Origin of the sequence: Leucobacter sp. USHLN153, assembly GCF_037145615.1 — a bacterium.
Lineage (GTDB): Bacteria > Actinomycetota > Actinomycetes > Actinomycetales > Microbacteriaceae > Leucobacter.
The window spans coordinates 1-57,671 of the sequence record NZ_JBBCXE010000006.1; the positions used below are offsets into that span (position 1 = coordinate 1).

Annotated in this window: 51 protein-coding genes, 1 tRNA gene, 1 rRNA gene and 2 pseudogenes (1 of these 55 running past the window's edge); 40 read left to right on the forward strand and 15 right to left on the reverse strand. The window is 66.7% G+C overall.

Translation table 11 applies throughout. The features are described 5' to 3' along the window. Positions 1–100, forward strand: a 5S ribosomal RNA gene (gene rrf, locus WFH00_RS10740); the annotation flags it as partial. Between the two features lie 61 nt (positions 101–161). Here the strand turns inward: rrf and WFH00_RS10745 are convergent. Further along, positions 162–1,283 (reverse strand): hypothetical protein, encoded by a 1,122-nt coding sequence (locus tag WFH00_RS10745; protein WP_336660838.1) that lies wholly within the window; start codon positions 1,281–1,283, stop codon positions 162–164. On the opposite strand from WFH00_RS10745, the gene WFH00_RS10750 reads away from it, so the two are divergent. The 18 genes and pseudogenes from WFH00_RS10750 to WFH00_RS10835 all read left to right on the forward strand — a co-directional run bounded on the left by WFH00_RS10750 (position 1,269) and on the right by WFH00_RS10835 (position 21,142). Beyond that, on the forward strand, positions 1,269–2,420 hold the full coding sequence (locus WFH00_RS10750) for a hypothetical protein (protein WP_336660839.1): 1,152 nt from the start codon (positions 1,269–1,271) through the stop codon (positions 2,418–2,420). The genes WFH00_RS10745 and WFH00_RS10750 overlap by 15 nt on opposite strands. Beyond that, positions 2,420–3,460 (forward strand): HAD-IIA family hydrolase, encoded by a 1,041-nt coding sequence (locus WFH00_RS10755; protein WP_336660840.1) that lies wholly within the window; start codon positions 2,420–2,422, stop codon positions 3,458–3,460. The genes WFH00_RS10750 and WFH00_RS10755 overlap by 1 nt, the downstream gene beginning before the upstream one ends. Before the next feature lie 99 nt (positions 3,461–3,559). Then, complete coding sequence (locus tag WFH00_RS10760; RefSeq protein ID WP_336660841.1) at positions 3,560–3,862, forward strand: hypothetical protein; 303 nt, start codon at positions 3,560–3,562, stop codon at positions 3,860–3,862. Beyond that, complete coding sequence (locus WFH00_RS10765) at positions 3,849–4,736, forward strand: TlyA family RNA methyltransferase (protein ID WP_336660842.1); 888 nt, start codon at positions 3,849–3,851, stop codon at positions 4,734–4,736. Before WFH00_RS10760 ends, WFH00_RS10765 begins: the two co-directional genes overlap by 14 nt. Next, positions 4,726–5,649, forward strand: coding sequence for an NAD kinase (locus WFH00_RS10770; RefSeq protein WP_336660843.1), 924 nt, complete (start codon positions 4,726–4,728; stop codon positions 5,647–5,649). Before WFH00_RS10765 ends, WFH00_RS10770 begins: the two co-directional genes overlap by 11 nt. Further along, on the forward strand, positions 5,646–7,337 hold the full coding sequence (gene recN / locus WFH00_RS10775) for a DNA repair protein RecN (RefSeq protein WP_336660844.1): 1,692 nt from the start codon (positions 5,646–5,648) through the stop codon (positions 7,335–7,337). Before WFH00_RS10770 ends, recN begins: the two co-directional genes overlap by 4 nt. 38 nt (positions 7,338–7,375) lie before the next feature. Further along, positions 7,376–8,638, forward strand: coding sequence for an AI-2E family transporter (locus WFH00_RS10780; RefSeq protein ID WP_336660845.1), 1,263 nt, complete (start codon positions 7,376–7,378; stop codon positions 8,636–8,638). A gap of 45 nt (positions 8,639–8,683) precedes the next feature. Next, the gene (locus tag WFH00_RS10785) at positions 8,684–10,420 is read left to right on the forward strand and encodes a CTP synthase (RefSeq protein ID WP_336660846.1); all 1,737 of its coding nucleotides are present in this window, start codon (positions 8,684–8,686) and stop codon (positions 10,418–10,420) included. Between the two features lie 41 nt (positions 10,421–10,461). Further along, on the forward strand, positions 10,462–11,097 hold the full coding sequence (locus WFH00_RS10790; protein ID WP_442918847.1) for an NUDIX domain-containing protein: 636 nt from the start codon (positions 10,462–10,464) through the stop codon (positions 11,095–11,097). Beyond that, on the forward strand, positions 11,097–12,164 hold the full coding sequence (locus WFH00_RS10795) for a site-specific tyrosine recombinase XerD (protein WP_336660848.1): 1,068 nt from the start codon (positions 11,097–11,099) through the stop codon (positions 12,162–12,164). Before WFH00_RS10790 ends, WFH00_RS10795 begins: the two co-directional genes overlap by 1 nt. Positions 12,165–12,466: 302 nt before the next feature. After that, positions 12,467–13,318 (forward strand): ParA family protein, encoded by an 852-nt coding sequence (locus WFH00_RS10800; RefSeq protein ID WP_336660849.1) that lies wholly within the window; start codon positions 12,467–12,469, stop codon positions 13,316–13,318. Positions 13,319–13,322: 4 nt separating this feature from the next. Next, positions 13,323–14,162, forward strand: a complete 840-nt coding sequence (locus tag WFH00_RS10805; protein ID WP_336660850.1) for a segregation and condensation protein A — start codon at positions 13,323–13,325, stop codon at positions 14,160–14,162. After that, positions 14,155–14,922 carry an SMC-Scp complex subunit ScpB gene (scpB, locus tag WFH00_RS10810; RefSeq protein WP_336660851.1) on the forward strand — a complete coding sequence of 256 codons (768 nt, stop codon included), beginning with the start codon at positions 14,155–14,157 and terminating at the stop codon, positions 14,920–14,922. Before WFH00_RS10805 ends, scpB begins: the two co-directional genes overlap by 8 nt. Positions 14,923–15,062: 140 nt before the next feature. Continuing rightward, positions 15,063–15,764 (forward strand): annotated as a pseudogene (locus WFH00_RS10815) (pseudouridine synthase); the annotation flags it as partial. A 449-nt stretch (positions 15,765–16,213) separates the two neighbouring features. Further along, complete coding sequence (locus tag WFH00_RS10820) at positions 16,214–17,383, forward strand: prephenate dehydrogenase (protein WP_336660852.1); 1,170 nt, start codon at positions 16,214–16,216, stop codon at positions 17,381–17,383. Next, positions 17,380–18,195, forward strand: a complete 816-nt coding sequence (cmk, locus tag WFH00_RS10825) for a (d)CMP kinase (protein WP_442918840.1) — start codon at positions 17,380–17,382, stop codon at positions 18,193–18,195. The genes WFH00_RS10820 and cmk overlap by 4 nt, the downstream gene beginning before the upstream one ends. Further along, positions 18,192–19,922: a ribosome biogenesis GTPase Der gene (gene der / locus WFH00_RS10830; RefSeq protein ID WP_442918841.1), complete on the forward strand. Its 1,731-nt coding sequence runs from the start codon at positions 18,192–18,194 to the stop codon at positions 19,920–19,922. Before cmk ends, der begins: the two co-directional genes overlap by 4 nt. A gap of 269 nt (positions 19,923–20,191) precedes the next feature. Then, a complete protein-coding gene (locus WFH00_RS10835; RefSeq protein ID WP_336660853.1) occupies positions 20,192–21,142 on the forward strand; it encodes a DUF817 domain-containing protein in 951 nt (316 codons plus the stop codon). On the opposite strand, the gene WFH00_RS10840 is transcribed toward WFH00_RS10835, so the two are convergent. The 3 genes from WFH00_RS10840 to WFH00_RS10850 form a co-directional block, all read right to left on the reverse strand. Beyond that, positions 21,126–21,518: a DUF4190 domain-containing protein gene (locus WFH00_RS10840; protein WP_336660854.1), complete on the reverse strand. Its 393-nt coding sequence runs from the start codon at positions 21,516–21,518 to the stop codon at positions 21,126–21,128. The two genes, WFH00_RS10835 and WFH00_RS10840, sit on opposite strands and share 17 nt — an antisense overlap. A gap of 249 nt (positions 21,519–21,767) precedes the next feature. Beyond that, a complete protein-coding gene (locus WFH00_RS10845; protein WP_336660855.1) occupies positions 21,768–23,324 on the reverse strand; it encodes an MFS transporter in 1,557 nt (518 codons plus the stop codon). Between the two features lie 2 nt (positions 23,325–23,326). Then, positions 23,327–23,995, reverse strand: coding sequence for a TetR/AcrR family transcriptional regulator (locus WFH00_RS10850; protein ID WP_336660856.1), 669 nt, complete (start codon positions 23,993–23,995; stop codon positions 23,327–23,329). 217 nt (positions 23,996–24,212) lie between these two features. Between WFH00_RS10850 and rraA the strand changes: the two genes are divergently transcribed. Together rraA and WFH00_RS10860 are read left to right on the forward strand one after the other, a co-directional pair. Further along, on the forward strand, positions 24,213–24,683 hold the full coding sequence (gene rraA, locus WFH00_RS10855; RefSeq protein ID WP_336660857.1) for a ribonuclease E activity regulator RraA: 471 nt from the start codon (positions 24,213–24,215) through the stop codon (positions 24,681–24,683). Between the two features lie 53 nt (positions 24,684–24,736). Further along, the gene (locus tag WFH00_RS10860; protein ID WP_336660858.1) at positions 24,737–25,726 is read left to right on the forward strand and encodes a lysoplasmalogenase family protein; all 990 of its coding nucleotides are present in this window, start codon (positions 24,737–24,739) and stop codon (positions 25,724–25,726) included. Here WFH00_RS10860 and WFH00_RS10865 read toward each other — a convergent pair. Next, positions 25,617–26,513 carry an NUDIX domain-containing protein gene (locus WFH00_RS10865; protein ID WP_336660859.1) on the reverse strand — a complete coding sequence of 299 codons (897 nt, stop codon included), beginning with the start codon at positions 26,511–26,513 and terminating at the stop codon, positions 25,617–25,619. The two genes, WFH00_RS10860 and WFH00_RS10865, sit on opposite strands and share 110 nt — an antisense overlap. 226 nt (positions 26,514–26,739) lie before the next feature. Here WFH00_RS10865 and WFH00_RS10870 point away from each other — a divergent pair, with 226 nt between their 5' ends. The 3 genes from WFH00_RS10870 (at position 26,740) to WFH00_RS10880 (ending at position 28,319) form a co-directional block, all read left to right on the forward strand. Continuing rightward, entirely contained in the window at positions 26,740–27,204 is a 465-nt protein-coding gene (locus WFH00_RS10870; protein WP_336660860.1) for an aminoacyl-tRNA deacylase, read from the forward strand. Between the two features lie 230 nt (positions 27,205–27,434). Further along, positions 27,435–27,508: transfer RNA gene (locus tag WFH00_RS10875), tRNA-Pro, on the forward strand. Between the two features lie 286 nt (positions 27,509–27,794). After that, positions 27,795–28,319: a tyrosine-type recombinase/integrase gene (locus tag WFH00_RS10880; RefSeq protein ID WP_336660861.1), complete on the forward strand. Its 525-nt coding sequence runs from the start codon at positions 27,795–27,797 to the stop codon at positions 28,317–28,319. A 479-nt stretch (positions 28,320–28,798) separates the two neighbouring features. On the opposite strand, the gene WFH00_RS10885 is transcribed toward WFH00_RS10880, so the two are convergent. Then, positions 28,799–31,210 carry a P-loop ATPase, Sll1717 family gene (locus WFH00_RS10885; protein ID WP_336660862.1) on the reverse strand — a complete coding sequence of 804 codons (2,412 nt, stop codon included), beginning with the start codon at positions 31,208–31,210 and terminating at the stop codon, positions 28,799–28,801. Between the two features lie 272 nt (positions 31,211–31,482). On the opposite strand from WFH00_RS10885, the gene WFH00_RS10890 reads away from it, so the two are divergent. Next, positions 31,483–32,955, forward strand: a complete 1,473-nt coding sequence (locus WFH00_RS10890; RefSeq protein ID WP_336660863.1) for a serine/threonine-protein kinase — start codon at positions 31,483–31,485, stop codon at positions 32,953–32,955. A 115-nt stretch (positions 32,956–33,070) separates the two neighbouring features. Next, a pseudogene (locus WFH00_RS11910) lies at positions 33,071–33,493 on the forward strand (DUF2510 domain-containing protein); the annotation flags it as partial. A 168-nt stretch (positions 33,494–33,661) separates the two neighbouring features. Here WFH00_RS11910 and WFH00_RS10895 read toward each other — a convergent pair. Continuing rightward, a complete protein-coding gene (locus WFH00_RS10895; protein WP_336660864.1) occupies positions 33,662–33,895 on the reverse strand; it encodes a hypothetical protein in 234 nt (77 codons plus the stop codon). A 236-nt stretch (positions 33,896–34,131) separates the two neighbouring features. On the opposite strand from WFH00_RS10895, the gene WFH00_RS10900 reads away from it, so the two are divergent. After that, entirely contained in the window at positions 34,132–34,821 is a 690-nt protein-coding gene (locus tag WFH00_RS10900) for an aspartate/glutamate racemase family protein (protein WP_336660865.1), read from the forward strand. Between the two features lie 238 nt (positions 34,822–35,059). Here the strand turns inward: WFH00_RS10900 and WFH00_RS10905 are convergent, their stop codons facing one another. The 5 genes from WFH00_RS10905 to pelF all read right to left on the reverse strand — a co-directional run bounded on the left by WFH00_RS10905 (position 35,060) and on the right by pelF (position 41,359). Then, a complete protein-coding gene (locus WFH00_RS10905; protein ID WP_336660866.1) occupies positions 35,060–36,583 on the reverse strand; it encodes a sunset domain-containing protein in 1,524 nt (507 codons plus the stop codon). 192 nt (positions 36,584–36,775) lie between these two features. Beyond that, entirely contained in the window at positions 36,776–37,822 is a 1,047-nt protein-coding gene (locus WFH00_RS10910) for a DNA-3-methyladenine glycosylase family protein (RefSeq protein ID WP_336660867.1), read from the reverse strand. Next, positions 37,819–38,499 (reverse strand): spherulation-specific family 4 protein, encoded by a 681-nt coding sequence (locus WFH00_RS10915; RefSeq protein WP_336660868.1) that lies wholly within the window; start codon positions 38,497–38,499, stop codon positions 37,819–37,821. Before WFH00_RS10915 ends, WFH00_RS10910 begins: the two co-directional genes overlap by 4 nt. Then, positions 38,496–39,749: a hypothetical protein gene (locus WFH00_RS10920; RefSeq protein ID WP_336660869.1), complete on the reverse strand. Its 1,254-nt coding sequence runs from the start codon at positions 39,747–39,749 to the stop codon at positions 38,496–38,498. The genes WFH00_RS10915 and WFH00_RS10920 overlap by 4 nt, the downstream gene beginning before the upstream one ends. A gap of 59 nt (positions 39,750–39,808) precedes the next feature. Beyond that, a complete protein-coding gene (pelF, locus tag WFH00_RS10925; protein ID WP_336660870.1) occupies positions 39,809–41,359 on the reverse strand; it encodes a GT4 family glycosyltransferase PelF in 1,551 nt (516 codons plus the stop codon). Positions 41,360–41,593: 234 nt separating this feature from the next. Between pelF and WFH00_RS10930 the strand changes: the two genes are divergently transcribed. The 6 genes from WFH00_RS10930 to WFH00_RS10955 all read left to right on the forward strand — a co-directional run bounded on the left by WFH00_RS10930 (position 41,594) and on the right by WFH00_RS10955 (position 47,191). Next, entirely contained in the window at positions 41,594–42,001 is a 408-nt protein-coding gene (locus WFH00_RS10930) for a hypothetical protein (protein WP_336660871.1), read from the forward strand. A gap of 109 nt (positions 42,002–42,110) precedes the next feature. Further along, complete coding sequence (locus WFH00_RS10935; RefSeq protein ID WP_442918843.1) at positions 42,111–42,710, forward strand: YdeI/OmpD-associated family protein; 600 nt, start codon at positions 42,111–42,113, stop codon at positions 42,708–42,710. Positions 42,711–42,742: 32 nt separating this feature from the next. Beyond that, entirely contained in the window at positions 42,743–43,156 is a 414-nt protein-coding gene (arr, locus tag WFH00_RS10940; RefSeq protein WP_336660872.1) for an NAD(+)--rifampin ADP-ribosyltransferase, read from the forward strand. 219 nt (positions 43,157–43,375) lie between these two features. Next, positions 43,376–44,035 (forward strand): TetR/AcrR family transcriptional regulator, encoded by a 660-nt coding sequence (locus WFH00_RS10945; RefSeq protein ID WP_336660873.1) that lies wholly within the window; start codon positions 43,376–43,378, stop codon positions 44,033–44,035. A gap of 23 nt (positions 44,036–44,058) precedes the next feature. Then, a complete protein-coding gene (locus tag WFH00_RS10950) occupies positions 44,059–44,802 on the forward strand; it encodes an SDR family oxidoreductase (protein WP_336660874.1) in 744 nt (247 codons plus the stop codon). 298 nt (positions 44,803–45,100) lie between these two features. After that, a complete protein-coding gene (locus tag WFH00_RS10955) occupies positions 45,101–47,191 on the forward strand; it encodes a PKD domain-containing protein (protein WP_336660875.1) in 2,091 nt (696 codons plus the stop codon). A 63-nt stretch (positions 47,192–47,254) separates the two neighbouring features. On the opposite strand, the gene WFH00_RS10960 is transcribed toward WFH00_RS10955, so the two are convergent. Continuing rightward, positions 47,255–47,548: a metal-sensitive transcriptional regulator gene (locus tag WFH00_RS10960; RefSeq protein ID WP_336660876.1), complete on the reverse strand. Its 294-nt coding sequence runs from the start codon at positions 47,546–47,548 to the stop codon at positions 47,255–47,257. Positions 47,549–47,671: 123 nt separating this feature from the next. Between WFH00_RS10960 and WFH00_RS10965 the strand changes: the two genes are divergently transcribed. The 5 genes from WFH00_RS10965 (at position 47,672) to WFH00_RS10985 (ending at position 53,218) form a co-directional block, all read left to right on the forward strand. Next, positions 47,672–47,857: a hypothetical protein gene (locus tag WFH00_RS10965; protein WP_336660877.1), complete on the forward strand. Its 186-nt coding sequence runs from the start codon at positions 47,672–47,674 to the stop codon at positions 47,855–47,857. Positions 47,858–47,891: 34 nt separating this feature from the next. Beyond that, a complete protein-coding gene (locus WFH00_RS10970) occupies positions 47,892–49,334 on the forward strand; it encodes an MBL fold metallo-hydrolase (protein ID WP_336660878.1) in 1,443 nt (480 codons plus the stop codon). Positions 49,335–49,606: 272 nt separating this feature from the next. Continuing rightward, on the forward strand, positions 49,607–51,079 hold the full coding sequence (locus WFH00_RS10975; RefSeq protein ID WP_336660879.1) for an APC family permease: 1,473 nt from the start codon (positions 49,607–49,609) through the stop codon (positions 51,077–51,079). Then, entirely contained in the window at positions 51,076–52,503 is a 1,428-nt protein-coding gene (locus WFH00_RS10980) for a class-III pyridoxal-phosphate-dependent aminotransferase (protein WP_336660880.1), read from the forward strand. The genes WFH00_RS10975 and WFH00_RS10980 overlap by 4 nt, the downstream gene beginning before the upstream one ends. Positions 52,504–52,666: 163 nt before the next feature. Beyond that, positions 52,667–53,218: a TetR/AcrR family transcriptional regulator gene (locus tag WFH00_RS10985; RefSeq protein ID WP_336660881.1), complete on the forward strand. Its 552-nt coding sequence runs from the start codon at positions 52,667–52,669 to the stop codon at positions 53,216–53,218. Positions 53,219–53,237: 19 nt separating this feature from the next. Here WFH00_RS10985 and WFH00_RS10990 read toward each other — a convergent pair whose 3' ends face one another. Beyond that, positions 53,238–53,699 (reverse strand): hypothetical protein, encoded by a 462-nt coding sequence (locus tag WFH00_RS10990; protein ID WP_336660882.1) that lies wholly within the window; start codon positions 53,697–53,699, stop codon positions 53,238–53,240. After that, positions 53,696–56,179, reverse strand: a complete 2,484-nt coding sequence (locus WFH00_RS10995; protein WP_336660883.1) for a molybdopterin oxidoreductase family protein — start codon at positions 56,177–56,179, stop codon at positions 53,696–53,698. Before WFH00_RS10995 ends, WFH00_RS10990 begins: the two co-directional genes overlap by 4 nt. A gap of 203 nt (positions 56,180–56,382) precedes the next feature. On the opposite strand from WFH00_RS10995, the gene WFH00_RS11000 reads away from it, so the two are divergent. Together WFH00_RS11000 and WFH00_RS11005 are read left to right on the forward strand one after the other, a co-directional pair. Continuing rightward, a complete protein-coding gene (locus tag WFH00_RS11000; RefSeq protein ID WP_336660884.1) occupies positions 56,383–56,640 on the forward strand; it encodes a DUF2188 domain-containing protein in 258 nt (85 codons plus the stop codon). Positions 56,641–56,718: 78 nt separating this feature from the next. Continuing rightward, positions 56,719–57,671, forward strand: the 5' portion of a protein-coding gene (locus WFH00_RS11005; RefSeq protein ID WP_336660885.1) for a thiamine pyrophosphate-requiring protein. Its footprint extends 850 nt past the window's final position; 953 of the gene's 1,803 nt are visible here — the first part of the coding sequence; its start codon is at positions 56,719–56,721; its stop codon lies beyond the right edge, outside the window.

The window sequence follows — 57,671 nt, forward strand, 5'->3', positions numbered from 1 at the left end:
CAGGGAAACGCCCGGTCACATTCCGAACCCGGAAGCTAAGACTGACAGCGCCGATGGTACTGCAAGGGGGACCTTGTGGGAGAGTAGGACACCGCCGGACACCTTTTATGGAAGGGTCGTAGGGTAAGAGCCGAAGACGGCACTCACCCTACGACCCTTTCTCATTTTCTAGACATCTCAATAGCGCTGATTTTCGGAGGCTCCCTATGAACGATCGACCCGACAGGAACGACCGATCCGACCGACCCTGGAATCAGCGCCGCGACGGGGCACCGCGCGGAGATGAACGCGGCTCGCGTCGTCCCTCTGATCGCGACGGCGGCGACCGCAACGGACGCCCGCGCCGCGACGGGGATCGTCCGCAGCGCGACGGGGATCGTCCGCAGCGCGACGGTGATCGTCCGCGTCGGAACTTCGCTGATCGGGATGATCGTCGTCCGCAGCGTGACGGCGAGCGTCCGCGTCGGAACTTCGCTGATCGGGATGATCGTCGTCCACAGCGCGACGGCGAGCGTCCGCGCCGTGATTTCGGCGACCGCGATGATCGTCGTCCGCAGCGTGACGGCGAGCGTCCGCGTCGGAACTTCGGCGACCGTGATGATCGTCGCCCGCAGCGCGACGGTGATCGTCCGCGCCGTGACTTTGTTGGTCGGGATGATCGTCGCCCGCAGCGGGATGGGGATCGACCGCGGCGCAACTTTGGTGATCGCGACGATCGCCGGCCCCAGAGCGATGGAGACCGTCCTCGCCGTGACTTTGGTGATCGGGACGACCGTCGGCCGCAGCGTGAGGGCGATCGCCCGCGACGTGCGTTCGGCGATCGCGACGATCGCCGTCCCCAGCGCGACGGAGACCGTCCGCGCCGCGACTTTGGTGATCGTGATGATCGTCGCCCCCAGCGCGACGGAGACCGTCCGCGTCGCAACTTCGGTGATCGCGACGATCGCCGGCCCCAACGCGATGGAGGTCGCCGCGACTTTGGTGATCGGGATGACCGTCGGCCGCAGCGCGAGGGCGATCGCTCGCGTCGTGATTTCGGCAACCGCGATGACCGTCGGCCTCAGCGAGACGGTGATCGTCCGCAGCGCGACGGAGACCGTCCGCGTCGGAACTTCGGTGACCGGGATGATCGCCGCCCGCAGCGCGAGGAGCGCGGCGACCGTGGAAGCTACGGACGCGGCGGCACTCGTGGTGCTGGCCGAAGTGACCGCGGCGGACGGGACCGCGAGTTCACGGAGGCCGAGCGGCTGCAGCACCAGCTTCGGCCGGTGCGATCGGAGCACCAGGATCCGGTGCTCCCCGAAGCAGTCGAGCCGAAGGACCTGCATCCGGCGGCTCGCAATGAACTGAAGACGCTACAGGCCGATGTACAGGAGCGGGTTGCGCGCCACCTCGCGATGGTCGCTTTCTTGATCGACGATGATCCCGAGCTCGCCCATCAGCACGCGCTGTCTGCGAGCCGCCGCGCCGGACGCATCCCGGTCGCGCGCGAGACGCTCGCGATCACCGCGTACCGCACAGGTGACTTCGCCCTCGCTCTGCGCGAGATCCGCACGTACCGCCGGCTCAGTGGGCTTGAGGGCCATGTGGCGATCATGGTCGACAGCGAGCGGGGTCTCGGCCGTCCTGAGAAGGCGATCGAGACGGGTCTCGCCGCTGACACCTCGAAGCTCGACACCGAGCAGCGCGTGCATCTCGCGATTGCGATGTCCGGCGCCCGGCTCGATCTCGGCCAGACGCAGCAGGCACTCTTCGAGCTCGAGATTCCTGAGCTGAACCCGAGCAAGGCCTTTTCCTGGAGCCCGGACCTCTTCTCCGCGTACTCTGCGGTGCTCGAGGACCTCGGTCGTGCGGACGAAGCCGCCACCTGGCTTGAGCACGCGAACCGCGCAGCGCGTGCGCTCCAGGCGCACCATGGATCGCAGGACGAGCTCGAGGTATTCGAGGTCTATGAGGAGGAGCCGATAGACCTCGACGCCCCTGACGAAAGCGACAGCGAGCTCCGTGGCGATGACAACAGCGAAGTCGCCGCTGACAATGATGATCGTGCTGACGCCCGTGAGAGTGCTGATCAGGCGGGCGCGCCTGGTGAAGACGCGGATCGCGAGGAGTTGACCTCGACGTCGGCTCCCGCGATCGAGGAAGAGGCGAGCGAACACGCGGATCCGGAGCGTGCGGACGACGATGAGGCCGCAGGCGAGCGCTCAAGTGCTGGCGATCAGGAGATCGTGGAATCGGATGAAACCGGCGTAGGAGCGGCGACCTCGGAAGAGCAGTCGCTCGAGGAGGAGGTCAACGAGCTTCTCGCTGCCGCCGGGATTCTCGACGACGATGCTGCCGAGAACGCCGGCGCACCGGGCCCGAATGCGGCCGGTGCGAGCGAGGATACGAAGGGCGACGACCGGGAGCAGCAGCGCTGATGGGCCTGTTCGGCACGCGCGCGACTCCCCTCGGCGACACCCCGATCGCGGGCCGCGAGCTTCTGCTCGCGGACCTCGATGGGGTGATCTATCGCGGCGCTCAGGCGATCCCTCGCGCTATCGAAGAGCTGAACCGGGCGAGCGCCGAATTGCGACTCGGGTACCTCACGAATAACGCCTCTCGGACGGACGCCGCGGTGGCGGAGCATCTTCGGGAGCTGGGCCTCCGGGCCGAGCCCGACGACGTGGTGACTTCTCCCCAGGCGGCCGTCGCGCTGCTCGCGACCACTGTTCCGGTGGGCTCGCGTGTGCTGGTAATCGGCGGAGACGGGCTCGTGGACGAGCTGCAGAAGGCCGGCTTCGAGGTGACGCGCAGTGCGGAGGACGATCCCGCGGCGGTGGTGCAGGGGTTCGCCCCCGATATCGGGTGGGCGCATCTTGCGGAGGCAGCATTCGCGCTTGCGGAGCAGCCGGGCAAACCGCCGCTCCCATGGATTGCGACGAACACCGACTGGACCATCCCGGTGGCTCGCGGGCTCGCGCCGGGGAACGGCACGCTCGTGTCGGCAGTGCACACGGCGGTGCAGCGGCTTCCGGTATTCGCGGGCAAGCCGGAGACCCCGATTTACGAGGCCGCATTCACACGCTTCGGCACGCGCAACGCGCTCATGGTCGGTGACCGCCTGGACACCGACATCAAGGGTGCGCGCGCCGCTGGGATCCGATCCCTTCATGTGCTCACGGGTGTCGACCGTCCGAAGCAGCTCGTTGCCGCGTCGGGGGACATGCGCCCGGACTTCATCGTGGCATCGCTCGCCGAACTCCACGAGCCGTATCCGACGGCTGTGCAGCTGAAGGACGGCTCGTTCCAGGTGGGTACGGCGAAAGTGCGGATGGACGGGCATGTGGCTCGCGTGATCGCGGAGGGCGACTCGCCGCTCAATCTGCTGCGGGCAGGTTGCGCTGCGATTTGGGCCTCGGGCCTTGCGATCTACGGGCTCCAGGTCCCTGGGATTCTCTATGAGGATCACTGGGGCTGAACCGCACCACCGTCTCGGGTCTGTGGCGGCTCTGATGCGTCATCCACAGCTTGCCGCGTGCATCCGATCAATGTCGGAGGTGCTCGTTAGGCTGGACCCATGACACACTCCGAGGATCGTGCCGAGGCCAGGCGCCCGGTGCCGAGCGCGCCGCCGAGGCCGGCCGGCCGTGCCTCAGTGCACGCTGACGGGGCGGATCATCGAGGCGATGCGCCGGAGGCTCGGGCCGGTGCGCCCGAGGGACGCCGCGATGCGGCGGAGGAACGAGTGCTCGAAGACGGACTGCTGAACCGGATCGACGTCATCGAATCGCAGCCGCTCGAGCAGCGAGCGGCGTTCTTCGAGCAGGTGCACGATGAGTTGCTCGCTGAGTTGCAGCGGGGTGACCGTGGCGGAGCCTGAGGCGCTCACTGCGCGATGGGGCGGCGAAGCCGACCGCCTCGATCGGGTGCTCGCGGCACTTGGGCTTGCGCGCTCCCGCAGTCGCGCCGCGGAGCTCGTCACCGAAGGTAAGGTGCGCATCGACGGCCTGCTCGCGTCGAAGTCTGGCGCGAGCGTGGCCCCCGGGAGCGTCATCGTCGTGGAGGGGGCCGACCGCTACGTCGGTCGGGCCGCGCACAAACTGATTGCCGCGCTCGATGCCTTCGGCATCGACCCGAGCGGGCGTGTAGCGCTCGACCTCGGGGCATCGACGGGCGGATTTACGCAGGTGCTGCTCGAGCGGGGAGCTAGGGCGGTTCAGGCAATCGATGTGGGGCACGATCAGCTCGCGCACGAACTGCGGGGCGATGAGCGGGTTCGGCTCGTCGAGGGACGCAACGCGCGCAATCTCACCCCCGAGAATCTGGCAGCGGACACGGGGCTCGCGGACCCGCCGAGCCTGGTCGTCGCCGATCTCTCCTTCATCTCGCTACGGCTCGTATTCTCCGCGATCGCAGCTTGCGCGAGTGACGACGCCCAGCTCGCGCTGCTCATCAAGCCCCAGTTCGAAGTGGGGCGGGTGCGCGACGGAGTGGTGACGTCGCCGGAACAGTGGGCCGAGGCGATCCGCATTGTGCTGGGCGCTGCTGCGGCGAACGGCTTCGCTGCGCGGGGTCTCGCGCAATCGCCGATCGCGGGAGGCTCGGGCAACCGCGAGTTCCTGGGGTTCTTCGAGCGCGCCGTCGAGACAGTTCCGACAGAATGGGAGTCGCGCATCGCCGAGCTCACGGGCGCGGTTCCACGCAGTGCACAGCAGCGGGCCACGACATCGACTGGAGGCGAGCATGTCACATGACGCAGAGCCGCGACGCATTCTCATCGTGTCGCACACGCATCGCGATGAGGCCGTCGCCGCAACGGTCGAGGCCGTAACGACGCTGCTCGATGCGGACGTCGTGCCAGTGCTCGACGAGCAGGATCGCGAGGCGTTCTCCCCGCACATCCAGGTGGAGCGGATCGCGACCCTCGGTGTCGACGTTGAGGCGGGGCAACTCGAGGCGGCCATCGTGCTCGGGGGAGACGGAACGATTCTGCGCGCGGCTGAGCTGCTGCGAGGCACGAAGTGCCCCATCGTCGGCGTCAACCTCGGACACGTCGGCTTCCTCGCGGAGATGGAGAGCTTCGACCTCACGACGACGATCGACCGAGTGCTGAAGCGCGACTACACGGTGGAGGAGCGGCTCACCGTCGACGTGCGCGCGACCTGCAGCGGGGAGGTCATTGCTGAGACGTGGGCGCTCAACGAGGCGAGCGTCGAGAAGCAGCGCAGGATGCTCGAGGTCGAGATCGGTGTCGACGGCAAGCCGATCTCCACGTTCGCCTGCGACGGGGTCGTGCTCGCGACACCTACGGGGTCGACCGCCTACGCGTTTTCCGCGGGCGGGCCGATTGTCTGGCCCGGCGTGCAGGCGATGCTCCTCGTGCCGATTGCAGCGCACGCGCTCTTCGACCGCCCGCTCGTGACGGGTACGGACTCGGAGCTCCGCGTGCGGATCCTGCCGGAGAACATCGGGCCGGGCGTGCTGTGGTGCGACGGGCGGCGACGCACCGAACTCCCGGCGGGCTCGATCGTGACCGCCCGACGCTCGGGCGAGCCGGTGCGCCTCGCACGTCTCAACGCGGGTGTGTTCTCCGATCGCCTTGTGCGGAAATTCCACCTTCCCACCTCGGGCTGGCGGGGAAAGCGACGCGGAGGTGAGGTCGCGTGATCGAAGAACTCAGGATCAGGGATCTCGGTGTGATCGCAGACTCGACCGTGCCGCTCGGCCCGGGCTTCACCGCGATCACGGGCGAGACGGGCGCGGGCAAGACCATGGTCGTCAGCGCGCTCGGTTTGCTCATGGGGGAGCGCAGTGACGCCGGGGCCGTGCGCTCCGGCGCAAACCAGGCCCGCGTGCACGGAATCGTGCGAACCGAAGACCCCGCGGTTGCCGAGATCGTCGAGGATCTCGGTGGAGATATTGAAGACGGCGAGCTTGTGCTCAGTCGCACGGTGAGCGCGGAGGGGCGGAGTCGAGCCGGGGTCGGAGGAGCGAGCGCGCCCGTCGGCAGCCTGGGGCGGCTCGCAGACAGGCTCTTCGCGGTACACGGGCAGTCCGAGCAGCTGCGGTTGAAGTCGACGGCCGCGCAACGCGAGACCCTCGATCGTTTCGGCGGAGATGAACTCGCGCGGACTCTTGCGGAGTATCGCGAGGCCCATCGAGACCGGCAAGCGATCGAGACCCGCGTCACCGAGCTCACCGAGGCTCGAGACGAGCGCGCGGCAGAGGCTGCGCGGTTGCGGACGGAGCTCGAGGAGATTGCGGCGGTTGATCCGCAGGAGGGCGAGGAGACCGAGCTCGCCGGGCGCATCGAACTCCTCAGCAATGTCGAGGCGCTTCGGTCTGCCACTTCGACGGCGCACGAGGCGCTCGCGAGCGACTCCGACGACCCGCTCGCGCGCGACGCCGCGGGACTCGTGGACGAGGCGGTGCGGGAGCTCGAGCGAGTGGCGGAGTTCGACGCCAGACTCGGGGCGGTGCTCGAAACGCTTCGCGGGGTGAGCTTCCAGGTCGCTGATGCCGCTCGCGAACTCGCGGCGTACGCCGGGGATCTCGATGAGGAAGGGCCCGGCGAGCTCGCGCGTGCGAACGACCGACTCGCGGCACTGGGAGCGCTGTTCCGGCAGTACGGGGCCGATTCGGCCGCGGTGATCGCGGCGTCGCAGCAGGCAGCTGAGCGGCTCACCGAGCTCGACAACGATGACGACCTCATCGAGGAGCTCGAGCAGGGATTGATTGCTGAGACGGCGCGCGAGCAGCAGCTTGCCGAACGCCTCACCGAATTGCGGGAGGCCGCAGCCGAGCGTCTGTCGGAGCTCGTGACGGTCGAACTGCGCCAGCTCGCGCTGCCCGATGCCCAGTTCGTGGTGAGCGTATCGCCCCTCGCGTCGCTCGGGTCTTCGGGTGCGGACGAGGTGCAGCTGTTGCTCAGCCCCCATCCCGGCGCTCCCGCGCGCCCCATCGCCAAGACCGCCTCGGGCGGTGAGCTCTCCCGCGTCATGCTCGCGCTCGAGGTCGTAGTGGCCGCGATCGATCCCGTGCCCACGTTCGTGTTCGACGAGGTCGACGCGGGCGTGGGCGGCGCGGCCGCGATCGAGATCGGGCGACGCCTCGCGCGCCTCTCACGCGTGTCCCAGGTGATCGTCGTCACGCACCTGGCTCAGGTGGCGGCCTTCGCGAACAATCACTTGCAGGTCGTGAAGGACTCCGCTGGCGGCTTCACAGAGAGCAGCTGCCAGCGCTTGGAGGGCGAGCAGCGTCTCGCCGAGATGGCGCGTCTGCTGTCGGGGCTCAGCGACTCGGGAAGTGCGCTCGAGCACGCCGCAGAGTTGCTGGCGCTCCGCGAAGCGGCTTAAGCGCGATCCAAGTCCGAGGCTGCTGCTACGCTCCCCACATGGTGAAGTTGCTCGGCCGCATGCGGCGACCTGTCGTCCGCAAGCCGGGCCTCGGAGACGACCCCGCGGTGAAGGCTGCGTACCTCGACTCGCACCCCGATGTGCGGCACGCCGACATGGAGCAGATGGACGCCGATACTCGGGCGATGTATCGCGACGCGCGCGAGGCCGCTGTCGATGCTCGGGAAGAGCGCGCGAAGTCGCACTCGCGAGAGTTCGTGGTGCGGGGGCCATTCCAGCTCGGCTTCACCATCACGCTCGGGGTGCTCGTCGCCCTGCTCTTCGGCGGAATGATCGAGCAACTGACCACGATCATCATGTACGTCGCCGCAGCGCTCTTCGTCGCTCTCGGGCTTGATCCCGTGGTGCGCGCGTTCGAGCGCAGAGGCGTGAGGCGTCCATTCGGCATCGCACTCGTGTTCGGCGGGTTCGTGGTCGTCATTGCGGGGCTCCTCGCCATCATCATCCCGATGATCGCGAACCAGATCACACTGCTCGTTCGGAGCGCCCCGACTCTGTTTCGCGAAGTGACGAGACAACCGTGGTTCCTCGACCTCAACGAGCGCTTCGGCGAATTCGTCGACTTCGACGGTCTGCTGCAGATCGGCCAGGACCTCGTGAGTCGCCCCGAGAACTGGGCGCAGGTCGCGGGAGGTGTGTGGCAGGCGGGTATCGGGATCGCGAACGGTCTCACCGCGAGCCTCATCGTGCTGATTCTCAGCCTGTACTTCCTCGCCTCGCTCCAGGTGATCAAGCGCACGTTCTACTCGCTCGTGCCGCGCTCCGGGCGAGCGAAGGTCATGGACATTACCGAGCAGGTCACCAAGTCGGTCGGCGGGTACATCAACGGGATGGTGATCCTCGCCCTGATCAATGCTGTGCTCGGCTTCGTGATGATGAGCATCGTCGGGGTGCCATTCGCGGGATTGGTCGCGATCGCTGTCTTCCTGCTCGCGCTCATTCCGCTCATCGGCTCAGTGCTCGCGACGGTGCTCGTGACCGTGGTCGCACTGTTCGAGTCGCCCACGACCGCGCTCATCGCCGCCATCTACTATCTCGTTTACATGCAGATCGAGTCGTACCTGCTGACGCCGCGCGTCATGAATCGAGTCGTCGCAGTGCCCGGCGCGCTCGTGGTGATCGGCGCGCTCGCGGGCGGCACGCTGCTCGGGCTCCTCGGCGCCCTGATCTCCATCCCAGTCACCGCAATGGTGCTGATGATCGTCAAGCAGGTATGGGTGCCGAGACAAGAACTGCGATAGGCCTCTAGCGAACACCATCGAATCGAACTGATAGGATTGAAGCCCGTGGGAACAGAGCAGAGCGCGGACCAGACCGGAATCACCAAACACATCTTCGTCACCGGGGGTGTCGTCTCCTCGCTGGGGAAGGGCCTCACGGCCGCGAGTCTGGGTAACTTGCTGACTGCGCGCGGGCTTCGCGTGGTCATGCAGAAGCTGGATCCGTATCTGAACGTGGATCCCGGCACCATGAACCCGTTCCAGCACGGCGAGGTGTTCGTGACGGACGACGGAGCTGAGACCGATCTCGACATCGGACACTACGAGCGCTTCCTCGGGATCAACCTCTCCGAGGCTGCGAACGTCACGACCGGTCAGATCTACTCGACGGTGATCGCGAAGGAGCGCCGCGGCGAGTACCTCGGCGACACGGTGCAGGTGATCCCGCACATCACCAACGAAATCAAGCGTCGCATGCGCCTGCAGGCCTCTGAGACGCCGCAGCCCGACGTGATCATCACCGAGGTGGGTGGCACGGTCGGCGACATCGAGTCGCAGCCGTTCCTCGAGGCAGCCCGACAGGTGCGCCACGAGCTCGGCCGGAAGAACGTCTTCTTCGTCCACGTCTCCCTGGTGCCCTTCATGGGCGCCTCGGGCGAGCAGAAGACCAAGCCGACCCAGCACTCGGTGGCAGCACTGCGCTCCATCGGCATCCAGCCCGATGCGCTGGTGCTCCGCAGCGATCGCCCCGTCACCGACGACAATCTCCGCAAGATCGCGCTGATGTGCGACGTGGACGAGGACGCGGTGGTCAACGCGATCGACGTGCCGAGCATCTACGACCTCCCGAAGCTGCTCAACTCGCAGGGCCTCGACAGCATCATCGTTGAGAACCTCGGGCTTTCCGACCGCTCGAGCGACGTCGATTGGACCGGCTGGCAGCCGGTGCTCGACGCCGTGCACCACCCGAAGGGCGAGGTCACGCTCGCGCTCGTCGGCAAGTACATCGACCTCCCCGACGCCTACCTCTCGGTCACCGAAGCGTTGCGCGCGGGCGGCTTCGCCCACTCGACGAAGGTCAACATCCGCTGGGTGCCCTCCGACTCGTGCGAGACCCCTGAGGGTGCGCGTGAGGCGCTCGGAGACGTCGACGGCATCTGCGTGCCGGGCGGCTTCGGCATCCGCGGCATCGAGGGCAAGCTCGGAGCACTCCGCTTCGCCCGCGAGAATCACATTCCGACGCTGGGTCTCTGCCTCGGTCTGCAGTGCATGGTGATCGAGTACGCCCGCAACGTCACCGGGCTCGAGGGCGCGTCGTCGACGGAGTTCGATCCCGAGACGCCCGTCCCGGTCATCGCAACGATGGCGGAGCAGGTCGAGATCATCGGCGGCGGAGACCTCGGCGGCACGATGCGTCTCGGCCTGTACGAGGCGGCACTCGCCGAGGGATCGCTCGCGGCCAGCCTCTACGGAGCCCAGAGCGCTACCGAGCGACACCGCCACCGCTACGAGGTGAGCAACCTGTACCGCGAGGAAATCGCGGCCTCGGGCCTCTCGTTCTCGGGCACGAGCCCGGACGGGGCGCTCGTCGAGTACGTCGAGCTGCCCACCAGTGTGCACCCGTTCTACATCGCGACCCAGGCGCACCCGGAGCTCCGGTCACGGCCGGGAACACCGCACCCGCTGTTCGCGGGCCTCGTGAGCGCGGCCATCGACCGTCGCGAGGCGGCGAGCCTCTTCGACGTCGAGGAAGTCGAAGAGTCAGGGGCGAACTCGGAGAACGGCGCCGGGGCAGGTCGTTGAGCGGCGCGGTCGATGCCTCCGGGAGCACGGCGGATCGACCGTTGCTGCTCACGGATAGCCGCGCCGACGACGTGCAGGTCGTTTCGAGTGAGGTGCTCGCTCGTGGCCACGTCTGGGACGTGCGACGCGATCGATTCGAGTTCGGCGGCGACATGCTCGAACGGGACTACGTTGATCACACCGGAGCCGTCTCCGTGCTCGCGCTCGACGACGCTGATCGCGTGCTGCTGGTGCGCCAGTACCGGCATTCCACCGGTTTCCGACTGTGGGAGATTCCCGCCGGTCTCATGGACGTCGCGGGGGAGTCGGGGCTCGCGGGCGCACAGCGCGAGCTCGAGGAGGAGGCCGATCTCCGCGCAGAGGATTGGCACCTGCTGCTCGACATCTTCCTCTCGCCCGGCGGTTCGACGGAGGCGATGCGCGTGTTTCTCGCGCGCGACCTCTCACCGGTCGAGCACGACTTCGTGCGCGCCGGAGAGGAAGCCGAGCTGAAGCCGGAGTGGGTGGAGCTCGGCGAAGTCGTTGCGGCGGTGCTCGACGGGCGCGTGCAGAACACGGTGACCGCGAACGCGGTGCTGGCGGCGGAGGCCGCTCGCGCGCGTGGATGGTCGACCCTCCGGGATCCGGAGCTGCCCTGGACCGGTCGCGCGGCCGTGCGCGGAGAGCGTTCGCACTGATGACCCTGAGCCCGGAGCAGGGCGCCGAGCGCTTCCTGCGTCACGTCGCTCTTGAACTGGGCCTATCGGCCAACAGCCAGGCGGCCTATCGACGCGACCTCGCCGCCTACGGTGCGTGGCTTCGCGCGAGCGGCATCGACGACCTCTCGCGAGTGCACCCCGAAACGCTCTCCGAGTATGTCGCGCACCTCGCCGCGCCGCCGCAATCCGAGGCCGGGCCCGGCGTGACCAAAGCCGAGGGGGCCGGCGCGAGCAAAGCCGAGGGGGACAGCACTGGCAACGCCGGGGGCGCCCGCGCGAAGGGGGCGCCGCGCCCGCTCGCCGCCGCCTCGATCACCCGGCGCCTGTCGTCGGTGCGGAGCATGCACCGTTTCCTCTTCGAGGAAGGGGTGCTCGAGGAGCATGCGGGGCGCGGAGTGCGCACCCCGAAGCGGGCGCAGCGCCTCCCGAAGGCGCTCCCGTTCGAAGAGGTCGAGGCCCTGCTGGACGCTGCGGGCGGCGATGACCCGGTGGCGCTGAGGGATCGCGCGCTGCTCGAGTTGCTGTACGCGAGCGGCGCGCGCGTGAGCGAGGTTACCGCGCTCGACGTCGACGACCTGCTCGCTGCGCCGGGCAACGGCGAGGCGTGGGCGGATCCCGAGCGCGCGCTGGGGGAGGGCGGCTTCCTGCGGGTCACGGGTAAGGGATCGAAGCAGCGGATCGTGCCCTACGGCAGCTACGCCGGGCGCGCGCTCGCCGCCTACCTCGTGCGCGGCCGCCCGCCCATGGTCGAGCGGGGTCGTGGCACGCCCGCGCTCTTCGTGGGTCCACGTGGCGCCAGGCTTTCGCGGCAGAGCGCATGGCTCGTGATCCGCGCTGCCGCCGAGCGCGCGGGCATCACCGCGGAGGTGTCGCCGCACACGCTGCGCCACTCCTTCGCGACGCACCTCCTCGCCGGGGGCGCCGATGTACGCACCGTGCAAGAACTGCTCGGGCACGCCTCGGTCACGACGACGCAGATCTACACGCAGGTCACGGCCGACACGCTGCGCGAGCACTACCTCACCGCGCACCCCCGCGCGAAGTAGGGCGCGACGGCGCTCGGCCGGCAAGTGCGCGTCACGCCCCAGCAGAGGATCCCGCCTCAGCAGAACGAAGACCGCGGTCTCCGGTGTGCTGAAGCCGAATGCGCTGACGAACACGGGACGCCACGCGCGGGCCGCAGCCGAACGCGCTCCGCTGAGCCGCGGGATTCGCCGTCGTCGGGGCGGCAGCGGCGGCGCGGGTGCTGCTGCAGGCCGATCCGCTGCTGCTGACTGAGACTGAGGCCGGGCGGTGACCTTAAGCCCCGCGATAGTATGGGATGTCAATGAGCGGGAGGAGACCGGGTATGGCGAAACAGGTCGAACTGGGGCCGACCGGGCGTCCCGAGCGCATCATCCCGGCTCCGAAGAAGCTCGACCGCCACGGCCCGGCCCGCATCATCGCGATGTGCAACCAGAAGGGCGGCGTCGGTAAGACGACGAGCACCATCAATCTCGCCGCCGCGCTCGCGCGTTACGGCCGCCGCGTGCTCGCCGTCGACTTCGACCCGCAGGGCGCGCTGTCGGCGGGGCTCGGGGTGCCCGCGCACGACGTGCCGACGATTTACGACCTCATGCTCGGCAAGCTGAAGGATCCCCACGAGGCGATCCAGCACACCGAGACGAAAGATCTCGACGTGATTCCCGCGAACATCGACCTCTCGGCTGCGGAGGTGCACCTCGTCACCGAAGTCGCACGTGAGCAGATCCTGGCAGGAGTGCTGCGCAAGGTCGCGAACGACTACGACGTGATCCTGGTCGACTGCCAACCGTCGCTCGGCCTCCTCACGGTGAACGCGTTGACCGCGAGCCACGGCGTGCTGATCCCGCTGGCGTGCGAGTACTTCGCGCTGCGCGGCGTCGCCCTCCTCGTCGAGACCGTCGACAAGGTGCGCGATCGCCTGAACCCGGCGCTCGAACTCGACGGCATCCTCGCCACGATGTACGACGCCCGCACGCTTCACGCGCGCGAGGTGCTCGAGCGCGTCGTCGACACCTTCGACGACAAGGTCTTCGACACCGTGATCGGCCGCACGGTCAAACTGCCTGACGCGCAGATCGCGGCGAAGCCGATCCTCGACTACGCGCCGTCGAACTCGGCCTCCGAGGCGTATCTCAAGCTCGCCCGCGAGCTCGTGCAGCGCGGCGTGGTCGCCTAGTGCCATGACCGTGGACACGGACCCGGGCGCCGCGCAGGCGGGTGCGGATCCGGCGCCCTCCGACGGCTTCCGCGTGAGCCTCGAGGTTTTCGACGGGCCCTTCGACCTGTTGCTGAACCTCATCGGCAAGCACGAGCTCGACATCACCGAGGTGTCGTTGAGCCTCGTGACCGACGAGTTCATCTCGTACCTCGCGTCGATCGAGGGGCAGGGCGTCGTCGAGCTCGATCGCGCCTCGGAGTTTCTGGTCGTCGCGGCGACGCTGCTCGACCTGAAGATCGCCAGCCTGCTGCCCCAGGGCGAGGTGGTCAACGCGGAGGACATCGCGCTGCTCGAGGCGCGCGACCTGCTTTTCGCGCGGCTGCTGCAGTACCGGGCGTTCAAGCAGGCGAGCGCGTGGTTCCGGGGGCGCCTCGACGCCGAGGCAGCGCGCCATCCGCGGCTCGTGCCGCTCGACGCGAAGTACCGCTCCCGCGGCCCCGAGCTCGTGTGGACGCTCAGCGTCGACGACTTCGCTGCGCTGGCGACACTCGCCTTCGCGCCCCGCGAGATCCCGACCGTGGGGCTTGACCACCTCCACGCGCCCCTCGTGTCGATCCGCGAGCAGGCCGCGATCGTGGTCGCGCTGCTGCGCACCGGCGGCGTGCACAGCTTCCGCGAGCTGGTCGCCGGCGTCTCCGAGCGCGGGGTGGTGGTCGCCCGGTTCCTCGCGATCCTCGAGCTCTATCGCCGCAGCGCTGTGACGTTCGAGCAGGCCGAGCCGCTCGGAGAGCTGCAGGTGCAGTGGGTCGGGGAGAGCTGGTCGGATGACGAACTTGCTACCTTAGGGAACGATTATGACTAGCGAACAGGCGGTGGACGCGCAGGAGCCGGTGCTCGCGGCGGAATCCGCGCACGCGGCGGAGCGGGACACCGAGGCGGAGCTCGCGCACGAGGTGGAGCCGGATGGCACGGGGCAGGATCCGCACCCCGACAGTTCGGAGCTCGAGCGCGCGCGCCGCGAGCACTCCCTTTCGCAGCAGCTCGAGGCGCTCCTCATCGTCGCCGACGAGCCGCTCAGCGCGGTGGCACTCGCGACGGCGACGGATCGCCCGGTGCGCGAGGTGCGTGCGGTGCTCGAGGCGCTCGTGGCCGAGTTCAACGGCGGAACCGGCGGGTCGGGTCCGGCGAGCGGGGCGGGCGATTCCGGTGAGTCAGGCAAGGCAGGCGGCGGATCGGCGCGCGGCTTCGAACTCCGCGAGGTCGCGGGCGGCTACCGCTTCTACGCCCGCGCGAGCCTCGACCCGCTCGTCGCCGACTTCGTCGATCAGCAGACACCGTCTCGACTCTCGCAGGCGGCGCTCGAGACCCTCGCCGTCATCGCGTACCGGCAGCCGATCTCGCGGGGCGCGATCGCCTCGATCCGCGCGGTCAACGTCGACTCGGTCGTGCGCACGCTGCTCGCCCGCGGACTCATCACCGAAACCGGCCAGGACAGCGAGACCGGCGCAATCCTCTACGGCACCTCGGATGCGCTGCTCGGCTACCTCGGCATCGGAGACATCTCCGAGCTGCCGCCGATCTCGCCGCTGCTCGACGAACCCACGGAAGGATTCGAAGAATGACACGTTCAGAGGAGGGCTTCGGCGGTTCGTTCTCGGTCGACGGGGAACAGGTCGAGGTCGATCTCGCGGAGTTCGGTTGGGATCGTGACCCGGCGCAGGCCGACGCGAGCGGCCCTCAGGAGGACGACGGCCGCGTTCGGCTGCAGAAGGCGCTCGCGCACGCCGGCGTCGCGTCGCGGCGTGCGTGCGAGAGCCTCATCGCCGATGGACGCGTGACGGTGAACGGCGAGGTGCAGCGCGAGCTCGGCTCGCGCGTCGATCCCGAAACCGACGATGTGCGAGTCGACGGCGTCGTCGTGCAGCTCGACGTCTCGAAGCGCTACTTCGTGCTCAACAAGCCGCGCGGCGTCGTCTCGACCATGAGCGACGAGAACGGCCGGCCCGACCTGCGCGAGTTCACCGACCGCGTCGACGACCGCCTCTACAACGTGGGCCGGCTCGACACGGACACGAGCGGTCTGCTCATCCTCACGAACGACGGCGACCTTGCGCACCGCCTCGCCCACCCGAGCTTCGGCGTGCAGAAGACGTATGTCGCCAAGGTCCGCGGGCGCGTGACGGCGGCCGTGATCCAGCAGCTGAAGGACGGGGTCGAGCTCTCGGACGGGCCCATCCATGCGGATCGCGCGAAGCTGCTGCCTGGCGGTTCGAGCGGCGCCCACTCGCTCGTCGAGCTGACCCTGCACTCGGGGCGCAACCGCATCGTGCGGCGCATGCTCGCCGAGGTGGGGCACCCGGTCGAGGAGCTCGTGCGACGGCAGTTCGGGCCGCTGAGCCTCGGCACGCTGCGAGCCGGCGAACTGCGAGAGCTGTCGGCGGGGGAGCGCGGCGCGCTGCTCTCGGCGGTCGCGGACGGGGGCGCGGGAGGCGGCGATGCGAGCGGGGCAGGCGGCGGATCCGGGAGCCGTTCGCGTTCCGGACGTCAACGCGAGGTCACTGCCGGGCGACCGGGCGACGGCAAGGGTGCGCGCGGGATGCGCGGGGCCGCGGCGCGGGGGAATCCGCACGGGCGCGGAGGCGCCGGCAAGGGCGGCGATGGGAGTGGCGGCGCTGCGGGGAAGAGCGGCGCTGGGAAGAGCGGCGCTGGGAAGAGCGGCGCGGGTAAGAGCGGCGCTGGCAATGCTGACGCCAAAGGGGCTGGGCGGGGCGGGAGTTCGCGTACCGACAGCTCGAAGCAGTCCGGGCCGAAGCAGCAGAACGCCGGCCGGGCCCCGCAGCGCGGTGGCCAGCAGGGGCAGCAGCGCCGCACGTCGAACGGGCAGCACCGCGGCGGCGGGAAGCAGGGCGGCCGATGAGCGCGGATCAGCAGCGCGACCTCGCGTCTGAGCGCGCCTTGGCCGGCACGGATGCGCATCTGCGCGATCGTGGGGAGAGCACTGCGCTCGTCGCGCGCACCCGCGGAACCGTGCACGTCATCGGCGCGGGGCTGCTCGGTGCGAGCATCGGGCTCGGGCTCCGGGAGCGCGGCGTCGACGTGACGCTCGAGGACCTCTCGCCGACGTCAGTCGCGCTCGCTGCTGATTACGGTGCGGGCCGGCCGCGAGCGGCCGGCGATCCTGACCCCGATCTCGTGGTGGTGGCAACGCCGCCCGACGTGATCGCCGACGCCGTCGAGCGAGCGCTCCGCACCTACCCGCGCGCCGTCGTCACCGACGTCGCCAGCGTGAAGCTCGCGCCGTTCGAGGAGCTCACCCGGCGCGGACTCGACCTCGCGAACTACGTCGGCTCGCACCCGATGGCGGGTCGCGAGCGGGGCGGAGCGATCATGGCGCGGGCCGACCTCTTCGTGGGGCGCCCCTGGGTGATCTGCCGCGACGCAGAGACCTCGGCGGAGGTGCTCGCCGCTGTCGAGACCGTGGCCCTCGACCTGGGCGGGGTGCTGATCGAGATGACCCCGGAGGAGCACGATCGCTCAGTCGGACTTGTCTCGCACCTGCCCCAGGTCGTGTCGAGCCTGCTGGCCGCGCGCCTCGTGCCCGCCGCTGAACAGGCGATCGAGCTTGCGGGCGGGGGTCTCCGCGACACCACCAGGGTCGCCGCGAGTGATCCGGAGCTCTGGGTGCAGATCCTCGGCGCGAACAGCGCGCCCGTCGTCGAGTTGCTCGACGCGTTCTCCGCCGATGTGGCTGCGTTCGCCGACGCGCTGCGCGATCCCTCGCGAATCGGTGCGAAGCGCCGCATCGCCGACCTGCTGGCCGCGGGCAATAGTGGCGTCTCGCGGATCCCGGGAAAGCACGGATCGTCCGAACGGTTCGCGACCATTACCGTGCTCGTGGACGATACGCCGGGGCAGCTCGCAAAACTCCTCACCGAGCTCGGAGAACTAGGCATTAATATGGAAGACTTGCGCCTCGAGCATTCGCCGGGCGCCCAGATCGGCTTCGCGGAGATCGCGGTGCTGCCCGAGGTCGCAGAGCGCGCCGTCGCCGATCTTATTGAACGGGGATGGAGGACGCTGTGACTGATGCTGCTCAGGATCGCGAAGTGGTCGCGGCCGGCGCCGGTGCCGGTGGCGCCGGTGCGGGTGCTTCTGTCTCGCGCACGCTCGTGCACTCCGATGCGCATGCCGCGCCCCTGCTCGTCGCGATCGACGGGCCGGCGGGCAGTGGCAAGTCGAGCGTGTCGCGCGCGGCGGCGGAGCGGCTCGAGTTCGGGATCCTCGACACCGGTGCCGCCTACCGCACACTCGCGTGGGCGGCCGTCGAGTCGGGTGCCGACCTCGATGATCCCGAGTCGGTTCTGGCGATCCTCGACGCGTGGCAGTACACGATCACGCTGCAGGGGCAGCAGCAGGTGAACGTGGTGCTCGCCTACGGCGACGAGCGTCGCGCGCACGACGTCACCGCGGCGATCCGGGAGCACGCCGTGAGCGGGCTCGTGAGTCGCGTATCGAAGCACCCTGAAGTGCGCGAGCGGCTGAACGAGATGTTCCGCAGCATCGTCGCTGAGTCGGGGCTCGCGGGCGTCGTCATCGAGGGGCGCGACATCACAACCGTGGTCGCGCCCGACGCGCCGGTGCGGATCCTGATGACGGCCTCGCCCGAGGTGCGCGCGGCGCGCCGGGCCGGCGAGCTTCCGGGCCTCACGCCCGAGCAGGTGCTCGCCGACATCGTGGCGCGCGACGCGAAGGACGCGCAGGTCGTGGACTTCTTCACCCCTGCCCCGGGGGTCACGCTCGTCGACACGAGCGACTTGAACTTTGAGCAGTCGGTGCAGGCTGTCGTTGACATCGTGCGAGCGGCGCAGGCCGCTGCGGAAGAGAGTGGATCATGAGCGCAGAGACCCCAGAAACGGGCCGCGGGCGACACCGGGCAGATGATGCGAGCGAGGTGTCGGGCGGTGCTGCCGGTGCTGGTGCTGGTGCCGGTGCTGCCGGTGCCGAGTTCGACGGGCCCGAGGTGATGCAAGTGCAGCCCGATGGAAGCCAGGTCGCCGCGGCCGACGTCGATGAGTTCGACGGAGCCGAGGGCGACGGTGCTGATTTCGACGGTGCTGGCGTTGGCGGATCGGACCTCGACGATGCCGACGTGATCGTCGGTGAGGGCTTCGACGGCAGCGTCACCGACGAGGAGCGGCTGCGCGCCATGCGCTCGAACCTCGACGCTTTCGCGCTCGAGGATGAGGACGTCGCGATCATCGGCGACGATGGCGAATTCCTCGGTTTCCGTGAGCCCGTGGCGGAGTCGCTGCCGGTCGTCGCGATCGTCGGTCGCCCGAACGTCGGCAAGTCCGCGCTGGTCAACCGCATCCTGGGTCGCCGCGAAGCGGTCGTCGAGGACGTTCCGGGTGTGACGCGTGACCGCGTGACGTACCAGGCCGAGTGGGTCGGTACGCGCTTCAGCCTCGTCGATACGGGCGGGTGGGAGCCCGACGCGAAGGGCATCGACGCTTCGGTCGCGCTGCAGGCCGAGGTCGCGATCGAGCTGTGCGACGTCGTCATGTTCGTCGTCGACTCGCGGGTCGGCCCGACCGCCACCGACGAGCGCGTCGTGCAGTTGCTGCGTCGCACGAAGAAGCCGGTCTTCCTCGTCGCGAACAAGGTCGATGACGCCGTGCTCGAGGCCGAGGCCGCACAGCTGTGGTCGCTCGGCCTCGGTGAGCCGCACGCGGTGTCGGCGCTGCACGGGCGTGGCGTTGCTGACCTGCTCGATCAGGTCGTCGAGGCGCTGCCCGAGGAGTCAGCCGTCGCACAGCCGAAGATGGTCGGACCCCGCCGCGTGGCGCTGCTCGGCCGCCCGAACGTCGGCAAGTCGAGCCTGCTGAACAAGGCCGCGGGCGAGGAGCGCGCGGTCGTGAGCGACATCGCCGGCACGACGCGTGATCCGGTCGATGAGCAAGTCGAGATCGCGGGCCGCGTCTGGACGTTCGTGGACACCGCGGGCATCCGCCGCCGCGTCCACCTCCAGAAGGGCGCCGATTTCTATGCGTCGCTGCGCACCGCGACCGCGCTCGAGAAGGCGGAGGTCGCGGTCGTACTCATCGACGTGACCCAGTCGATCTCCGACCAGGATCTGCGCATCATCGACCTCGTGCTCGAGTCGGGGCGCGCCCTCGTGCTCGCCTTCAACAAGTGGGATCTGCTCGATGACGACCGTCGTCGCTATCTCGAGCGCGAGATCGATCAGGATCTCGCCCACGTCGATTGGGCTCCGCGCGTCAACATCTCGGCGCGCACCGGCCGGCACCTCGAGAAGCTCGTGCCCGCGCTGGAGCAGGCGCTCGAGTCGTGGGATACGCGTATCCCGACCGCGAAGTTCAACGCGTTCGTCGCGGAACTCGTGCAGGAGCACCCGCACCCGCTGCGCAGCGGTAAGCAGCCGCGCATTCTGTTCGGCACCCAGGTGCAGAACCGGCCACCGACCTTCGTGCTGTTCACCTCGGGCTTCCTCGACCCGCAGTACCGCCGCTTCATTCAGCGCCGCCTGCGCGAGCGCTACGGCTTCGAGGGTAGCCCCATCCAGATCAACATGCGCATCCGAGAAAGGCGCCCGCGCCCGTAAGGGTGTGAGCGCCGACGGGACGGCGATTTCTCGCCGTCCCGCGGATGCGCCGCGACCGTCTCGGTCGCGGTGAGCATGGCGTAGCCATTCCCTCTCAATCTCCGAGAAAGGCGCCCGCGCCCGTAAGGGTGTGAGCGCCGACGGGACGGCGATTTCTCGCCGTCCAGCGGATGCGCCGCGACCGTCTCGGTCGCGGCGAGCATGGCGCAGCCAATCCTTCCTTTTCTCAGCACCCGGAGCACCCAGGCGCGGCCCGCTAGCCTCTCAGCATGGCGAATTCGCGGCAGGGGGAGCACGGCGAGCACGGCGAGCCGGGCGACGCACAAGCCGCCCGCGCGCTGACACCGCTCGAGTCCGCGATCGACCGCGTGGCGCACCGGTTCCTCGCGGGGAAGCCCCAGCGGGGCGCCCGCGCGGTGCTCGTCGAGGTCGCGGTATTCCTGCTCAAGCAGGCGTGGGCGTGCGTGTTCGGCGCGCTCATGCTCGTCGTCATCGTGGCGGCACGGCTCTGGTACCCGGACGACGCGGGGATCGCCAGGAATGACGCGATGACGATCGCGGCCGTGGCGATCCAGCTCGCGATGCTCATTTTCAAGCTCGAAAGCGGTCGTGAGCTGTGGGTGATCGTGCTCTTCCACATCACCGGAACGGCCATGGAACTGTTCAAGACCGACGTCGGGTCGTGGGCCTACGCGGCCGACGGGGTGCTGCGCATCGGCGCGGTCCCGCTCTTCAGCGGCTTCATGTACGCGTCGGTTGGCTCGTACATGGTGCGCGTCTATCGGCTGCACGACCTGCGGTTCACCCGGTACCCGCCGATCTGGGCGACGACGCTCGTGGCGGTCGCGATCTACGTGAACTTTTTCACGCACCACTACATCTTCGACGCCCGGTGGATCCTGCTCGCCACGGTCGCGCTGCTCTGGTTCCGCACCGTCATGCACTTCCGCGTGTGGCGCGCGACGCTTCGGGTGCCGCTGCTCCCGATTTTCCTCGGGGTCGCGATTTTCATCTGGATCGCCGAGAATATCGCGACCCTCTCCGGTGCGTGGCTGTACCCGAATCAGACCGAGGGCTGGGAGCTCGTCTCGGGCCAGAAGATCGTGTCGTGGCTCCTGCTCATGATCATCTCGGTCGTGATGGTCACGTGGGTGTATCGGCCGAAACCTCCCGACATCGAGGCTGCGACCGAGGCCGCAAACGCTACACCCCGAACGTGAACGCGAGCGCCCCGAAGCCGAAGATGACGATCGCTGCGAGCACGGCGAGCGCCCAGATTGCGAGCATCGCGGCGTTCAGCCAGACGCCCCAGAGGGCGAGCGCGCGGTCGCGGGTTCCGCGGTGCAGCGCGAGTACGCCGAAGACGAGGCCGGTGACCGGCGCGAAGAAGGTCCAGCCGCCCACGACCGACGCGATCCCGAGCACGAAGCTCGTGATGGAGAACGCACGGGTGTGATCCTCGGCGACGGCCCCACTCGGGAACGGTGTGCTGCCGGTCGACGCCGCGTCGCTCGCGGGTACGGGGGCGGGATCGCCGGGTGCCGCGGCGTGGTCAGTCAGCGGGGCGAGCGGGGTTGTAACGGCGGTGGTGCTCATGAGGTGCTCCTCTCGGATGCGAGTCGAACCGGGTGTTCCCTCGCGATGATTCCACGCTACGAGCGGGCGCGAGATATCGCGTCGGCCCCGAGTATGGACCGCGTGGCACTGGGGTACTACGCGGCCCTGACGCAGTGCGCTTCGCAGCTCAGGGTTGAGCTGGGGTCGGGTGCATGAGGGGCGCTTGGGCTGATGCTCCCTCGCTGCATCCCCGGGGCACGAAGACCCGGGGAGTCGAGGGCTCCGGCCCTAGTGCGACGCCGCTGAGACGTCCGTGCCCTTCGGGGTCGTGAAGAAGACGGCGGCCGCGACGGCGACCATGAGGGCGGCTCCCGCGATCCCCGTCACCTGCATCGAGTGGGTGAATGCGACCCCGGCCTGCTCCGCGATCGCGGGAAGACGCAGCTCTTCGGCGATTGAGACCGCCGCACCGAGTGACTCCTCGGCCTGCTCGGCGAGCGGCCGATCCACACCCGTGAGCACCCCGGCCGCGACGAGCTCTGCCCGGTACAGCAGAGCGGAGACGCTGCCGAGGATCGCCACGCCCAGCACCGCCCCGAGCTCGTACGAGGTCTCCTCAATGGCGCCCGCGTTGCCCGCGCGCTCCTCGGGGGAGCCGTGCATGATCATCGCCGAGGCGATCGCGAGCGAACCCGTGCCGGCCCCGACGAGGCAGAGCGCCACGAGCACGGTGGCGAGGTGAAGCGTGCCGGGCTGCACACCGATGATGAGCATCCCGAGCCCCGCGAAGCCGAGCCCGCCGGCGAGTACGCCCCGAGCGCCGATACGGCGCGCCAGCGAGGGAGCGACGAGCGAGGCGAGCGCCCCCGCGACCGCGACCGGCAGGAGGCGCACGCCCGCTTCGACCGGGGTGGCGCCGTCGACGAGCTGCAGCCACTGCGCGATGAGCAGCAGTGCTGCGATCATCGCGAAGGTCGACCCGAGAGCCGCGATGGTGCCGGCCGTGAAGACGCGGTTGCGGAAGAGGCGCAGCTCGAGCAGCGGTGAGTCGCTGCGCACGCACCGCACGATGAACCACGCCAGCAGAGCTGCGCCGATAATAAAGGCGACGAGCGCCTCGGGTACGAGCAGGCTTGCCTCCTTGCCGAACGTCTTGATGGCCCAGACGACGAGCGTCATTCCGGCGAGGGAGAGGGCCGCCGCGAGGAAATCCCATCGGCCCGTCGACGCGACGCGGGACTCGGGCAGGAGGAAAATGCCCGCGACAACGGCTCCGAGCATGAGCGGTACGTTGACGAGGAACGCCGCGTGCCACGAGAAGTATTCGAGCAGCAGGCCGCCGGGGAGCGGGCCGACGGCGGCGCCGAGCCCCGAGACCGCGGCCCAAATCGCGAGGGCCGTCGCGCGCTCGCGGGGGTTCGTGAAGATCACGCGGATCAGTGAGAGCGTGATCGGCATGATCATGGCCCCGCCGACGCCGAGGATCGCGCGCAGGGCGATCACCGACTCCGCGTTGGTGGCGAAGAGCACGAGCAGCGACGAGGCGCCGAAGATCGAGTAGCCGAGCAGCAGCATGCGCTTGCGGCCCCAGCGATCGGCGATGGCGGCGAAGGAGACGAGCAGGCCCGCGAGAACGAGCGAGTAGACGTCGATGATCCAGAGCTGCTGCGCCGCGGTCGGGTGGAGCTCGGCGGCCATCTCGGGAAGCGCGATGTTGAGGATCGTCATGTCCATCGTGACGACGAGGAGGCTCGCCGTGAGCACGCTGAGCGCGGCCCAGCGGCGCCCGGTGCTGAGGGGCGCGCGGCCGGAGGCGGTGGGGCTGAGGGTGCGCGGATCGGACATGGTCAGGCTCTTTCGGGGTTGGTGGTGGTGGTGTTGGGGCGGTTCGCGTTCGCGATGCCGGGGCTCGTGTTCGCAATGCCGGAGCTGGCGTTTGCGATGCCGGAGTTCGGGGGAGCGTCGGGCGCCGGCATCGAGGCCAGCGCGGCGACGACGCGAGTGAGCTGTTCGCGGCTCGGTGGGCGGCCGGTCAGCCCCGACTGGATCGTCGCCCCGTCGAGGTACACCGTGATCGCTGTCGCGCGCTCCCGGCCGAGATGCGGCGCGAGCATGTCGATCAGTCGCTCGGGCCAGCGAAGCGCGAGGGCGCGCAGTCGCTCGTCGTTCGTTCCGGCGGTCATGAGCGCGATATCGGCGTGCACCGTGCGCTCGTCGCGGAGGTAGCCGAGCATCTCGTCGATCACGGGTCCGGGGTCCGCTTCGATGCGGGCGACGAGCGGTTCGATCTGCGCGAGTCCCTCATCGATTTCGTCGGCAAGCGCCTGCAGGGCGTTTTCGCGGAGATCGTCGATCGAGCTGAAGTACTGGGTCGTCGAGCCGAGCGGCACACCGGCGCGCGCGGCAACGGCGCGATGGGTGAGGGCGGCGGATCCGCGCTCAACGACGATCGCGGTGGCGGCGGCGAGGATCGCGCGTCGCCGACCCTCCGGATCCCGTTTGCGGGGAGTAGACATGCCGCCTCCTGGGTTGGATTTCTGAGCTTGCAACTTAATGTACATCAGTACATGTACATTTGTACAGGAGGCATTCTGAACCCGCTGATTCGCGCAGCCGGATTACGCGAGATGGCGTTCCTTCCGACAATGTCGGCGGATGCAGGTACCGTAAATCGCAAGCGCCGCACTAGGCTGCGCACGCGGGCAGCGGCTCGCGCGAAAGGGGAAAGACACCATGTCGCAGATCAGCACGGCCGATCTCTACGACCAGCGCGGGAGCGAGCTGCAGTCGCTGGCGCTGCAGTTTCAAGACATCGGTGGGGTCACCGGGTTCTCCGGCCCGGTGCGCACCGTGAAGTGCTTTCAAGACAACGCGCTGCTCAAGCAGGTGCTGTCTGGGCCAGGCGATGGTGCGGTGCTCGTGATCGATGGTGGTGGATCCCTCGAGACAGCGCTCGTGGGTGACATCATCGCGGGCCTTGGATGCGACAACGGTTGGTCGGGTCTCATCGTGCACGGTGCGATTCGCGACCGCGTGGCGATCGGCACCCTTCCGTTCGGAGTGAAGGCGCTCGGGTCGAACCCCGCCAAGTCGAGCAAAACGGGGGAGGGTGAGGTCGATGTTCCCGTTGAAATCCAGGGTGTGACCTTCCGCCCGGGAGCACAGGTGTGGTGCGACGCCGACGGGATCCTGGTCGAGCCGTGATCGCCGCATGCAGCGGGGCTGTGAAGCGCGGCACCGAGCTCTAAGATGCGAGTATGACCGAGCGCTCCGGTGCACTCTGGCCATTCGTGCCGTACACGGTGGTCGCGGTCGTGCACGTCATCGCGTGCTTCGGTCAGTACCCCTTCGAGTGGTGGACCAAGCTGCTGCTCATGCCGCTGCTCGCGCTCGGGGTCGTCGCGACTCTCGTGTTCGCACCCGCTACGCGCGTGCGGCCCGTTCCCGCTGGCGCGATGGGCCTGCTGCTCGGCGCGTTGCTCTTCTCCTGGCTTGGCGATGGTGCTCGCTGGTTGCTGCCTGCGCTCACTTCTCGGCTCTCGAGCGAACTTCCGCTCATGCTGATGTGCTTCGGCGTCGCGCACGCGCTCTACCTCCTGCTCATGTGGCGAGGTCGCGGTATTGCGAGGCGTCGCCTCCCCGCCTGGAGCCTGATCTATGTGCTCGCGTACCTCGTGCTCGTGGCGCTGCTGCTGCCGCACACGAAGTCGTTCTCGATCGCGGTGATGGGCTACGGCCTGCTGCTCGCGGCGACGGCCGCGATGGCGACGCGGTGCGGGGCGATTGTCGGCTGGGGTGGTGCGCTGTTCCTGCTGTCCGACGCGATCCTCGCGTTCAGGATGTTCATGCCGGGTTCGAACGTCGTGACGAGTGGGCTGGTGATGCTGAGCTACGCGCTCGGGCAGGGGCTCATTGCGTACGGAATCGTCGCCGCGCTGCGGCGGCGGGCGGAGCTGGCGGATTCCGGGGATTCGGCGGAGGTGCCCGCGGCACCTGGTAGTGCCGGCCGTGCTGATCCTGCCCCCGCGCCTGCGGCCCGAGTCTCAGAATCTGCCGGGGGCTCCCGTCCTGCGCCCGTGTCAATGGACCGCGACCTCGAATCATCCGGGCCCGCTGATCCTTCTCCCGCCGAACCCGCTACTCCTCGGGCAGAATCCGCAGCAGCTTCTGCACCCCGCGAATCGTCGACGCACCCGCCGCGCCCACGCGCACCCGAAGCTCCGCGTCGCTCGTCACCACCGTCGTAACCGACCCGGTAGCGCTCAGCGACTGCACCGCCTGAACGATCGTGTCGTCGCCCGTCTCCTCGGCGCTGAGCACGCGCACGGCTTCGGTGCTCTCGATACCGCGTGCAGGCCCCTCGACGACGAGGATCCAGTCGGGGTAGACGCGGTCGAGGCCGGGCATGCGCGGCTCGCCGAGGTCGAGGAACCCGGCGCGCACCCCGTCGCTCGAGGTGACGAACGTGTGCAGCCGGTCGCGGAGGCGCTCGGCGGCGCCGCGGCGATCCTTCCACCAACCGTTCGGCACGCTGCCGATGACGTTCGCGGCGTCGACGACGACCGTCGGCGGCTGGCCGAGCAGGGGGCGCAGCAGGCTCCAGCTGTCGGCGAAGGCCGGGTGCAGCGGCAGTGTTTCGACGTGGTCCAGCGGCACCCAGGCGAGGGCGTGGCTCTCGGGGTCAAGAATCTCGGGCTCGAATTGCGTGACGACGTCGGCGATGAGCGTCGTGTAGGTCCAGCCACCGCGGTCGAGCACGTGCGTGTAACGCGGGCGCACCGAGCCGTCGGGCACGCCGGCCTCTTCCTGCGATTCGCGGAGGGCCCCGGCGTTCGCGGCTTCGCCCTCGTGGCGCGCGCCGCCCGGTATGCCCCAGGTGTCGCCGTGGTCGCTCCAGGTGACCCGGTGCTGCATGAGGATCGCGTCGCGGGCGTGGTCGTAGGCGAGCAGGCCGGCGGCGCCGAACTTGCCCCAGTAGCGCCCGCCATCGCTCGCGGTGACCCATGCATCGCCGGGGTTTCGGAGGTCGCTCATGGTTTCAGCGTAGCCGTAGCGCGGCGGGCGGCGCTCGGATTCTCTCGGGCGTGACGTGCGGTGACCGGCGGCGACGGGCTGGGGCCGGCTGGACTCCCTGCGGTGATTGGCGTTTCTTCGGGAGTGCTGCGCCGCTTCGCCTGGGAATGAGCTGCCGCTCGCGGCGGTTGTGTGCAGGTGACGTCGATGATTTTGTGACGCCGCCCAGAACGAAGGAGCACGCGAAATGACAGAGCCTGTCCGGGGTGTTGCACCGTACGCCGCCGCGGCCGAGGACGCTGCCGCTCGCGGCTTGGCGGTCGAGTTCGTATCGCGTACCCCGGGGGAGCGCCCCGCGCCGCTGCCGGGTGTCGAGCTCGTGAAAACGATCGTGGTGCAGGCGAAGGATCGCCACGTGCTCGTGCTCACCCCCGTCGACGAGCAGTTCTCGTGGGCGAAGCTGCGGGCGCTGCTCGGCGTGAACCGCCTGTCGCTGCCCGACGCCGAGGGTGCGCTCGCCGCGACCGGATACGCGCGCGGCACGATCACCCCACTCGGCGCCCGAGGATCGTGGCCGGTTGTCATCGACGCGCGCCTCGCGGGGCGGCGGATCGCGATCGGTTCCGGCAGCCCCGCGCACGGGGCGCTGGTCGACGCCGACGCGCTCGCCGCCGCGTACTCCGCGACCGTTGCGGATCTTGCGGCTGAGTGAGTAATCTCTGGGCCGCCGGACCTCGTGAGCTCCGTTTTAGTTATCGCGCGGAAGCCGGGTGCGTGATGGCCCAGCTCTGCATCGTGCTGAGGCTGGTGCGGCGAGCTCGCGATGCCGCGCCGAGCCGGCCTTCTCTTCCGATGGTCATTCCGATCGCCGGAGTATGGGTAATATAGAGGGGTTGCCTCGGCACGGCGGGTTCCTCGGAACCGGCTCGAGCCGGAGAACAACGGGCTGTGGCGCAGCTTGGTAGCGCACTTGACTGGGGGTCAAGGGGTCGCAGGTTCAAATCCTGTCAGCCCGACAAAAAAGTCCCGGAAACTCAAGGGTTTCCGGGACTTTTTAGGTTGTGGGATTTGATCCGGTCATCAAAAACCCATCACTTTGACTCCGTTTCGCTCCTTCTGAGAGGCTGCAGCGAGCCGATTCTGAGGACCACGCTGAGGTCCTTCCCAGTTGCTGCCGGTTCGGATGTCGTCGGCTCCGCACCTGTTCGGTATGGATACCGAACGCAGCACCGCAGACGCCCCGGGGTCTCGAGCCCCTGCTCGACGTAGGAGAACTGGCCGACTACTTGGGCGTGCGAAGTGATGCTCGGCACCTCCGCACGCATCGGAGAGGTGATCGCGATCCGACGTCGCGACGTTGATGTGACAAGCGCAACTCCCTCGATTCGGATCAGCGGCACCATCGTCACGCACCGAGGCTCGCCGAGGATACGGCAGGGCCATCCGAAGACTGCGAAGTCGAGGCGTACGGTCGCGATCCCGACTTTCACTGCAGAAGCCGTACGGCGCCGACTGACTCGGCTGGATGACTCGTCGCTCGATGCGCTGCTGTTCTGCAGCCGCGAGGGAACCCCGCTCATGACGAACAACGTGCGCCGCCAACTTCGGCGCGTCCTCGACCTCGCGGGCTTCAGCGGGGTTACCCCGCACTTGTTCCGACGGACGGTTGCGACGGCGACCAGTAACGAGGCCGGCGTCGACCTCGCCGCGGAGTTGCTCGGGCACACTGATCCGGCGATCACGATCCAGCACTACATCCGTCGTAACGAGATGGTGAATCCTGCCACTGCAGAGATGCTCGACCGCGTCTTCAAGAGGGCATCGTGAGCATCGGGACTCTTGGAGATGGGCGACTGCTGACGAGAACGCAGGCTCTGCGCGTTTCCTACGAAAGCTGTGAAGTCTGGAATGCCGATAGGCCCTGCAAATTCTGGGACCACGACTAAGCCGCGAGATGCACCAGGAATGCCCTCCACCGCCGATAGAGCGTCACCGTGTAGTTCCCTTTCTCGTACTGGTTCGAGCCGCCGCCCGGGGCGTGAAACGGAGGTTTCTACTTGGAGCGCGCGCATCCTATGTCCACCGCCATCTGATCGACTCTAGATGGGCGCAACCCACGTTGCTTCCGGTATATGCCGCGAGCTACTTGCTGTCTCGCCCGTCACTGTCTTGGGTAGAGCCGGAAGACGCCATCTGCCGCTGCGAACGTTGACCATATCCTCGTCGTTCAGCCTCCGGGTAATCGCGTTGAAGTTCATGCCTGTGGCATGCTTGTCCAGCGCCCAGCTGACTGACAGGGGGGGGGCTCAGTTCTCAAACGTATCGACGGATTCCAGGGTCACATCGTGCACATCTGAGCGGTGGAGGTCGTCGTCATTAACTTCGAGAAACGGCCGGAAGGCTGGATGGACTCGGTATCGCAGTGGTTCCTCCTGCCTCTCAGCAAATCTCTGCGCTACCTTGGTCTGCCTTCGAGTGTCAGTCTCTCCTTCCACGTGCACAAACTCACCAGGTCTTACTTCGATGCCAAGGAAGGATGTGCGCATGAGCCAGTCGCGAATTAAGTCGGCGTCACCATAGGGTTGAAGGAGGTGCAGCAAATCCGGCGCGCTGAGAGTGCTGTCGAGTCCAGCGAACTCGTACAGGACTTCTTCGAGGTCAAAGTCCTCGGCATCGCTTTCGACTAGAAGCGCCTCGATGGCGAACCGCGAGTACTGTTTCTCGGCGAAAGCAATATCTCCCGCGGTGATGCGGTTATGCTTCCGGTTTATCGCAGTGGTCAGAGCTGCATTCGCGAAGAAGATCAGATCGCGGGGTCGAGATAGAGTGCGCCAAAGGAAGTAGTCGCGAGTGGGTACTCCTCGCGCTTCCTTATCGAATATCTCGTCCCACATACTGAAGATCGCTGAATCGTTCTTCCGTGATCGGTTGGCAACATAGCGTTCTTCTAGCACGCGAACTAGAAGCTCCGGGTCCTGCCAGCGGACGCTTAATACGCCGACCTTGTCTGGCTCCCTTGCAAACCTGGCGATGAAGTCGTAGATATCTGTGCGCAGGAAGATGCTCAGCGTCACCCGCACTGGAGAGAAACTGGCAGGGGGTTTACCGAACTCCTTCTCTACTCGCCCTATGGCTGACAAAAGGGCAAGTATGAAGCGAGCCATGACTTGGTAGTTTGCCCCCTTCTCCCACGTCTTGTCCAGGTTATCGATGAGCACGGCGACTCTCTTAAAGTCCTTCAAAGTACGAAGGACGAGCTCGCGCATTCTTCCTAGATGGTTTAGTCGAAGCATCCGGGCGACGAATGCCTGAGGCGCTTCCCCTTCGCGTGGTTCCGCCTCCTTTAGTCGATCGAGTGCGTGTTCCAGGCGAGCCGAGAGGTCGTCATCGAGGTTTACTCCGAGATCATCAAGTTCACCAACAAGTTCTTGGAGGGCACTGTTGGTGCCGGTCCCAGCAGGTTTCTCGCTTGCATGTTTAACTGCCCGCACCGCAATTTCTGTATAAAGGAGGTAGTTCCAGAGGCTCACCATGAAGTATTCGGACTGGCTACCAGCGTCAAGGCGATCCACAACTTCGATAAGTCCGGCGAGTTCATAAGCTGATGGTTTGACCGAAACGACTAGATTTCGACGGTCTCGTCTCAGATCGTCGACCGCTTGACTCATCGTTGCTGTTTTGCCTGTACCTTTCCGTCCCAGGAATACTTTCGCGTCGCCAGCGAGAATTGATTGGAACTCGCTTGTCTCGACGAAGTAGTCGGAGAGTTCATCGCGTTCGTACTCGGCGACGAACTGTCCGAAGCTTCGGATCGGAAGCTCAATGTCTAAAGCAAGCTTGCCGAGTCGCCGATTCGTGCCGGCTTGCTTTGGTAATGTGTCCAGCCAGGTCCGCACATGTTCGACTAGATCCACGGTGCTGCTGTATGCGTAGAGAAGGTCGCGATAATCGAGCGGTGATTCGAAACCGTCTTCCACAACCATTAACACGGGAAGAGCGAAACCGTGTGCGATTCCAGCCATCAGGCTCGCCCGCGCATTGTGCTCGCGAGAGCGAACCCTCCGTTCTGCGAGGAGGTGAAAGACGGCCGCTGAAGAACGGTAGATCTCCTTTACGTAAAAGTCGAGTGGCGCCATTCCGAGATCTTCTCCCGAAGCGAGGAGGGTAAGATGCGACTGGCGTTCCAGGAAAGCTTCTAGTGATACGGCGGGTTGAATCCGCGATGGTAGAGCGGGCGCGAAGATCGCCTCTGGCTGTCTGGTACGCCCCCCAGCTAGTAAGCCTTCAAGGAGAGGAGGCTCGCTTTGTGCCTCGGGGTCAGCGCTCAAACACTGGGCGATCAGCGAGTCAGCTCTTCCTGAGTAGTTGACTCGACCAATAGTGGAAAGAATCCCTAAGTCTTTCCAGTTCTTCTCTGCCTCCGTATCCGTCTCATCAAGTGCGAACCACAGGTGCTTTCCCTGAGCGAGTGCGTAACCGGCTTCGAAAAGAACGTTGAAGTTGAGATCACTGATTTCCGCAATCAGTGCAGTCTTTGAGTCGATCGCATTTGTGATTGTCTCGATGAGGGTTTTTCCTTGAACATGGAGCGATTCCCAGGTTATTGCGTCCGACCCACCGTCACGAAGACCGCTTGCGGCTGTTCTGAGCGTCTCTGCTCGAAGTTTCGGCTTGCCAGCGTAAGCGAAGAACCATGAAGCGGCGGATTCATCCCTCATGCCATCAGACTACTCAATGGCCTGGCTTGGTGCATTCTGCATCAACGCCTGAACTGTTTTGGGCGTGCTCGCGTCGTGTCCCGTTCCCCCTTGTCGGGTTTCTCCCGGGCAGGACACTGGCCTCAAGCGTGTCATCGGTCTTACATAAACTAGATCAGTGGCCTGTAGTCGGACGAGCCCCTCCTCGCTCAGCGGTGGTGACTGCGTTTCACCACCGCGGAAGTGTCTCATCGGCCCGACAAGCGGGTATAGAGACCTACTACCCTCAAAGCGTGGAACTCCAACTCGACAAGCACACATGGACCGTGGTTGGTCCGCTCGCGGCGGATGAAAGTGGGTTCGGGAGGGTCTACGAGATCAACTCCGAAACCGGCGAAGACGCCGTCGCTAAAGTCGTCCCGAAGGCTTCAGGAGCTCAACGAGAGCTGCTGATCGGAGACTCTATCCAGGCAGCCGGCTATCGAAATGTCATCCCCATTCTCGATAGTGGTGAGCATCAGGAATCTTGGATCCTGGTAATGCCTCGCGCGGAACGGTCGCTGGCGCAGCTTCTTCAAGAACAAGATCTCCTGGACCTCAATGCGTCGCTGGTGATCTTGAAAGATATCGCTACAGCACTTGCCGAGATCGACAGTGCGATTGTTCACCGAGATCTCAAGCCTGCAAACATTCTCTTCCATGCAGGGAGGTGGAAGGTTGCCGACTTCGGCATCTCTCGGTATGCCAACGCAGCTACCTCCGACGACACTCGAAAATTCAGTTTCACTGCTCCGTACGCTGCTCCTGAGCAATGGGAGTATCGTCACGCAACGGGTGCGACTGACGTCTATGCTTTCGGCATTATCGCGTATGAACTTCTAGCAGGTGAGCGCCCGTTCGTTGGGCCAGCGCGCGAGGACTATCGAGGCCAGCATCTAAACGCTCCCGCTCCGGAACTCAAGATTGGTCCTGCAAAGCTCCGCTACCTCATTGAGGAGTGTCTGGACAAAGATCCTGAACTCCGACCAAAGTCTCGCGCATTGCTTTCACGGCTTGAGTCTGCAGGGCAGTCCACCCGTCGTGCCAGTGCCTCCAAACTTGCCGAGGTCAGCTACCAGCATGTCCGGCGACACGCACAGCAACAAGCGCAAAAGAACGCAGAAACTGAGCGCCTGGATCAGCACCGACGTAAAGTCCAAGCGGCTACTCGCAGGTTGTATGACGTCACTGACATCTTGGAACAAGAAATCCGCGACAACGCTCCAACCGCGGTTTTCGAGGAGATCGTGGGCAATGCTGCTCCCCGGTTTGAAGTCAAGCTCGGCCCGGCGAATCTGCGTGTCGGCCGCATCGAATCCATCGATGGGTGGAAAGGTCCCTTCACGGTGCTTGCGACTGCGAGCATCTCCCTTTCAATGCCGACGAACCGGTACGGGTGGAGTGGTCGTAGCCACTCACTCTGGTACTGTGATGCGCACGAAGAAGGAGTCTTTTCCTGGTTCGAGCTCGCTTTCATGGACAACGCGTTCTCAAGTAGTCGTCGATCATTCGAACCGTTCGCGTGTTCGCCGCATGAATCTGAGTACGCGCTCAAGAACGTTGTAGGCACGATGCAAGCAGCTTGGCCGGTGACGAAGATTGACCGGTCCGAGCCCGACGAATTCATTGAACGTTGGCTCTCCTGGTTTGCGGACGCTGCGGCCGGCAAGTTGCAGCGCCCCTCGACCATGCCCGAGAAGCATGCGGAAGGTACGTGGCGTCGCTAGCCAAGCGCTCCGCGATGGGGCCGAGTAAACCTACTGGACGCTTGCGGGCGATTTTTCGGGTGAGCTCGCAGCGAGGCAGGAGTATCACTCGACACGCCAAGATACTTTTAAGTACATGCATAGAGATACTCCGACATGGCCCGCGGGGTGGTACCCCGACTATTTTGACCAAAGGAGCATTCGTTGGTGGGACGGCAAGACGTGGAACGAATACGTTGCCCCCGCACCAGAACCAGAGGCCGTGACGGAGTCGCACGTTAGAGATCTGGGCTTAAGGTCGACAGTTGAAAAGTTGTCCGAGTCCAAAGCTCTTAATCCCGAGCCTGTTCCCGGAACGGCACCTCCGCCGGAGGCAGATCCGAAAGCGGCTGAAAGGTCACTCGAGGATCTAGGCGCTTCTGCGGCGTCCGACGACGATCTCCGAGAGGCATCGGCCCGTGCTGCTCTTGCCGCGCCTGAAGGGTGGTATCCAGACCCCGAGCTTCCTGGAAGGTTGCGGTGGTGGAGCGGATCCACTTGGTCATTGCCTAGTGCTGCTCCGCATGCCCCACATCCTTCGCTCTCTGGGAGCCAGACCGCGAAAAGTCCAATGCTTGTTGCGCCCGAGGGACTCAAGGGCCGAGATGCGGAGACGGAGTCCCGCCGAAAGACCGGACTCACGATCTACTGGTCGAACCTCTTTAGCTTTCGGTGGTGGTGGTTCACGCTAGGCGGAGGACTCTTCATCGCCGTTTTTATCTCCATCGCGACTGGTCTGGGGACGTTCTTGGTGCCCATCATCATCATCGGCATGGGTTTCTTCTGGCTCACGGTTCAGATGCATTGCCGGGCTTGTGCTCGCAGACTTGCCGCTGGAGGCATCCAAACGCCCAAAGTTTGTCGGTCCTGTGGCCACCCCACAGATGCAGGTCTTCGAGAGATGGGCTAGTTGCTCAATCATGTGCGCGAGTCTTCCAAATACTGCTCTACAGATTTCGGCGCCCATCTCGTTTGGGGAAGATGCCTCTTCAGTGCTGTCAAACCAGCAGTACGACCACTGCCTGGTCGAAACTATCCGTAGGAAAGTAGGGACTGCGGTGATAGCCGTAGATGGCGCCAAGGGACGCTAGCGCAGGGCAGGGAGAGGCGTCGCCGTCGAGAAGTCGACCTTCGACCGGTCCTCTAAGATAGGAATGCATGAAGACAATCGGGGTTCTCGGCGGGATGAGTTGGGAGTCATCGCTGGAGTGGTACCGGAGGGCGAACGAGCAGGTGCGCGGACGGCTCGGGGGCTACCACTCCGCGCCGATCCTGCTCGACTCTCTCGACTTCGCCGAGATCGAGGCGCTCCAAGCCGCTGGCAACTGGGACGCGGCCGGCCGTTTCCTCGCGACGCACGCGCAGGGGCTTGAGGCAGCAGGCGCCGGCCTCGTCGTGCTGTGCACGAACACGATGCACCTTGTCGCCGACCAGATCGCGGACGCCATTGGCATCCCGTTCGTCCACATCGGAGACACCACGGCCGAAGCGATCAACGCGTCGGGCCTGTCGACCGTGGGCCTGCTGGGTACCGCGTTCACCATGGAGCAGGCGTTCTACCGCGACCGACTTGCTGCGCACGGGATCACGACGCTGATCCCGGGCGACGAAGACCGGGGGACGGTGCACCGGATCATTTACGACGAGCTCGTGCAAGGGATCGTCACCGAGGAATCCCGCCAGGCGTACCGGGAGGTGATCGGCCGTCTCATCGAGGAGGGCGCGGAAGGCATCATCCTCGGGTGCACCGAGATCGAGCTCCTCATCGGCGAGCGCGACTCATCGGTGCCGGTGTTCCCGACAACCGCGCTGCACGTCACTGCTGCGCTCGCCGCCGCCGGACTCTGAAACGCCTACCCGCCCAGGGGGCCAGATGACGGCGTCGAGATAGGTTCTGGTCGGTAGCGCGAGCACTTGAGCCTCAATCGCGGATATCAGAGACCGGAGTGCGCAGAGGTGCATCCGCTCTGGTCATCGTCAGCTTTCGGTACATTCGATGCGCTGCAGTAGCGACCGCAACTACAGAAGTGGGGGGGGGGGGGGGGGGGGGCCGCCCCGGCGCCCCCACTTCGAGCAGATGGTCAGGTCAGCGCAGCGAGGCGCGGTAGCCGGCCTTCTCGGCGGCCCGGGGTGTGCTGAAGCACTCCTCCGGGTTCGTGCGGCTGTAGAAGGCGCCGCCAGGCACGTGGTAGATCATCGAGCTCGCATTGCCCTTGATGGGTGCCCACGCGGGGCAGTTCCACGAACCGCCCGAGGGGGTCGTGCGCGACGGGTAAGTGATATTCGCAGTCGCCTTCGAGGTCGTCGTCGCCGTCGTGTAGCCGCCCTTCTTGCCGGTCACCTTGACCTTGATCGACTTGCCGAGGTGGCTCGAGGTCAGCTTGAGCTTCGACGAGGCGCCGCTCTTGACCAGCGTGCCGTTCGCGTACCAGCGGTAAGTGAACTTCGTGCCCTTCGACCAGGTGCCGGTCTTCGCGGTGAGGGTCGAGCCCAGTGTCTTCGTGCCGCTGATGGCGGGAGTCGCCGAGCGCGGCACCTTCTTGATGGGGGACGAGGTCTTGGCGACGGTGGTATAGCCCGACTTCTTGCCGGTGATCTTCACCGTGATCGCCTTGTCGCGCTGGCTGTTCGTCACCTTGAAGGTCGACTTCTGAGCCTTGGAGATCGCCTTGCCATTCGCGTACCACTGGTACGAGAACTTCGTTCCGGAAGTCCACGTGCCCGGCTTCGCGGTGAGCTTCGAGCCAACCAGCGCGGAACCAGTGGCCTTGGCCCTCCCCGCGACGGCTACCTTCGTCGTGGACTTCGACGTCACCGCCTTCGTCGGGTGCCCGACTTTGCTGCCCGTGACGCGGACAGTGATCTTCTTGCCCTTCTGGGCGCTGGCAAGCTTCAGGGTCGACTTCGTGGCGCCCTTGATGGACTTGCCGTTCGCGTACCACTGGTAGGCGAAGCGCGTGCCGCTCGTCCAAGTGCCGGGCTTCGCGGTGAGCTTCGATCCGTAGACCGCGGTGCCGGTGACCTTCGGTGTGGCGAAGCTCATCACGCGCAGGGTCGCAGCGGAAGTTTCGACCGTGTCGCTGTACCCAGCCTTGCTGCCGGTCACCTCGACCGAGATCGCCTTGCCGCTCTGCGCGGCGGCGATCGTGAAGGTCGACTTCGTAGCTGACGCGATGACAGCGCCGTCGGCGAGCCACTGATAGCGGAGCGTCGCGCCCTCGGTCCACGTGCCGGGCTTTGCGGTGAGCTTCGTTCCGACGAATGCAGAGCCAGAGATCTTGGGAACCGACGATGTCACCGCTGGCGTCGGCTCGGGAGTCGTGGGCTCCTCCGGCTCCGTAACCTCGGACTCCGTAACGTCCGACTCCGTAACCTCCGGCTCCGTAACTTCGGGCTCCTGTACGTCGGCCTCGGTGGCGACAACATCCGGGGCTTCAGGATCAGGCACGTCAGTCTCAGCGGACTGGGCGGTCGACGTAGTCTCTTCGACAACGGTCACTGCCGGCTCCGAGGGGCTCTCGGTCGCATATGCGGGGACGGCGCTCATGAAGCCGAAGGTGAGTGCGGTCGCGAGCACGACCCCGATGTGTTTACGCAGCGGTGCGGTCATTCGATGATGTCCTCGGTATGAAGCGCCGGCCCGCCCGGAGCGGGCGTCGCCGAGCGCGGCGGGATACATGTGCATCACCAGTTGCCGCACACACGAGAAAGAGCTCGGAGCGCAGGGGTCGGCGACGCGATTTTGAGATTAGCAGCGTCTGGCCGTCGAATTACGCAATCTTCTGCGCGTCGGTAGTGGATCCTATGCGACACCAACGGAGGCCGCACGCCACAGGTGCGCGGTCAGCATCGTGCGCCACGGCGCAACGCGGTCGGCCCACTCGATGAGGCCCTTCGGCGTCGCCGGGATGCCGATGAGCCGGGCGCCCGCTCGCGCCGCGCTGTCGCCGGGCAGCAGCACGTCGGAGTCGGCCAGCACCCGCATGCGCACGTAGTCGGCGGTCCACGGGCCGATGCCGGGTCGAGCGAGGAGGGCGGCGCGCTGATCCGCCGGGTCATCTTCAACCGTGAGCGTGAGCGAACCGTCAGCGAGCGCAGCGGCTGCGCCGGTGATGGCGCGGATCCGGGCAGCTGGGCCGCGCAGCACCTCGTGGCCGCGCTCTGCGATCACCGCCATCGACGGGAACAGCATGAGCGGCCCTCCGCTCACACAGCCAGGGCTCTGCGACGAAGACGCATCCGGTCGCCCCGCCGCCGGAATCTCCACCGGCTCACCGAGCGCTTCCACGAGCCGGGTGATCATCGTGCGCGCAGACACGACCGAGATCTGCTGGCCGATCATCGCGCGGATGAGCATCTCGTGCGCGTCGGTCGCGCCGGGGATGCGGAGGCCGGGGGAGCGCGCGATGAGGGGCGCGAGCTCCGGGTGCTGAGCGAGCTGCCGATCCGCCGCCGCCTGATCGATGTCGAGCGCGCACACCCGGCGCGCGATCGCGATGAGCGCGGGGAGATCGGCTGGGTCCGTCACCTGCGCCCGAACGTGGAGCTGGTCGGGTCGGTGCGGATCCGCCCGAACCTCGAACCACCCCGGCCCACCTGGGAGGCGGACCCCGCGAGCGAAGGACTCGCCATCGCCGCGCTCCATGCCCGGGATCGCGCGATCCGCCATCCATCGAAAGACATCGGCGGCGTCGAACGGCTGACGAGCCTGGAGCTGGGTTTCGAACGCACGATCGACGCCTCCGGCCCCGACAACACCTCCGGCACCGACAACCCCGCCGGCCCCGACAACGCCGCCGCGACCCGGCACGTCGTCACGAGGATGCTGAAGGGCCGCTGGCGAATTCACACCCTCATCGTCGCACGCGCGCTGCCGGCCCAGCCCGCGGGCAGGGTCGCCCACGGGTTCGGCAGCCGACCGGCCGTCACCCACGCGAGCCCCGCGCCACGCTCCGCGCACACGGCGAGCGCCGTAGTCTGCTCGGCCTTAGGCACGCCGTGCAACAGCATCCACACGCGGTCGGGGTCCGTGCCCAGCAGCGAGGGCGACGGTTGCCAATGGAGGAACTCCAGCCAGTTGTTCTCCATCACGCACGTGACGTCGGCGGTCTCGATGAGATGCGGGTCGGGAAGCACGCCGGGGTTCGCCGCAACCGTCTCAGCACCGAGCTCACGGAGCCGGTCGATCGTTCCGAGCTGCCAGTTGCGCTGCCGCAACTGCGACGGCACCTGGTCGAGCAGGATGCCCCGCACCGAGGGGAGCGCGAGCCAGCGTTCGGCCTCCGCGAGGATCTCCGCCTCGGTGCGCTCACCGTACGAGGTGTCGACGTAGCCGAGCAGCGGGGTGGCAAATGGTGCCTCGAGCACCTCGCGATACGCCTCGTCATCGTCGGCAAAGCCGTTTCGCACGTTGACGACAGCGAATGCGAGCTCCCGGTGCGCCTGCAGCCTGCGCCAAGCATCGGGCTCTTCGAGCGGATGCACGTACCAAGGGGCTGCGAGGCGCGCCGGGGGTTGCAAGGTCACCACGCCGCGGGTCGCGACATCATGCGGGCTGACAGCGCGAGAGTGAAGGCGAGCGTGAGCGCGGCGAGCGAGGCAACGGTCGCGAGCACGGTGATCTCGACTCCCGTCAGTGGCATCAGACCGACAGCCGCGCACAGCAGGGCGGCGCCCAATGCGAACGCCGTCGCACCCGCGGCGCTGCCCGCTCGAAGTAGCACGCCGGTTCCGCTCGTCACGGTCGCGACCACGCATGTGGCTGCGACCACATGCCAGAGCGCCTCCTCGGGGGCGAAGAACGCTCGGGAGAGCACCGCGACACCTGCCGCTATGACGACGATCGCGCAGGTGCCGAGTGCGCCCGCGATGGCGGTGGCGCGGCGGGCCGCGGTCGCGCTGACGACGGTCGTCGCGATGCGGTGCACGGCGGATCGCTTGAGCTCGAGCAGCGGATCGCTGATGGCACCCGCGACGAGCCCGGCCACCGCGATCGCCGCGAAGGCCTGCTCTCCGGTCATGAGCAGCAGCACGGCGAGCACCCCCACCTGCCCGAGCGCTTGCATCGCGCCGAGCACCGCTGCCGCGACCATGTCGGGTGTGACGAGGCGGCGTGCAGTGGCGAGCGTGTGGGAGCCGAACTCCTGATTGAGCACCACGGCGGCGGCGATGGTCGCCGCAATGGCGACGGCGACTCCGACGATGCGGCCGGCCTCGGGGGAGACAAGCGTCGCGGCGACCGTGGTGAGCGCTGCACCCGCGGCGGCCGCGATGACGAGCAGTGGCCGCAGCCGGAGGATGACGAGCACCGAGGCACTGACGGCCCAGAGCGCCCACCAGATGGGCGCGGTCTGCCCGATCGCGAGGCTCACGATGGCGACGATTGCGAGGAGCGCCGGCGCGGTCCAGACGGCGAGGGCCGCGGAGGCGTGGTGGCCTCTGACGATTGCTCGCCAGATTCCCGCGCTCACCGCCTGGCTGCAGACCCAGCCTGTCGCGCCGGTTACGAAGACCTGCGCAGGGCTCGCCCCGGGGGAGAGGCAGGCGAGCGAGATGAGCACGCCGGCGACGAGCACGATCGTGCGCCACAGCGCATTCACGAGCAGGTCTGAAGTGCCACGCGACTGCTGGGCCGTCTGCTGCGGTTCGCGGAGCTCCCACATCGCGGATGCGAGCTCGAACACCGTGTTCCATCCAAGCCGCTTCGCCGCGGCGTCGCTGTAGCCCTGCGACTCAATGCGAGCCGCTGCGTGGTACGGGTCGATCGCGGAGTTCACCGCAAAGTTTAGGTCGGGCAGGTTCGCCGGTGAACCGGCCGCGTGTGACGTCGTCGCGCTCACGATGCCACCGCCTGCTCAGTGCGGGCGGGCAACTCGGCGACGGGCGCGAGTTCGGTCTCGACCTGGGGGTCGGTGGTGATCGGAGTCACTGGTGCTCCGTACTTCGCCTCGTGGTAGACGGATCGGTACGCGTTCGCGAACCGATCGAGCGCGAACACCTTCGCGGCGCGTGCGCGGCCGCGACTTGCCATGTTGCGGCGCGCGTCACCGTCAACGAGGAGCGTGATGAGCTCCTGTGCCATCGCGTGAGGGTCGCGCGGCGACACGAGGGCTCCGGCGACGCCGTCACGGCCAACGATCTCGTTCACGCCACCCACGTCGGTCGAAACTGTCGCGCGGCCGCACATCATCGACTCGATGACTGTGTAGGGCAGCCCCTCCGAGATGGAGGAGAGAGCGACCACGTGCCCGGCCTCGGCCGCGATGCGCGCGGACGGCACCTTGCCCTCGAACGTGACGGATTCCTCGAGATCGAGGGATTCGAGCTGCGCCTGGAGATCGGCGAGATACCCGTGATTCTCCTCGGGGATCGGCCCGAAAATGCGCAGGCGAGCGTCAGGGACGTGCTCGGTCACCCGCGCGAACGCGCTGATGAGGGTGCCGAGATCCTTCAGTGGATCGACCCGGCCCACGAACGACACGGTCGGCACCTCGGGTTCCGTGTCGATCGGCGCGTACTTGCTGTCGTCGACGCCGTTGTGCACGACGCGAATACGCTCGCGGTCGGCCCCGAGGTGCTCGGCCCACCGCGCGTTGAACTCGCTCACCGGCGCGTGGACGTCGGCCTCGCGGTAGACGACCTGGCAGATAACGCGGGTGAGCGCGAGCAGCGCCATGGCGACCGGCAGTTCGAGATGCGCCTCGCCGAGACCGAGATAGCGCTCGCGCAGGTACACACCGTGCTCGGTGAGGATCAGCGGGGTGCCGTCGCGCCAGTGACGCGCGAGCCCGATAAGCGCCGACGCGCCGTTCGTCGTCGCGTGCACGACATCAACGTCGGGCCACTGCACGTCGAGTGCGCTGAGCATGCGGATCGCGAGAAAGTCGATCTGCCCCGCGTGGTACATCGACAGCGGCTCGAGCTCGGGGTTCGCTTCGCGGTGTCCCGCCCACGCTCGCGCGATCGCATCGAGTCCGGTCACGCGATCGAGCGTGGATGCCAGCGCGTGGCGATCATTGACATCGGCCAGCTGCCTGAGCGCGCGTGCGGCGTCTCCGATCGGATCGGCCGAGCGTCCGTCTGGGAGCGTGGCGGCCCACAGTGCGTTCAGTGCCGCGGCGACCCGGCGATTCTCTGCCCGTCGTCCCCGCAACCGCGCGCGGGGAATCTGATCCCACATCGGCACGAGCGTCACTCCGGTGACGTTCTCGGGCCGGTCCCACTGAGACCCGCGGTCGTCGCCGACCAGCGTCACAACTTCGAACTCGTGGTCCGGGAGCGCGCGCACCAGCTGGTCGTACCAGGTGCTCACCCCGCCCATGGACACGGGGTACGTACCCTCTCCGATCAAGCCGACGCGTGGACCAAATTTCCTGTGCTGTTTCATATTGTCCCCTCCCGCGCTCTAGTCAACGGATTCATGACGGAAAGGGGATCCGGGAGAAGTACGTAGCTTTCGGAAAAAAGCTAGCGAAGGCTCCCAGGTTAGGTTCGTGTGGAGCTCCGCCCGGCGGCCGAGCATTATCCTCGGAGCATGACGACTTCGGGCCGCAATACCTCCGCTCGATGGCGGCGAGTTGCGTCGGCCGTCGCGCGAATGGTCGCTATTCCAGTCGGCGTCATGGCGATTCTCATCGGCCCCTACATGTGGATCCACCTCTCCAACAATGCTGTCGCGCAGCGGGTGGAGGATCGCTTGCTGGAAATACCGCTCCCGCCAGATACTGAGCTCGTCGACTCGGCATGGGCAGCTCAGCGGCTTGCTGGTGCTGGCAACGGTATGGAATATTACGGATCGCTGCTTTTGCGCAGCGATCTCGACGAAGCCCAGCTGCAAGAGTTCTACGACGGTATTGCCGACGATGACGAATCACAGTCCGTCATCGCAACGAACTCACCAGACCTCGGCCGTAGAGACTTGATGTTCAGCTCATTGCACGACCTCGACCAAGCGAACCTGTATATGGTCATGTCGGCGGGCAACGCTCCCTCCGCGCTGCATCGAGACTTGGACCTTCGAGGGCACTGACATAGCCGGGCGTCTCGCCGTATCTCTTCACACCGGATGTCCCGAGTTCGGCGGTATTCATGCGCGATCGCGGGTGCAAATTTCGCGACAGGCAGCTTACGATGGCCGGGTGAGCATCGATGAGGATCCGGGCACGCTGTTGCTGGAGGACGTCGAGGCGTGGCGCACGTGGCTCGACGCCAATGAGGGCGAGTCGTACGGCGTCTGGCTGATCCTCGCGAAAAAGGGCACCACCGACCCGACGACGTTGAACTACGCGCAGGCGCTCGACGAAGCGCTGTGCAGCGGCTGGATCGACGGACCCAAGCGGAGCCGAGACGCGGCGACCTTCCTGCAGCGATTCACGCCCCGACGCAAAGCATCGATGTGGTCGAAACGGAACGTCGGAATCGTGGCTGAGCTGATCGAGCAGGGACGCATGCGCCCGCGAGGTCAGGCGGAAATCGATCGAGCGAAGCAAGACGGACGGTGGGAGCGCGCATACGCGGGATCCGCCACCGCCGAGGTGCCGAGCGACCTCGAAGCCGCGCTCGCCGCATCCGATGGCGCGAGGGCGACGTTCGCGACCTTGAACCGGCAGAATCGCTACGCCGTGCTGCACCGCGTCACCACCGCACCGAGCCCGACGAGCCGCGCAAATCGCATCGCGAAGCTCGTTGATATGCTCGCCCGCGGCGAGACCCCGTATCCCCAAACTCTGGCCACGTGACGTCCGGCCGCTGGATTCTTAGACTGGGCGCCATGAGCGACGTACTCGACGAGGGCCCGTTCTTCCATGGCACCCGGGCTGAGGTGGGCCCGGGCGACCTGCTGACCGCGGGTTTGCGGTCGAACTATCGGCCCGAGGTCGTGATGAATCACATCTACATTACTGCGCTACCCGACGGCGCAGGGCTCGCCGCAGAGGTCGCAGCGCTCGACGGCGGCACGCCGCGCGTCTATGAAGTCGAGCCCACCGGGTCGTTTGAGAACGATCCGAATGTGACGGACAAGAAGTTTCCCGGTAACCCGACGCGCTCCTACCGCAGCGCGGAACCCCTGCGGGTTGTCCGCGAGGTCACGGACTGGCCTCGACTCAGCCGGGATGCACTGCAGGTTTGGCGCGAGCGCCTCGCTGCGCTCCGGGATGACAACTCCGCGCAGATCATCAACTAAGAGATCGAAGCTGCCTGCGAAACTGAGGCGTCGCCACGATTCACCTACGCGTAGGCCGCTCGCGCGCTACGCGCCTCATGGGCCGGTCGGTTGTTGCGGTTTTTCGGCGCTTACCCAGAACAACTGACCGATCTCGGTTGAGGGGTGCGGCGGGGCGCCGCGTAGCGGCGATACGCCCTGACGGTTGCAGCGATAAGAGGCACGTGTTATCGTCGTTACGTGAATACAAGATCAGTGATACTCGAGCAGGCGGCTGAGCTTCTCGCGACCTCCCCCTCGGGGGACGTCTCGACTCGAGCCGTCTGCGAAGCGGCGGGCGTGACCCAGCCCGTGCTGTACCGCCTGTTCGGCGACAAGGACGGCCTGCTGACCGCCGTTGCCGACCACGTCTGGGAGCAGTACCTCGACGGCAAGCGCCGCGCGGAAGAGTCCGACGATCCGCTCGAAGACCTGCGTGCCGGCTGGGATAACCACACGGCCTTCGCGCTCACGAACCCGCACGCCTACCGACTGGTATTCAGCGCGGATCTCGCCGTGCGGCCAGCGGCGATCGCCGAGGCCATGCGCTTGCTCGTCGGGATCACGGAGCGGCTCGCGGCTCAGGCTCGGCTCGCTGTCGCACCGGAGGTCGCGGCGCAGATCGTGATGGCGGCGAACAGTGGCTTCGCGCTGGGGGCACTTCTCCGGCCGGAGGTGCACACGGCCGCATCGATCGATGTCCGCGAGGCGACGATCCGCGGGATTCTCGCGGATGCGGATCCGACGGACCCACTCGCCGGCGCGGTCGCGACGATTCGCGCCCGAGTTCCGGGCAATGTGACCTCGGCTGAGGCGGGGCTGCTCGACGAGTGGCTCGACCGGCTGACGAAGAACGAGTGAAGAATTTGGCAAGGAGCAACACCATGAACACCACACACCAGCAGAACCGCGTCGCACTCGTGACCGGGGGTTCGGGCGGCATCGGAAAGGCTGTCGCCGAACGCCTCGCCGCGGACGGATTCGCCGTGTCCGTGCACTACGCGGGCAATCAGGCGAAGGCGAACGCGGTCGTCGCGCAGATCACTTCGGAGGGCGGGCAGGCCATCGCGGTCGGCGGTGACGTCGCCGATGAGCAGGCCATGAGCAGCGTCTTCGACGCGACCGAGCAGGCATTCGGGGGAATCGATGTCGTCGTCAACACGGCGGGCGTCATGACCCTCGGCCCCATTGCCGAGTACTCGCTCGAAGACTTCGACAAGATCGTCCGCACCAACGTCCGCGGCACCTTCGTGGTGTCGCAGCAGGCGGCGCGTCGAGTGCGCAGCGGTGGCGCGATCATCAACTTTTCGACCAGCGTGACCCGCACGCAGTTCCCGAACTACGGCGCATACGTCGCCAGCAAGTCTGCGGTGGAGGGCCTCACGATGATCCTCGCCCGCGAACTGCGCGGCAGGAACATCACCGTGAACGCCGTGGCGCCCGGGCCCACCGCGACCCCGCTCTTCCTCGAGGGCAAGCCGGAGTCGGTCATTGAGTCGCTCGCGAAGGCCACGCCGCTCGAGCGCCTCGGCCAACCGGAAGACATCGCTGAGCAGGTCGCGCACCTCGCCGGCCCCGCCCGCTGGGTCAACGGTCAGGTCATCTTCACGAACGGCGGCCTCGCATGAACCGCTTCGTCGTCATCACCGGTGCAAGCTCCGGTCTCGGCGAGGTCTCCGCGCCTTTTGGCGTGTAGCGGTTGCCGGATGCGGCATAGCTGCGGGGCGGATCGCCATGCCCCGAACTTCCGTCCCACCTCGGCCGTGAAAGGCGTAAACTACCGGCACTGAAACCCACTCGAACCATATGTGCAGGCAATGAGGCTTCGCGGGGGCGTGCAGCGAGGCCGCGCACGGCACCGGTGTGGCCGGGCACCAACATGCGGATCGGGAAGGCCAGGATTGGTGAGAACCCGCAATGGAGCCTTTGACGCACGAAGACCAGAAGGAAGCGCACAACGCGCAGGCCACTGCGCAGCAGCGCGAGCAAGTGCCGCGTCAGAAGGTGAGACGCCGTCGGCGACGCGGCACCGAGCGCGCCCCCGGTCACAACCGCCGGCCCCGCGCGCCCCTCGCCGCGCTCGCCTTGGCTGCGGCTGCGATACTCGCCTCGGCAGGCGCCGTAGCGGTGCAGACCGTCGCAGCGGTCCCCGCCGACGCCGTCCTCCACGACACCACGCGCTTGTACGTCGGGAGCCTCGGTACACCTGGCCTGACGGTGGTCAACCCGACTACTGACACCGTGACCGGCACAATCGCGCTGCCCGCCGTCACCCCGAGCGTGGTCGCGTCCCCGGACGGCGCGAAGCTGTACGCGCGCACCACCGAAAACGGAGACGTATACGTCGTAGACACTGCGACGGGCCAGCTCGTCGAGACGCTCGTGACGAGTGCCGGCTGGTTGCACGCACCGAGCGGGATAGCAATCTCCCGCGACGGCGCGCTGCTCGCGCTGCCGGGCGGCCAACCGTACGGTGTGCAACCTCCCGGCGACTACAACTGTTCGGTGTGGCTTGTCGAAACTGCGACGGGCGTCGAGCGGCAGCTCACCTGGCCCTCCGGCGCGCCGCGGTCGTGCTGGGCGTGGGGTGCCGCGTTCTCTCCCGACGGCTCGCGCCTCTACGTCAGCGACCACGCAGGCAACCGTTTCTTCGAGGTCGACGCCACGACCGGCGCGCTGTTGCGCACGCTCAGCGAGGCAACCAACCCTCACCAGATCGAGAACAACCCGACTGCGGTGACGGTATCGCCCGATGGTACGCGCGTCTTCCTCTCGTTCGACAACCCGCGCAGCATCCAGCTGGCGAGCGTGGTGCAGATCGCCTCCGATCGCGCGAACCTCGAGGTGGTCGGTAGGTACACATCGCAGACGGTGAGCGGCGCACTGTTCGGAGTCGCCGGCCTGGCCCTCAGCCCTGACGGCGCGCGGGTGTATGGGGGTGCGGGCGTGAGCCAGTACGCGGCGGTCATCGACGCGACGACGACGAACCAAGCTTCAGCGGTGCCGACTGGTGCCGGGTATCAGGGCCTCTCAGACGCGTCGATCACTCCGGACGGATCGACTGTCTACTTCTCTGCGGCGGCGTTGGGCCAGGGCGCGCCGCTCACCGTGTACGACTCGGCGACGGGTGCGGTGCGCGGCACCGTGCCCCTTCCAGGTGTCGCTCTGGCTGGGGGAATCGCCATGACGCCCGCGCAAGCGCCGACCGCGGCGATCGAGGCACCAGCGGCAACCCTCGGATCGCCCGTGACTTTCGACGCCTCCGCCAGCACCGGCTCCGGCGGCGTCGCAATCGTCTCCTACGACTGGAGCTTCGGCGATGGCACGACGCAGACCACCGACACCCCTACGGTCGAGCACACCTACGGCGAGACCGGCGCCTTCGATGTGCAGGTGACTGTCACTGACGAGCTCGGCGTCAGCACGACCGTGCTCCACGACGGCACTCAGGTGCTCCGCAACGGCGGACCGACCGCGACCGCGACCACAACGGTCGACGTGCAGCCGGCTCCCGCAACGGAGCACACCGTCACGTTCGATCCGAACGGTGGCACGGGCACGATGGATCCGCAGACCGCATCAGACCCCACCGCACTGACGCCGAATGCGTTCACGCGCGACGACTTCACCTTCGACGGCTGGAACACCGCCGCTGACGGCAGCGGAACCGCCTACGCCGACGGCGAGGAGTTCGCCTTCGACGCCGACGCGGTGCTCTACGCGCAGTGGACCGAGAGCGGTAACGGCGATAGCGACGCGGACCCGGGGCCCCCGCCTCCGGGAGGCAATGGTGAGGATCCGGAACCGCCGAGCACCGGAGCGAACGGGCCGACCCCGCCTCCAGCAACCACCGGCACCCACCAGCGCACGGGGGCGAAGGGAGGCGGCTGGCTCACAACGACGGGCAGCTCCTTCAGCTGGCCGGTCGCGGGCGCGGCTGCCGTGGTGCTGATCGGCGCGGGAGTTGCAGGCATGACGCTCGCGCGCAGGAAGCGCCGCGGAGATCAGACTCGTTAAGCCAGCACGACCGCGGCCGTAGCCGCCCCGACACCGCACTCACTCCGTAACGCAGCCCCAAGCTCAGGCGAGGCTGAGGAAGAGCTTCTCGAGCTCTTCCGGGTCCGCCTGTTCGCCCTCCGGGTCGGTGAGGCACTCTTTGAGCGCGCTCGAAATGATCAGGAAGCCCGCGCGGTCGAGCGCCTTCGTCACCGCGGAAAGCTGCTGCACGACCTCGCGGCAGTGGGCGTCGTCTTCGACAGCACCGATGACCGCGGCGAGCTGACCGTGGGCCCTGCGGAGCCGGTTCACGACTTTTCGCTTGGCCTCCACGTCGCTCGAAGCGGTGTGCGCCGGGGGTCCCGCCGTCTTGGCCATAAAGGTCGCCTCTCGCTCGTTCGATGATGCTGACTTGACAAACTTTATACCCCGGGGGGTATAGTCGCAACAACGGACGATACCCCCCGGGGTATCACGTTTCAAGATGAAGGAGAGCGCACGATGTGCCAAGCAACCACGTGCCGCACCTGCGGCAAGACGACCTGGGCGGGCTGCGGGCAGCACGTCGCATCGGTGAAGGCCAGCGTGCCGGCCTCGAACTGGTGCGGCGGCGAGCACACCCCCGAGCAGATCGCAGCGGCGAAGAGCGAGCGCGGGAGCTTCTTCTCCCGTCTACTCGGGCGCTAGGCGCTTTGCCCGCGGACGACAGATAGGGCTGAGCATGCTCCTCGAACGTATCTATGACGAAGACCTGGCGCAGGCGAGTTACTTCATCGGCTGTCAAGCGAGGGGAGAGGCCATTGTGGTCGATCCTCGTCGGGACGTCGACGTGTATCTCGATCTCGCCGCTCAGCACAACATGAGGATCGTGGCGACCACCGAAACGCACATCCACGCCGACTACCTCTCGGGCACCCGCGAACTCGCTGCGCGAAGCGGGGCGCAGATGTACGTCTCGGACGAGGGCGGTGCCGATTGGAGGTACGGCAACGGCTTCGCCAGCGCGGTGAAGCTGAAGCACGGGCATCGCATCCAGCTCGGCAACATCTCTCTGGAGGCGGTCCACACCCCGGGCCACACCCCCGAACACCTCTCGTTCCTGGTCACTGACGGCGCCCAGGCGAGCGCAGCCGGGTTCATGCTGACCGGCGACTTCGTATTCGTCGGTGATGTCGGCCGCCCTGACCTCCTCGACGAGGCCGCCGGCTTCCGCGACACCCGCTTTCAGGGGGCGAAGGATCTCTTCGCGAGCCTGCGTGACAGGTTTCTCACACTTTCCGACTACGTGCAGGTGCTTCCCGCGCACGGCTCCGGAAGCGCTTGCGGCAAGGCGCTCGGTGCGATTCCCGCGACGACGGTCGGGTACGAGCGCAACTTCTCGTGGTGGAGCACCTACCTGGAGAACGACGACGAACAGGGGTTCATCGACGAGCTGCTCAGCGGCCAGCCGGATGCGCACGCGTATTTCCGGCGCATGAAGTTCGAGAATCGCGAGGGCCCCGCGGTGCTCGGGGAGATCGCGGCCCTCGAGGAGTACGCGGCCGAAGACCTCCAGGCGGAGCTCGCGGAGGACCGCGTGATCTTCGTCGATACCCGCCACAACACGCTCGTGCACGCTGGGACCGTCGAGCGCTCGCTCAATGTGCCGGGAATCGAGAAGGCGGCGAGCTTCGTCGCCTGGGTTTACGATCCGCAGAGAGAGGATCGACCCCTCGTGCTCCTTGCCGCGGACCAGTCAGAGGCGGAGGCGCTCCGCGACCATTTCATCCGCGTGGGCGTCGACACAGTGCGCGGATACATGACCTCGCTCGACGGTCTCCCGCTCGTCAAACCACGGGTGTTGCCACCGCAGGAGCTCGATGGCACCGAGCGCACGGTCCTGCTCGACGTGCGCAACAAGACTGAATACGGCAGCGGACACATCGCGGGCGCACTGCAGCTCTCTGGCGGTCGCGTGCTCTGGAACCTCGACCAGCTTCCAGACCCGGAAGTCGGCCCGATCGTCTCCTACTGCCAGAGCGGCGTCCGCAACAGCGTCGTGGCGAGCGCACTCCGCCGTGCGGGCTACGACGTCGCTGAGCTCGAGGGCAGCTTCGCGGGGTGGCTCGCGGCGGGCAACTCGCCGGAACGCGAGGCCGATCCGGAAACCAGCGTCACGGCTTGAACCGCACTCACTCCGCGACGATGAGGGCCTGCGGAGCCGCCTGCTTCATGCGGACGATTGCCTCCCGTGCCGATCTCTCCTTCAAGTGTCGTTGCGGAGTGAGGCAGGTGGAGGTGCGGCCGCGCTCTCCTGGATGTCGGGGGCGAACTATTGCTTCCGAATTTCGAAATGACGGAGTACTATCAAGCGAAACGTGAATCTTATTCATGTTTTGCGGCTGGCGGCGATGCCGGTCGCTCCCCACTAACACCGTCGTTCGTGCAGGAGCCATCATGACCACACACTCATCCCCGTCGACACCAGATACGGCGCCCCGCCTTCAGGGCAGCCTGGGAGTGACGAGCATCGTTTTGATGGTCGTCGCTGCCGCCGCCCCGCTCACCGTAGTAAGCAGCAACGTCCCACTCGCGATTGCGCTCGGAAATGGCAATGGTGCCCCGTACGCATTCATCATCGCCGCGGTCGTCTTACTACTGTTTTCCGTCGGGTTCGTTGCGATGTCGCCGCGAGTCACCAACAGTGGAGCGTTCTTCTCATATGTCGCTCTCGGTCTCGGACGCCGTCCGGGAAATGCAACGGCAGCGATCGCTCTGGTGGCTTACACCTGCATTCAGTGCGCCGTGTGGGGCTTCCTCGGGGTCGCGACGAACTCCCTCATCGCCGGCTACTTCGGATTCGACCTTCCTTGGTGGGTGTACTCCTTCCTCTTCATTGCAGTTACGGCGCTCCTCGGCTACCGACACATTGAGTTGAGCGCGAAGGTTCTCGGCGTCGCGCTCGCCGCAGAAATCCTGATCGTCGTTGTGTACGACGCGGTCGTCTTTGCGACGAGCGGCGGCGCGAACGTTGCCGGTTCCTTCGCGCCCCTTGCCACTGTCTTCGACCCGGGCGTCGCCGCAGCAATCACGTTCGCGATTGCCGGCTTCATGGGATTCGAAGCAACCGTGGTGTTTCGCGACGAGGCTCGCGATCCTGAACGCACACTTCCGCGCGCTACCTACATCTCGGTCCTACTCATTGGCGGCTTCTACGCGATTTCGGGCTTTGCGCTCATTGCCGCTGTAAGACCGGACCGGGCAGTGGCGTTGGCGGACGCGTCAATTAACGGCGACGGCACGATGCTCACTGAATCGATGCAACAGTACCTCGGCGTTGCAACAGGACACATCGTGCAGGTACTTCTCATCACGTCGCTCTTCGCCTGCGCCCTCTCATTCCACAACGTCATCGCTCGTTACCTGTTGGCTATGAGTCAGAACCGTTTACTGCCGGCACGGATTGGGGCGATCCACGTGAAGCACCGCTCACCCTCGACGGCTTCGCTGACTCAGTCGATTAGCGCCGCTGTCCTGCTGCTCGTACTGGTCGTCATCGGGCTGCATCCGATCGCGCAGATTTACGGCTTCATGGCAGGCGTCGCAGCCGTGGGCTTCCTCCTGCTGATGATTCTGACTTCGGTCGCAGTGTGGGTGTACTTCCGCGGTGCAGCATCGGGCGGACGAGATCGTTGGAGGCTTCGTATTATTCCGGCGGTCGCAGCCCTCGTGCTTGTCGCCACGCTGGTCGTGGTGTTGAGCAAGTTCACGCTCGTGACGGCGCTGCCCGTGCCGGTGAGTGTCGTAATTGCTGCCGTTCCCGCGGTCGCAGGGCTCGCGGGGCTATTGCTTCGCGGAGGTGCGGATCGTCCGGGACCCGATGACCGCGCGCCTGCCTCGCGTACCTCCCCTCGAAAGGAAGCGGTATGACTCCGAACGCTGACACACCTACGCTGCACGCCTCAGACGTCAATGATGCCAGCTACGACTTCGCGATTCCTATTGAGTCGCGTCGCCAGGACTACGACCCGATGCGCGTCGTGGACGCGGAAGGTGCTTGGCTGACACTCGCGGACGGCCGTCGCATCCTCGACTTCCACAGCCAGTACATGTGCGTCGGCATCGGGCATAAGCATCCGAAAATCACTGCGGCATTGCATCGGGCAGTCGATGGCATCGACTACGTCAGCGAAATCATGCTGCACGAATCGCGAGTGACTGCGGCGCGATTGCTGACTCAAGAGACCGGAGACCCTGGGCATTGGGGTGGCTGTCGATTCGTCTCGTCGGGCTCTGAAGCGGTCGAAATGGCGATTCTCATCGCGCGTACCGTGACGCAGCGGCCCCGCATCGTTGTTGCGCAGGCGAGCTATCACGGATGGACCTCGAGCTCGGCTGCCGCGACTTCTCTGCCGCACATGCGGAATATCTTCCACGCATCGGAGCCGGATGCCTACCTGAGTGTGCCGACAGACCAGCCACCGTATTTGGCGGCGCCGACGCCCGGACCCGAGGCCGACGAGGCCGAGGTCGAACGGTGCCTCGTCGAGACAGAGCGGCTGATTCGAGCACAGGGGCCGAACCAGGTAGCTGCCTTTATGTTCGAGATATATAAGGGCGCGGCGGGCTTCCGGGTACCGGACTCGTACGTACGAGGAATTCGCGAACTTACCTCGCGCCTCGGGGTCCTGTGGATCGACGATGAGGCTATCGCCGGAGCGGGACGTTCGGGCAAGTGGTGGTCGTATCAACACACGGGCGTCGCCCCGGATCTGCTAGTTACCGCGAAGGGCATCGGCAGCTCTGCCGCTCCAGCCGGCGCCGTGCTCATCTCACGCGCCATCAGCGACATTTTGAACTCCGGGGTTTGGTACTCGGTGTCGACCAATTCTGGCCATCCGCTTGCAACCGCCGCCATCGCTGCGACGATTGAAACGGTAAACGAGGAAGGGATTCTCAGTCGCGTCACGGAGCTGGGTGCTCGGCTCGAGGCCCGCTTACGCGACATGCAGGATCGCCACGCGACGATCGCCAGCATCAGTGGGCGTGGGTTCGGATGGGGCATCGATATCACGGCACCTTCCGGAGAGAGGTTTTCTCCCTCTGATCGCTGGTACGTTCCCGGTCTCGATGAAGCGCCGGCGTTCAACGCTGCGGAGTTTGTTGCGGAAGAATGCCTCAAGCGCGACATGCTCACATTCACGTTCACCGCGAACACTCTCACGATCGCGCCGCCCCTCAGCTCGACTGCTGACGACATCGAGTTCGGGCTTGATGCTCTCGCCGCCGCGTTCGAAGCACTGGATGAGCGACTGAGCGAAGCGAGGGGCGAGAGGAGCGGGGCGGGTATTTGATAGCGTGAGCCTCAATGAGCGCACGCTCGACCCGGAAGCGTGAGCTCGGCGCCAAGGGGGTTCCCTTCGAAAGGGTGCCGTGAGCGTCCGGAATGAGAGGGAACCCGTGGACCACGTACGGAGGCTCCCGACGCAGGCGCGAAGCGGTGCGAAAGTCGCCCGCATGCTCGAGGTCGCGCAGCGCATCATCATTTCCGATGGTGCAGAAGCTGCTACAACCACCCGCATAGCGGCCGAAGCCGAGGTTTCCGTGGGCACGATTTACCGGTTCTTCGCGAGCCGCGAAGGGCTCCTCAATGTATTAGTCGCGCGCGAACTGGACGAGCTTGATCATCGGCTTGCCGAGGCGGGATATTCCCTCGGCGGAACAGATTGGTCCGAGCGTGCCGACACTGGAGCGGACGTGATGATTGAATTTGCTGATGATCCCAAGCTCGCATACCGGACGCTGATGTACACCTCGACACTGACTGGGGAGATCGCCGCGACCAACCGGGACCACGATTTGCGGATGGCACATCGTCTTCTCGCCGGGTTGCCTCAGTCTGTTTTGGATGCGATGCAGCCAAACCCGCTTGCCGTGATGCATCTATACCTGGGAATTCTCGACAAGGGGATGGAACTGGCGTTCTTCCGGCCCGGGCACCGCGACGACGAGATTATCGCGCAGATGAAACTCGCTGCGCGCACATTTCTTGCGCAGTACCTCGACTGAGTGTCGCAGTCGCTGAGACTCACTCCGCGACGATGAGCGCCTGCGGAGCCGCCTGCTTCATGCGGGTCTGCAGCCACTTCAGCTGGATCGCGGTCTCGCCGTCGCAACGCTCGACCACCGCCAGCAACTCCTCGTCGCGCAGCCCCTGCGCGGCCTGCTTCACCATCGTCCAGGTGATGTCGACGAGGCTCGCGAGCAGGTACAGGTCTTGCAGGTCGCGCAGCAGGCCGACGGGCCCGCTCCGAGTCTCGCTCAGGCCGTCGGCGTGCAAGCGCTCCGGCTCCTCCTGGTCGTCGGCCTCGCCGTACCGCGAGACGACGGGCGCGAGAGCGCTCCGGTGATCCTCGCACTGCTTCGCGAGCGTCTCGCACAGAAAGTGCACATCGGGCTCGTGACCGTGACCCTCCGACACCTGGCGAAACGACTCCGCGAGCGTCGCTTCGGAGCGATCGAGCAGACCGAGATAGACCGGCAGCTTCATCCGTGTTCCTCCTGTGTCGCGACCCGCGGCGGTTCAACCGGGGCGATGGTCTCGGTTGCCTCGGCCGCGGCACCCCCGATGGTGGGGTGGATCCGGCGGCCGAGCCGCCGACTCGGCCGAGACGCGGTGGTCGTGGGAGCCGGTGAGGTGCCGTCGCCGTCCGCGATCTTCTCGACGCTCACGGCGGCGTTCTTCAGCACGGGCTGCTTCGACACCGGATCCCACTCTGTGATCGTCAGCTCGTTCGCCGCACGACCCGCGCCCTGCGGCTCGCCGCCACGATCCCAGTACCCGTAGTGGAACGGTGAGAACACCGTGCCGCGCTCGATATCCGTGACCCGCACGGCAGACTCGATAGCGCCCCGTCGCGATGCGACGCGCACAATGTCTCCCTCGGTGACGCCGAGCGCAGCGGCGTCGTCGGGAGACAGCTCGACCCAGGCGTCGGGCGCCGCGTCGTTGAGCTGCGGCGAGCGCGCCGTCTTCGTGCGCGTGTGGAAGTGGTACGCCGTGCGGCCCGTGGTGTAGCGGAAGGGGTAGGCGTCATCGGGTGTCTCGTGCGCCGGATGGTAGGGCGCCGTCTTGAAGATGGCGCGGCCCGCGGGGTTGTTCGCCTTGTAGGTCTCCGGGCCGATGGTGGCGCCCGTGAGCAGATCGTGCCCGTAAGTCTCGCAGTAGTCGGGGTCGGTCGAGAAGACACCGTCGCGATACAGGCGGACGGTACCGTCCGGATGATCCTCGTTGCACGGCCACGGCACGCCACTCCCACCGCGAAGCTTCTCGTATGACAGGCCGGTGTAGTCGCACGGCCTCCCTCGCGTGCACTCGGTCCACGCCGTGAACGCGTCCTCGGGTCCGTTCCAGTCGAGCAGCGGTGATCCGTCGCGCTTCGTGAACCCCATGCGTCGCGAGTAGTCGATCACCGTCTCGAGGTCGCTCCGCGCGTCTCCCGGCGGCTCGACGGCCTGCTCCGAGAGGTGCACCGTGCGGTTTACGTTCGTGAAGGTACCCGTCTTCTCGCCCCACGCAGCCGCGGGGAGCACCACGTCGGCGTACTGCGCGGTCTCGGTGAGGTAGAGATCCTGCACGACGAGAAAGAGCTCTTCCTTCCCGAGGATCTCGCGAATGCGGCCGAGCTGGGGGAGCGATACGGCCGGGTTGGTGCCGGTGACCCAGAGGAACTCGATCGACCCCTGCTCCACGTATCGGAAGATCTGCATCGCGTGCGTCGGCGGCGCCCAGTGCGGGATGATCGCGGGGTCGATACCCCAGAGGTCCGCGAGCTCCTGAACATGGTCGGGGTTCTCCCAGTTGCGGAACCCCGACAGGTCGCCATCGGCTCCGCATTCGCGGTTGTTCTGCGCGGTCGGCTGGCCATTCATCTGCAGGATCCCGGAGCCTGGCTTCCCGATGAGGCCCCTGAGGAGCTGCAGGTTGTTCACCGCGCACGACGCTGCGGTCGCCTGCGAGGACTGGTAGAACCCCTGCAGCACCGTCGAGAGCACGCGACCCGAGGTGCCGAAGATCTCGGCGGCGCGACGCACGTCGTTGGCTTCGACCCCGCACGTCTCGGCAACCGCCTCCGGCGTCCAGGGTTCGACCGTTTTGCGTAGATCCTCAACCCCGACCGTGTGCTGCTCGACGTACTCCTCATCGATCCAGCCGTTCGCGAACAGCTCCCGCACGAGCCCGTGCATGAGCGCGAGGTTCGTGCCCGGCTTCACCGCGAGGTGCACCTCCGCGTGTCGCGCGACCTCGGTCTCACGCGGGTCGACGCAGACGATGCGCGGCGGGTTCGGGCCCGCGACGCGATCGAGCACGCGCGCCCACAGCACCGTTTGCGTCTCGGCCATGTTGTGCCCGTACAGGAACATCGCGTCGCACTCGTCGATATCGACGTAGCTTCCCGGCTGCCCGTCGGATCCGAACGACTCCTTCATCGAGGCCGCCGCCGTCGCCGTGCAGAGGCGGGTATTGCCGTCCATGTGCGGCGTACCGATGCCAGCCTTGCCCACGATCGCCTGCGCGTAGTACTCCTCGAGAAACAGCTGCCCGCTCGTGTAGAAACCGTGCGAGAGCGGGCCCTTCGTGTCGAGCAGCTCGCGGCTGCGTGAGACGATCCGCTGCATCGCGGTCTCCCAGTCAGTCTCGACGAGCTCGCCGTTCTCGCGCACGAGCGGTCGAGTGAGACGATCGGGGTGCGAGACCCCCTGCCAGCTCGCGAACATGCCTTTCGGCCCGAGTCGCCCGTGGTTCACGATGTCGGTGGCGCGGCCGCGCACTCCGACCATCCTGTCGTCTTTCACCGCGATATCGATGCCGCAGCCGTTGCTGCAGAGCACGCACGCCGACTGCACCCAGCGATCTACGTCGGCGTCGGCAAGACCCTCCGCGAGCACCTGATCCACCCGCACGGGCCAGCGTTCGTCTCGCGCGTACGGGGTGCGAGTTCCCCAGATGTCGGCAATGCGATCCACCACTGCGGGTCCTCCATCGCGGCTCGTTGCTTCGGTCGGAGCCTCCACGGTAGCGGCGGATCGCAGCAGCCGAACATGGGGTGCCGTGACGCCGCCGTCAGGCGTAAGCTTCGCGCTACGCTCCGCAACCCCCTGCCGATGCGCCGCGCTTCTTGCCACCGTGATGGGTGGAGAGAACAGCAAGACGGATCACGCGAGAGGGAGTCATGAGCGAATTCGACGTCACAACGAAATCCAAGAACGGGCAGTGGATCAATAAGGTCGAAGGAGCGCCGGAACTTTCCCGGAGTTACCGGGATCGCGATGAGGCGGTCGACGCGGGACGTTTGCTCGCGGCGGAGCTCGGGGGCGAGCACCGCGTCGAGGAATCGGGTCTGACCGGCGTCATTACCGACCCGGATCCATCGTCCGAGCCCGAGCCAGAACCGGCGGATCCCAGCGCCGAAGCACCGTTCCGCGAGTAGCAACGACGGTCGGGCGGCGCTCGCGCCGGCCGCGATCCTGCACCCGCGTTGGCGGGGACGAACGAGATAGGAGAACCGATGCCCGAATCCCAAGAACCGCAGCGCACCGTTGCCGACGTGATCGTCGAGCGCCTCAGCACCTGGGGGGTCGAGCGCCTCTACGGGTACCCCGGCGACGGCAGCAACCCACTCCTTGGAGCGCTCCAACGGAGCGACGCGGCGCCGCGCTTCATTCAGGCGCGGCATGAGGAGAGCGCCGCGTTCATGGCGGTCGCAGAGGCGAAGTACGGGGGATCGGTCGGTGTGGTGACGTCGACGCAGGGGCCAGGCGCCGTGCACCTGTTGAACGGCCTGTACGACGCGAAGCTCGATAGTGTGCCGGTCGTCGCGATCGTCGCCCAGCAGCATCGGAGCGTGCTCGGCTCGGACTACCAGCAGGAGGTCGACCTGCCGCAGCTCTTCCACGATGTGGCCGCGCCCTTCGTGCAACAGGTGAACACGCCGGAACAGGTGCCGATGGTGCTCGATCGCGCATTCCGATCCGCCCTCGTGCGCTCGCAGCCGACCGTCGTGATCCTGCCGCACGATGTGCAGCAGGCGGACGCTCCGGAGCTCGGGCAGGAGCACGGGGTCATGGTGACCGCTCCGCGCTGGACCAACGGGACCCGCCTGCCGCACGAGGATGACCTCGCGGCCGCCGCCGAACTGCTGGGTGCGGGGGAGCGGATCGCGATTCTCGCCGGTCGCGGAGTGGCTCACGCGCAGCACGAGGTGCTGGAGCTCGCCGAGCATCTCGACGCGGCGATCACCACGAGCCTGCTCGGCAAGCCGTACGTCGACGAATCGCACGCGCTCGCCGCGGGGACCATCGGCCACTTGGGCACCGACGCGTCGGCACACGCCATGCAGCACTGCGACACCCTCCTGATCATCGGCTCGAACGACCCGTGGAGCGAGTTCTTTCCCGCGCCGGGGCAGGCCCGCGCCGTGCAGATCGACGTCGACGCCTCGGTCATCGGCAACCGCTACCC

Bases quoted from the DNA above. Each gene is read 5' to 3' on its own strand.
- WFH00_RS10965 (WP_336660877.1), top strand. From the start codon at position 47,672: ATGTGCCAAGCAACCACGTGCCGCACCTGCGGCAAGACGACCTGGGCG.
- WFH00_RS10870 (WP_336660860.1), top strand. From the start codon at position 26,740: ATGACAGAGCCTGTCCGGGGTGTTGCACCGTACGCCGCCGCGGCCGAG.
- WFH00_RS10975 (WP_336660879.1), top strand. From the start codon at position 49,607: ATGACCACACACTCATCCCCGTCGACACCAGATACGGCGCCCCGCCTT.
- scpB (WP_336660851.1), top strand. From the start codon at position 14,155: ATGACTAGCGAACAGGCGGTGGACGCGCAGGAGCCGGTGCTCGCGGCG.
- WFH00_RS10760 (WP_336660841.1), top strand. From the start codon at position 3,560: ATGACACACTCCGAGGATCGTGCCGAGGCCAGGCGCCCGGTGCCGAGC.
- WFH00_RS10770 (WP_336660843.1), top strand. From the start codon at position 4,726: ATGTCACATGACGCAGAGCCGCGACGCATTCTCATCGTGTCGCACACG.
- WFH00_RS10780 (WP_336660845.1), top strand. From the start codon at position 7,376: ATGGTGAAGTTGCTCGGCCGCATGCGGCGACCTGTCGTCCGCAAGCCG.
- WFH00_RS10840 (WP_336660854.1), bottom strand. From the start codon at position 21,518: ATGAGCACCACCGCCGTTACAACCCCGCTCGCCCCGCTGACTGACCAC.
- arr (WP_336660872.1), top strand. From the start codon at position 42,743: ATGAGCGACGTACTCGACGAGGGCCCGTTCTTCCATGGCACCCGGGCT.
- WFH00_RS10895 (WP_336660864.1), bottom strand. From the start codon at position 33,895: ATGATTGAGCAACTAGCCCATCTCTCGAAGACCTGCATCTGTGGGGTG.
- WFH00_RS10950 (WP_336660874.1), top strand. From the start codon at position 44,059: ATGAACACCACACACCAGCAGAACCGCGTCGCACTCGTGACCGGGGGT.
- WFH00_RS10900 (WP_336660865.1), top strand. From the start codon at position 34,132: ATGAAGACAATCGGGGTTCTCGGCGGGATGAGTTGGGAGTCATCGCTG.
- WFH00_RS10865 (WP_336660859.1), bottom strand. From the start codon at position 26,513: ATGAGCGACCTCCGAAACCCCGGCGATGCATGGGTCACCGCGAGCGAT.
- WFH00_RS10885 (WP_336660862.1), bottom strand. From the start codon at position 31,210: ATGAGGGATGAATCCGCCGCTTCATGGTTCTTCGCTTACGCTGGCAAG.
- WFH00_RS10800 (WP_336660849.1), top strand. From the start codon at position 12,467: ATGGCGAAACAGGTCGAACTGGGGCCGACCGGGCGTCCCGAGCGCATC.
- WFH00_RS10880 (WP_336660861.1), top strand. From the start codon at position 27,795: ATGCTCGGCACCTCCGCACGCATCGGAGAGGTGATCGCGATCCGACGT.
- WFH00_RS10980 (WP_336660880.1), top strand. From the start codon at position 51,076: ATGACTCCGAACGCTGACACACCTACGCTGCACGCCTCAGACGTCAAT.
- WFH00_RS10930 (WP_336660871.1), top strand. From the start codon at position 41,594: ATGGCGATTCTCATCGGCCCCTACATGTGGATCCACCTCTCCAACAAT.
- WFH00_RS10845 (WP_336660855.1), bottom strand. From the start codon at position 23,324: ATGTCCGATCCGCGCACCCTCAGCCCCACCGCCTCCGGCCGCGCGCCC.
- rraA (WP_336660857.1), top strand. From the start codon at position 24,213: ATGTCGCAGATCAGCACGGCCGATCTCTACGACCAGCGCGGGAGCGAG.
- WFH00_RS10850 (WP_336660856.1), bottom strand. From the start codon at position 23,995: ATGTCTACTCCCCGCAAACGGGATCCGGAGGGTCGGCGACGCGCGATC.
- WFH00_RS11000 (WP_336660884.1), top strand. From the start codon at position 56,383: ATGAGCGAATTCGACGTCACAACGAAATCCAAGAACGGGCAGTGGATC.
- WFH00_RS10905 (WP_336660866.1), bottom strand. From the start codon at position 36,583: ATGACCGCACCGCTGCGTAAACACATCGGGGTCGTGCTCGCGACCGCA.
- WFH00_RS10755 (WP_336660840.1), top strand. From the start codon at position 2,420: ATGGGCCTGTTCGGCACGCGCGCGACTCCCCTCGGCGACACCCCGATC.
- WFH00_RS10985 (WP_336660881.1), top strand. From the start codon at position 52,667: ATGCTCGAGGTCGCGCAGCGCATCATCATTTCCGATGGTGCAGAAGCT.
- der (WP_442918841.1), top strand. From the start codon at position 18,192: ATGAGCGCAGAGACCCCAGAAACGGGCCGCGGGCGACACCGGGCAGAT.
- WFH00_RS10795 (WP_336660848.1), top strand. From the start codon at position 11,097: ATGACCCTGAGCCCGGAGCAGGGCGCCGAGCGCTTCCTGCGTCACGTC.
- WFH00_RS10820 (WP_336660852.1), top strand. From the start codon at position 16,214: ATGAGCGCGGATCAGCAGCGCGACCTCGCGTCTGAGCGCGCCTTGGCC.
- WFH00_RS10835 (WP_336660853.1), top strand. From the start codon at position 20,192: ATGGCGAATTCGCGGCAGGGGGAGCACGGCGAGCACGGCGAGCCGGGC.
- WFH00_RS10970 (WP_336660878.1), top strand. From the start codon at position 47,892: ATGCTCCTCGAACGTATCTATGACGAAGACCTGGCGCAGGCGAGTTAC.
- WFH00_RS10960 (WP_336660876.1), bottom strand. From the start codon at position 47,548: ATGGCCAAGACGGCGGGACCCCCGGCGCACACCGCTTCGAGCGACGTG.
- WFH00_RS10860 (WP_336660858.1), top strand. From the start codon at position 24,737: ATGACCGAGCGCTCCGGTGCACTCTGGCCATTCGTGCCGTACACGGTG.
- WFH00_RS10805 (WP_336660850.1), top strand. From the start codon at position 13,323: ATGACCGTGGACACGGACCCGGGCGCCGCGCAGGCGGGTGCGGATCCG.
- WFH00_RS10990 (WP_336660882.1), bottom strand. From the start codon at position 53,699: ATGAAGCTGCCGGTCTATCTCGGTCTGCTCGATCGCTCCGAAGCGACG.
- pelF (WP_336660870.1), bottom strand. From the start codon at position 41,359: ATGAAACAGCACAGGAAATTTGGTCCACGCGTCGGCTTGATCGGAGAG.